This window comes from Enterobacter sp. TMH.L2 (assembly GCF_050847315.1).
In the GTDB taxonomy this organism is placed as follows: domain Bacteria; phylum Pseudomonadota; class Gammaproteobacteria; order Enterobacterales; family Enterobacteriaceae; genus Cedecea.
Window position 1 is genome coordinate 4,631,245 of sequence record NZ_CP193791.1, and the last position, 57,671, is coordinate 4,688,915.

At 53.7% G+C, this 57,671-nt stretch carries 51 protein-coding genes, 1 tRNA gene, 3 rRNA genes and 1 pseudogene (2 of these 56 only partly in view); 33 read left to right on the forward strand and 23 right to left on the reverse strand.

Going from position 1 to position 57,671, the window contains the following annotated elements:
- On the reverse strand, window positions 1–503 hold the beginning of the coding sequence (gene polA / locus ACREYP_RS22175; RefSeq protein ID WP_008457382.1) for a DNA polymerase I. Its footprint begins 2,284 nt before the window's first position; the window shows 503 of its 2,787 coding nt (coding positions 1–503); its start codon is at window positions 501–503; its stop codon lies off the left edge, out of view.
- A gap of 446 nt (window positions 504–949) precedes the next feature.
- On the opposite strand from polA, the gene yihG reads away from it, so the two are divergent.
- Window positions 950–1,858: a 1-acylglycerol-3-phosphate O-acyltransferase, YihG family gene (yihG, locus tag ACREYP_RS22180; RefSeq protein WP_166879432.1), complete on the forward strand. Its 909-nt coding sequence runs from the start codon at window positions 950–952 to the stop codon at window positions 1,856–1,858.
- Between the two features lie 15 nt (window positions 1,859–1,873).
- On the opposite strand, the gene dsbA is transcribed toward yihG, so the two are convergent.
- From dsbA to ACREYP_RS22195, 3 genes are all read right to left on the reverse strand, one after another.
- Window positions 1,874–2,497 (reverse strand): thiol:disulfide interchange protein DsbA, encoded by a 624-nt coding sequence (dsbA, locus tag ACREYP_RS22185; protein ID WP_166995823.1) that lies wholly within the window; start codon window positions 2,495–2,497, stop codon window positions 1,874–1,876.
- A 27-nt stretch (window positions 2,498–2,524) separates the two neighbouring features.
- A complete protein-coding gene (locus tag ACREYP_RS22190) occupies window positions 2,525–3,511 on the reverse strand; it encodes a serine/threonine protein kinase (RefSeq protein ID WP_213716165.1) in 987 nt (328 codons plus the stop codon).
- Between the two features lie 84 nt (window positions 3,512–3,595).
- Window positions 3,596–3,865: a YihD family protein gene (locus ACREYP_RS22195; RefSeq protein WP_008457378.1), complete on the reverse strand. Its 270-nt coding sequence runs from the start codon at window positions 3,863–3,865 to the stop codon at window positions 3,596–3,598.
- Window positions 3,866–3,995: 130 nt separating this feature from the next.
- Between ACREYP_RS22195 and mobA the strand changes: the two genes are divergently transcribed.
- Together mobA and mobB are read left to right on the forward strand one after the other, a co-directional pair.
- Entirely contained in the window at window positions 3,996–4,523 is a 528-nt protein-coding gene (mobA, locus tag ACREYP_RS22200; protein WP_052154794.1) for a molybdenum cofactor guanylyltransferase MobA, read from the forward strand.
- Window positions 4,505–5,029: a molybdopterin-guanine dinucleotide biosynthesis protein MobB gene (gene mobB / locus ACREYP_RS22205; RefSeq protein WP_336709084.1), complete on the forward strand. Its 525-nt coding sequence runs from the start codon at window positions 4,505–4,507 to the stop codon at window positions 5,027–5,029. Before mobA ends, mobB begins: the two co-directional genes overlap by 19 nt.
- An 89-nt stretch (window positions 5,030–5,118) precedes the next feature.
- Here the strand turns inward: mobB and rrf are convergent.
- From rrf to ACREYP_RS22225, 4 genes are all read right to left on the reverse strand, one after another.
- Window positions 5,119–5,234 (reverse strand): 5S ribosomal RNA (rrf, locus tag ACREYP_RS22210).
- 94 nt (window positions 5,235–5,328) lie between these two features.
- A 23S ribosomal RNA gene (locus tag ACREYP_RS22215) occupies window positions 5,329–8,235 on the reverse strand.
- 221 nt (window positions 8,236–8,456) lie between these two features.
- A tRNA-Glu gene (locus ACREYP_RS22220) sits at window positions 8,457–8,532 on the reverse strand.
- 85 nt (window positions 8,533–8,617) lie between these two features.
- Window positions 8,618–10,157: ribosomal RNA gene (locus ACREYP_RS22225) — 16S ribosomal RNA — on the reverse strand.
- The 16S, 23S and 5S rRNA genes sit together here with 1 tRNA gene alongside, the layout of an rRNA operon.
- A 473-nt stretch (window positions 10,158–10,630) precedes the next feature.
- On the opposite strand from ACREYP_RS22225, the gene ACREYP_RS22230 reads away from it, so the two are divergent.
- Together ACREYP_RS22230 and mdtD are read left to right on the forward strand one after the other, a co-directional pair.
- The gene (locus ACREYP_RS22230; protein WP_008457780.1) at window positions 10,631–11,329 is read left to right on the forward strand and encodes a FadR/GntR family transcriptional regulator; all 699 of its coding nucleotides are present in this window, start codon (window positions 10,631–10,633) and stop codon (window positions 11,327–11,329) included.
- A 30-nt stretch (window positions 11,330–11,359) separates the two neighbouring features.
- On the forward strand, window positions 11,360–12,754 hold the full coding sequence (gene mdtD / locus ACREYP_RS22235; protein ID WP_008457779.1) for a multidrug transporter subunit MdtD: 1,395 nt from the start codon (window positions 11,360–11,362) through the stop codon (window positions 12,752–12,754).
- Here the strand turns inward: mdtD and rbsR are convergent.
- The 7 genes from rbsR to kup all read right to left on the reverse strand — a co-directional run bounded on the left by rbsR (window position 12,751) and on the right by kup (window position 20,649).
- Window positions 12,751–13,743, reverse strand: a complete 993-nt coding sequence (gene rbsR / locus ACREYP_RS22240) for a ribose operon transcriptional repressor RbsR (RefSeq protein ID WP_008457778.1) — start codon at window positions 13,741–13,743, stop codon at window positions 12,751–12,753. The two genes, mdtD and rbsR, sit on opposite strands and share 4 nt — an antisense overlap.
- Before the next feature lie 3 nt (window positions 13,744–13,746).
- Window positions 13,747–14,676: a ribokinase gene (gene rbsK, locus ACREYP_RS22245; protein ID WP_336819314.1), complete on the reverse strand. Its 930-nt coding sequence runs from the start codon at window positions 14,674–14,676 to the stop codon at window positions 13,747–13,749.
- 68 nt (window positions 14,677–14,744) lie between these two features.
- The gene (gene rbsB / locus ACREYP_RS22250; protein WP_008457776.1) at window positions 14,745–15,632 is read right to left on the reverse strand and encodes a ribose ABC transporter substrate-binding protein RbsB; all 888 of its coding nucleotides are present in this window, start codon (window positions 15,630–15,632) and stop codon (window positions 14,745–14,747) included.
- Between the two features lie 27 nt (window positions 15,633–15,659).
- Window positions 15,660–16,625 (reverse strand): ribose ABC transporter permease, encoded by a 966-nt coding sequence (gene rbsC / locus ACREYP_RS22255; protein WP_008457775.1) that lies wholly within the window; start codon window positions 16,623–16,625, stop codon window positions 15,660–15,662.
- Entirely contained in the window at window positions 16,622–18,136 is a 1,515-nt protein-coding gene (rbsA, locus tag ACREYP_RS22260; protein WP_166994953.1) for a ribose ABC transporter ATP-binding protein RbsA, read from the reverse strand. Before rbsA ends, rbsC begins: the two co-directional genes overlap by 4 nt.
- 10 nt (window positions 18,137–18,146) lie before the next feature.
- Window positions 18,147–18,566: a D-ribose pyranase gene (gene rbsD / locus ACREYP_RS22265; RefSeq protein ID WP_008457773.1), complete on the reverse strand. Its 420-nt coding sequence runs from the start codon at window positions 18,564–18,566 to the stop codon at window positions 18,147–18,149.
- A 214-nt stretch (window positions 18,567–18,780) separates the two neighbouring features.
- Window positions 18,781–20,649 carry a low affinity potassium transporter Kup gene (gene kup / locus ACREYP_RS22270; protein ID WP_008457772.1) on the reverse strand — a complete coding sequence of 623 codons (1,869 nt, stop codon included), beginning with the start codon at window positions 20,647–20,649 and terminating at the stop codon, window positions 18,781–18,783.
- 224 nt (window positions 20,650–20,873) lie between these two features.
- Between kup and ravA the strand changes: the two genes are divergently transcribed.
- Together ravA and viaA are read left to right on the forward strand one after the other, a co-directional pair.
- Window positions 20,874–22,367, forward strand: coding sequence for an ATPase RavA (gene ravA, locus ACREYP_RS22275; protein ID WP_008457770.1), 1,494 nt, complete (start codon window positions 20,874–20,876; stop codon window positions 22,365–22,367).
- Window positions 22,364–23,815, forward strand: coding sequence for an ATPase RavA stimulator ViaA (viaA, locus tag ACREYP_RS22280; protein ID WP_336819315.1), 1,452 nt, complete (start codon window positions 22,364–22,366; stop codon window positions 23,813–23,815). Before ravA ends, viaA begins: the two co-directional genes overlap by 4 nt.
- Window positions 23,816–23,818: 3 nt before the next feature.
- Here the strand turns inward: viaA and asnA are convergent, their stop codons facing one another.
- On the reverse strand, window positions 23,819–24,811 hold the full coding sequence (gene asnA / locus ACREYP_RS22285; RefSeq protein WP_336819316.1) for an aspartate--ammonia ligase: 993 nt from the start codon (window positions 24,809–24,811) through the stop codon (window positions 23,819–23,821).
- A gap of 155 nt (window positions 24,812–24,966) precedes the next feature.
- On the opposite strand from asnA, the gene asnC reads away from it, so the two are divergent.
- From asnC to phoU, 20 genes are all read left to right on the forward strand, one after another.
- Window positions 24,967–25,425: a transcriptional regulator AsnC gene (asnC, locus tag ACREYP_RS22290; RefSeq protein ID WP_008457765.1), complete on the forward strand. Its 459-nt coding sequence runs from the start codon at window positions 24,967–24,969 to the stop codon at window positions 25,423–25,425.
- Window positions 25,426–25,514: 89 nt separating this feature from the next.
- Window positions 25,515–25,964 (forward strand): FMN-binding protein MioC, encoded by a 450-nt coding sequence (gene mioC / locus ACREYP_RS22295; RefSeq protein ID WP_008457762.1) that lies wholly within the window; start codon window positions 25,515–25,517, stop codon window positions 25,962–25,964.
- 370 nt (window positions 25,965–26,334) lie between these two features.
- On the forward strand, window positions 26,335–28,224 hold the full coding sequence (gene mnmG, locus ACREYP_RS22300; RefSeq protein WP_008457760.1) for a tRNA uridine-5-carboxymethylaminomethyl(34) synthesis enzyme MnmG: 1,890 nt from the start codon (window positions 26,335–26,337) through the stop codon (window positions 28,222–28,224).
- Between the two features lie 56 nt (window positions 28,225–28,280).
- Window positions 28,281–28,904, forward strand: coding sequence for a 16S rRNA (guanine(527)-N(7))-methyltransferase RsmG (gene rsmG / locus ACREYP_RS22305; protein WP_166878962.1), 624 nt, complete (start codon window positions 28,281–28,283; stop codon window positions 28,902–28,904).
- A gap of 619 nt (window positions 28,905–29,523) precedes the next feature.
- Window positions 29,524–29,904 carry a F0F1 ATP synthase subunit I gene (atpI, locus tag ACREYP_RS22310; RefSeq protein ID WP_008457755.1) on the forward strand — a complete coding sequence of 127 codons (381 nt, stop codon included), beginning with the start codon at window positions 29,524–29,526 and terminating at the stop codon, window positions 29,902–29,904.
- A gap of 8 nt (window positions 29,905–29,912) precedes the next feature.
- Window positions 29,913–30,731, forward strand: a complete 819-nt coding sequence (gene atpB / locus ACREYP_RS22315; RefSeq protein WP_039299003.1) for a F0F1 ATP synthase subunit A — start codon at window positions 29,913–29,915, stop codon at window positions 30,729–30,731.
- A gap of 47 nt (window positions 30,732–30,778) precedes the next feature.
- Complete coding sequence (gene atpE / locus ACREYP_RS22320; RefSeq protein ID WP_000429386.1) at window positions 30,779–31,018, forward strand: F0F1 ATP synthase subunit C; 240 nt, start codon at window positions 30,779–30,781, stop codon at window positions 31,016–31,018.
- Between the two features lie 61 nt (window positions 31,019–31,079).
- A complete protein-coding gene (gene atpF / locus ACREYP_RS22325; RefSeq protein WP_008457751.1) occupies window positions 31,080–31,550 on the forward strand; it encodes a F0F1 ATP synthase subunit B in 471 nt (156 codons plus the stop codon).
- Window positions 31,551–31,564: 14 nt separating this feature from the next.
- Window positions 31,565–32,098 (forward strand): F0F1 ATP synthase subunit delta, encoded by a 534-nt coding sequence (gene atpH / locus ACREYP_RS22330; protein ID WP_008457749.1) that lies wholly within the window; start codon window positions 31,565–31,567, stop codon window positions 32,096–32,098.
- Between the two features lie 12 nt (window positions 32,099–32,110).
- Window positions 32,111–33,652 (forward strand): F0F1 ATP synthase subunit alpha, encoded by a 1,542-nt coding sequence (atpA, locus tag ACREYP_RS22335; RefSeq protein WP_008457747.1) that lies wholly within the window; start codon window positions 32,111–32,113, stop codon window positions 33,650–33,652.
- A 50-nt stretch (window positions 33,653–33,702) separates the two neighbouring features.
- Window positions 33,703–34,566 (forward strand): F0F1 ATP synthase subunit gamma, encoded by an 864-nt coding sequence (atpG, locus tag ACREYP_RS22340; RefSeq protein ID WP_008457744.1) that lies wholly within the window; start codon window positions 33,703–33,705, stop codon window positions 34,564–34,566.
- A gap of 158 nt (window positions 34,567–34,724) precedes the next feature.
- Entirely contained in the window at window positions 34,725–36,107 is a 1,383-nt protein-coding gene (atpD, locus tag ACREYP_RS22345) for a F0F1 ATP synthase subunit beta (protein ID WP_008457741.1), read from the forward strand.
- Between the two features lie 19 nt (window positions 36,108–36,126).
- Window positions 36,127–36,546 carry a F0F1 ATP synthase subunit epsilon gene (locus ACREYP_RS22350; RefSeq protein ID WP_008457739.1) on the forward strand — a complete coding sequence of 140 codons (420 nt, stop codon included), beginning with the start codon at window positions 36,127–36,129 and terminating at the stop codon, window positions 36,544–36,546.
- 295 nt (window positions 36,547–36,841) lie between these two features.
- A complete protein-coding gene (gene glmU, locus ACREYP_RS22355; RefSeq protein ID WP_336819317.1) occupies window positions 36,842–38,212 on the forward strand; it encodes a bifunctional UDP-N-acetylglucosamine diphosphorylase/glucosamine-1-phosphate N-acetyltransferase GlmU in 1,371 nt (456 codons plus the stop codon).
- Between the two features lie 279 nt (window positions 38,213–38,491).
- The gene (gene glmS / locus ACREYP_RS22360) at window positions 38,492–40,321 is read left to right on the forward strand and encodes a glutamine--fructose-6-phosphate transaminase (isomerizing) (protein ID WP_166994939.1); all 1,830 of its coding nucleotides are present in this window, start codon (window positions 38,492–38,494) and stop codon (window positions 40,319–40,321) included.
- A 239-nt stretch (window positions 40,322–40,560) separates the two neighbouring features.
- Entirely contained in the window at window positions 40,561–41,601 is a 1,041-nt protein-coding gene (gene pstS, locus ACREYP_RS22365; protein ID WP_008457728.1) for a phosphate ABC transporter substrate-binding protein PstS, read from the forward strand.
- A gap of 64 nt (window positions 41,602–41,665) precedes the next feature.
- On the forward strand, window positions 41,666–42,628 hold the full coding sequence (gene pstC / locus ACREYP_RS22370; RefSeq protein WP_008457726.1) for a phosphate ABC transporter permease PstC: 963 nt from the start codon (window positions 41,666–41,668) through the stop codon (window positions 42,626–42,628).
- Window positions 42,625–43,515 (forward strand): phosphate ABC transporter permease PstA, encoded by an 891-nt coding sequence (gene pstA, locus ACREYP_RS22375; RefSeq protein ID WP_008457724.1) that lies wholly within the window; start codon window positions 42,625–42,627, stop codon window positions 43,513–43,515. Before pstC ends, pstA begins: the two co-directional genes overlap by 4 nt.
- A gap of 47 nt (window positions 43,516–43,562) precedes the next feature.
- A complete protein-coding gene (pstB, locus tag ACREYP_RS22380) occupies window positions 43,563–44,336 on the forward strand; it encodes a phosphate ABC transporter ATP-binding protein PstB (RefSeq protein ID WP_008457722.1) in 774 nt (257 codons plus the stop codon).
- 13 nt (window positions 44,337–44,349) lie between these two features.
- A complete protein-coding gene (gene phoU / locus ACREYP_RS22385; RefSeq protein ID WP_008457720.1) occupies window positions 44,350–45,075 on the forward strand; it encodes a phosphate signaling complex protein PhoU in 726 nt (241 codons plus the stop codon).
- 87 nt (window positions 45,076–45,162) lie between these two features.
- Here the strand turns inward: phoU and yiiM are convergent, their stop codons facing one another.
- The gene (yiiM, locus tag ACREYP_RS22390; protein ID WP_008457718.1) at window positions 45,163–45,840 is read right to left on the reverse strand and encodes a 6-hydroxyaminopurine reductase; all 678 of its coding nucleotides are present in this window, start codon (window positions 45,838–45,840) and stop codon (window positions 45,163–45,165) included.
- Between the two features lie 73 nt (window positions 45,841–45,913).
- The gene (gene sodA / locus ACREYP_RS22395) at window positions 45,914–46,534 is read right to left on the reverse strand and encodes a superoxide dismutase [Mn] (RefSeq protein WP_008457716.1); all 621 of its coding nucleotides are present in this window, start codon (window positions 46,532–46,534) and stop codon (window positions 45,914–45,916) included.
- A 406-nt stretch (window positions 46,535–46,940) separates the two neighbouring features.
- On the opposite strand from sodA, the gene rhaT reads away from it, so the two are divergent.
- Window positions 46,941–47,978 (forward strand): L-rhamnose/proton symporter RhaT, encoded by a 1,038-nt coding sequence (rhaT, locus tag ACREYP_RS22400; RefSeq protein ID WP_336819318.1) that lies wholly within the window; start codon window positions 46,941–46,943, stop codon window positions 47,976–47,978.
- 3 nt (window positions 47,979–47,981) lie between these two features.
- On the opposite strand, the gene rhaR is transcribed toward rhaT, so the two are convergent.
- Window positions 47,982–48,824, reverse strand: a complete 843-nt coding sequence (gene rhaR, locus ACREYP_RS22405) for an HTH-type transcriptional activator RhaR (RefSeq protein WP_008457710.1) — start codon at window positions 48,822–48,824, stop codon at window positions 47,982–47,984.
- 73 nt (window positions 48,825–48,897) lie between these two features.
- Window positions 48,898–49,734: pseudogene (gene rhaS, locus ACREYP_RS22410) on the reverse strand (HTH-type transcriptional activator RhaS).
- 310 nt (window positions 49,735–50,044) lie between these two features.
- Here rhaS and rhaB point away from each other — a divergent pair.
- The 5 genes from rhaB (at window position 50,045) to rhaM (ending at window position 55,179) form a co-directional block, all read left to right on the forward strand.
- Window positions 50,045–51,517 carry a rhamnulokinase gene (gene rhaB / locus ACREYP_RS22415; protein WP_498881047.1) on the forward strand — a complete coding sequence of 491 codons (1,473 nt, stop codon included), beginning with the start codon at window positions 50,045–50,047 and terminating at the stop codon, window positions 51,515–51,517.
- The gene (locus tag ACREYP_RS22420) at window positions 51,514–52,776 is read left to right on the forward strand and encodes an L-rhamnose isomerase (RefSeq protein WP_166994924.1); all 1,263 of its coding nucleotides are present in this window, start codon (window positions 51,514–51,516) and stop codon (window positions 52,774–52,776) included. The genes rhaB and ACREYP_RS22420 overlap by 4 nt, the downstream gene beginning before the upstream one ends.
- A 108-nt stretch (window positions 52,777–52,884) precedes the next feature.
- Window positions 52,885–53,709, forward strand: coding sequence for a rhamnulose-1-phosphate aldolase (rhaD, locus tag ACREYP_RS22425; protein ID WP_008457701.1), 825 nt, complete (start codon window positions 52,885–52,887; stop codon window positions 53,707–53,709).
- A 10-nt stretch (window positions 53,710–53,719) separates the two neighbouring features.
- The gene (fucO, locus tag ACREYP_RS22430) at window positions 53,720–54,868 is read left to right on the forward strand and encodes a lactaldehyde reductase (protein ID WP_336819320.1); all 1,149 of its coding nucleotides are present in this window, start codon (window positions 53,720–53,722) and stop codon (window positions 54,866–54,868) included.
- Window positions 54,865–55,179 (forward strand): L-rhamnose mutarotase, encoded by a 315-nt coding sequence (gene rhaM, locus ACREYP_RS22435; protein WP_336819321.1) that lies wholly within the window; start codon window positions 54,865–54,867, stop codon window positions 55,177–55,179. Before fucO ends, rhaM begins: the two co-directional genes overlap by 4 nt.
- A gap of 36 nt (window positions 55,180–55,215) precedes the next feature.
- On the opposite strand, the gene ACREYP_RS22440 is transcribed toward rhaM, so the two are convergent.
- From ACREYP_RS22440 to flhA, 3 genes are all read right to left on the reverse strand, one after another.
- Window positions 55,216–56,184 carry a chemotaxis protein gene (locus tag ACREYP_RS22440; protein ID WP_039298985.1) on the reverse strand — a complete coding sequence of 323 codons (969 nt, stop codon included), beginning with the start codon at window positions 56,182–56,184 and terminating at the stop codon, window positions 55,216–55,218.
- Window positions 56,185–56,332: 148 nt separating this feature from the next.
- A complete protein-coding gene (yajD, locus tag ACREYP_RS22445; RefSeq protein WP_008457693.1) occupies window positions 56,333–56,680 on the reverse strand; it encodes an HNH nuclease YajD in 348 nt (115 codons plus the stop codon).
- A gap of 45 nt (window positions 56,681–56,725) precedes the next feature.
- A protein-coding gene (flhA, locus tag ACREYP_RS22450; protein ID WP_008457692.1) for a formate hydrogenlyase transcriptional activator FlhA crosses the window boundary here: on the reverse strand, window positions 56,726–57,671 show its 3' portion. The gene runs 1,139 nt beyond the window's last position; 946 of the gene's 2,085 nt are visible here — the last part of the coding sequence; its start codon lies off the right edge, out of view — the gene reads right to left on this strand; the stop codon is at window positions 56,726–56,728.

The following is a 57,671-nucleotide window of genomic DNA, read 5'->3' on the forward strand; positions in this document are numbered from 1 at the left end:
TTGGTCAGTACCTCTTCCGGCCCAAGGATGGTATTGGTCATGGTGTTAATCAGCGTCACGCCCGGCGTCACCAGCTGCGCCATGTCTTTATCACCGGTACTGATCAATACCGGGCGGCCGGCTTTTTCAGCCTCCAACGCCAGCGTACCGATAACATCATCAGCTTCAACACCTGAGACGGCCAGTAAAGGCAGGCCCATCGCTTTAACCATCGCATGCAGCGGCTCAATCTGCGCTCTGAGATCGTCCGGCATTGGGGGACGGTGCGATTTATAGTCCTCAAACAGCTCATCACGGAACGTTTTGCCTTTGGCATCAAACACTACGGCAGCGTGCGTCGGCTGGTATTGCAGAATCAGGCTACGCAGCATGTTCAGCACACCGTACATCGCCCCTGTTGGCTCGCCACGGCTGTTCGTCAACGGTGGGAAGGCATGATATGCCCGATAAAGATAGGAAGAGCCATCAACGAGGATAAGCGGGTTGTCTGCGATCTGGACCATAATGTTCCGTTCCATGCCTGTGATTAATGTATTGCTAAAGGATGCCATAGCCTGGCCAAAAACATGAACTATTGGGCGCAATATGCTGAAAAGAATTCCAGGATTGGGGGATCCTGCGTGAGATCGTTTTTGTGGATAACTTTGTGTATATTTTTTTAACTAACTAATTTCACGGCATTATTTTTATTGATCCTTTATTAAATACATTTTAATTTCAGTAAGTTAAATGAATGTGAGTTTAGCCTTACTGAATTAACCAACGATCGTTTGATGTGGATATATACTCAGGCGGGTAAGAAAAACGGGCCACTGTTCTCCCCATAAATGCGATCGGTGAAAATCCTGTTCATTTGGCGAGTCGCCATTATCGGTTTTCTGATAAGATCCGCCCCTTATTGCCGCTAATATCAGCATTCCATACACCCTAACCAGCAAAAACATTACCTATGTCGAGATTACTCGCCGCGATCACATTGGTGTTAAGCATTGCACTGACTATTCTGGTCACGGTTGCCTGCTCTGTTCCTATCATTTTAGCCGGGATCGTTAAGCTGATGCTGCCCGTTCCGTCTATCTGGCGCTCGATCTCGGTATTCGCTGATTTCATGATGTACTGCTGGTGCGAAGGGCTCGCATTGCTGCTGCGCCTCAATCCTTATTTGAAATGGGATGTCGAGGGATTAGAAGGCCTGAATAAAAAGAACTGGTATCTGTTAATCAGCAACCATCAGAGCTGGGCAGATATCGTGATCCTTTGCGTGTTATTCCGCAAACATATCCCCATGAACAAGTATTTTCTTAAGCAGCAGCTTGCCTGGGTTCCTTTTATGGGGCTGGCCTGCTGGGCGCTGGATATGCCGTTTATGAAACGTTATTCAAGAGCTTATTTGCTGCGTCATCCTGAACGCAGGGGTAAAGATGTCGAAACGACCCGTCGTTCATGCATGAAGTTTCGTGCTCACCCCACCACTATTGTGAATTTCGTTGAGGGCTCGCGCTTCACTGCTGAGAAAAAGAAGCAGACCCGTTCACCGTTTAACTACCTGTTACCGCCGAAAGCGGCAGGTATAGCGATGGCGATGAATGTGCTGGGCAAACAGTTTGATAAGATGCTGAACGTTACGCTGTGTTACCCGGACAATAGTCTTCTGCCGTTCTACGATATGCTTTCAGGCAAAATGACAAAAATCGTTGTGCGGGTTTCTTTGGTGCCGATTACCGAAGAGCTTCACGGAGATTATGTTAACGATAAAAGCTTTAAGCGCCGTTTTCAGCTCTGGCTGAATATGCTGTGGAGCGAGAAAGATAAGCAGCTGGAAACACTACTCTCTGGGGATAAAAAAGCCGGTCAATGACCGGCTTTTTTAATCTTATTTCTTTTCAACCAGGTATTTCACGGTGTCAGCATACTGCTGCACGAAGATATCCATGCTGCTGGTGTCCATGCCCTGCATATTCAGCTGATATTTGCCGTTAACGTACATAGCCGGGACGCCCTGCAGCTGGAGATCGGCTGCCGCTTTTTCTTGCTGAGCAACCAGAGATTTCACCACAAAGCTGTTCCAGGCCGCATCGTACTCTTCCGGTTTCACGCCCGCATCGATGAACACTTTGCGGATGTCGGCATCATTCTGCACGGTTTGAGTTTTCTGAACGGCTTCAAACATTGGGGAGGTGATTTTATCTTCTACGCCCAGCGCCATAGCAACAGCCCAGGCCTGAGTCAGATCTTTACCTAATGGGCCAAGGAACTCAACGTGATACTTGGTCATTTTGGTGCCTTCAGGCAGTTTTTTCTTCACGTTATCAGACACATGAAGAACCTGTTCAAACTGGTAGCAGTGTGGGCAGTAGAATGAGAAAAATTCTAATACCTGTGGTTCACCAGCCACCGGTTTATCCAGGGTGATGTACTGCTTACCGTCGGTAAACTGTGCCGCAGAGGCGCTAAATGCCAGGATCATGCCTGCCAGCGCCAGCCAAATCTTCTTCATAATCAACTCTCTCCTGAATTTTACTGATTAATACATTGGCGTTAATTGTAATGGAGGTTCTCGTAGAACCCGGACCTGCTCTGTAAAGCTTACAGTCTGTCTTCTCCAGAAATCTTCTTCACTAAACCACGGGAAATTTCGGGGGAATGCGGGGTCATCCCAGCGTCGCATTAGCCACGCGAGATAATAGACGATGCGCATAGCGCGCAACGGTTCAATCAGGGTTAGCTCGCTGGTATCAAATGACGAAAACTCTTCGTAAGCTTCAATAATGGTTTCTAACTGCATCCGCTGTTCGGCTTTATCTCCATTAAGCAGCATCCAGATATCCTGCACCGCTGGGCCATTACGAGCATCATCAAGGTCAACAAACAGCGGTCCGTCGCGCCAGAGTATATTGCCAGGATGGCAATCGCCGTGCAGGCGCAGTGGTTCAAAATCAGTGTGCCAGGTGCGTTTAACTTCCTCTATCAACGCATCCGTTGCAGTCAGAAAATCTTTCTTAAGAGCGCGGGGAATGAGCTCGCTATTTTCAAATAGCTCGCGCGGCTGGAAGAGATATTCATCCAGACCAAAGGTTGGACGATGCTGAAAGAGCTGCTGACGACCCGTTTGATGAATGCGGCCAAGATAGCGACCCACCCATTCCATCTGGTCGATATTATCAGTTTCATATTGCCGCCCTCCCAGGCTTGGGAACACGGCAAACATAAAGCCCTGATGCTGCAGTAGAGTGTTTCCAGCAAAACAAAGAGGTGCAGCCATAGGCACTTCATCGGCCAGCAGTTCCAGCGCAAAGTGATGTTCTTCTTCAATTTGCGCCGCGGACCAGCGATGTGGACGATAAAACTTGACCACAAAACGCTGGCGTTCTTCATCCTGGAATTGATAAACGCGGTTTTCAAAACTGTTTAACGGCGTCAGTCCCGAATCCACCCGAATGCCTTGTTCAAAAAGAGCATCGAGGATTGTATCCGGATGTAGAGTCTGGAAATTAAATGCGCTGTCTGTCATCCCGGCAACCGGAAGTAAATACGAATGCTTCAGGATAACATTTCAAAACCGCTTAAGTGTTTCGACTTACAAGCTTTTACTCTTTTATTCCTTAATGACACCGCGAGCGCGCAGCAGTGCCGTTTTGAAGTCTTCTTCATAATCTTTTTTAAGGCCAGGGATCGCATCATCTTTTGCAGAATCACGCATTTTCAGGTGATAGATCAGTACATCGTCAGTGAGCTCAGCCAGTTCACCGCGATAGCCTGACTCAGCGGCCAATTTCTGCAAGAATTGTATCAGGTTCAGATCTGGCTCTTTTTGCCATGCAGGCTGAAGCAGCTCAAGAAGTTCGTTAAGGCGCTTACATTTCATGTTGGTGTTCCTTATCACATGTGAAAGACAACACGTTAGCAGGCTCAAACCCACATTAAAAGAGGCGATATTCGTGCAGCGATTAACAGAAGTCACCGGCGTTGTGCTAGCCGGTGGCAGGGGAAGCAGAATGGGCGGCAATGATAAGGGATTAGCCCTGCTTAACGGCCAGCCACTTTTCCAGCACGTCCTCAATGTATTAAAACCACAGGTAGGCGATGTTGTCATCAGTGCCAACAGAAACCTTGAGATCTATCAGCAAAGCGGGATTTCGGTTATTCAGGACTCAATGAGTGGTTACCAGGGACCATTGGCCGGTATGTTAGCCGTGATGGAACAAACTGAAAGTGAGTGGCTGCTATTCTGCCCTTGCGATACACCCAATATTCCTGTCGATGTGGCACGCAGGCTTTGGCAAGCGCGTGGGAGCGCGTTGGCAATATGGGCAAATGATGGGCTACGGGATCACCCTGGCGTAGCTTTGCTTCATCATTCGCTTTGTTTGCCATTGAGAGAATATCTGCTCGCTGGCGAAAGGCGAGTGATGCATTTCTTACTGAGCGCAGGAGGACATTCAGTCTCTTTTGATGGCCAGGCTGCTTGTTTTACCAATATAAATACTCTCGATGAGCTTTCACAATGGCAGAAAAAAGGATAACGCCGCCTTTACTGGCTATTTCAGCCTGGAGCGGAACAGGAAAAACCACATTACTGAAGCAGCTGATCCCACTGCTATTGGATAAAGGCATCAGGCCCGGACTCATTAAGCACACGCATCATGATATGGATGTGGACAAACCCGGGAAGGATAGCTATGAACTCCGTAAAGCTGGCGCCGCGCAGACCATTGTCGCCAGCCAGAAGCGCTGGGCACTAATGACTGAAACCCCCGAAGAGCCTAATCTGGATTTACATTATCTCGCCTCAAGAATGGATAACCGCAAACTGGATTTAATTCTGGTCGAAGGTTTCAAACACGAAGCCGTGGCTAAGATCCTTTTATTCAGGCAGGAAACTGGCCATAAAGCTGAAGCATTAGAGATCGATCGGCATGTCATTGCTATAGCCAGCGATGTGCCGCTCACCGCTTCTGTCCCTGTATTGGATCTTAATAATGCAGAGGAGATCGCTGATTTTATCTATGAATGGGTAGAACTGCAGTAATACGGAGAAAATATGCGGCTTATGGTCTGTTTTAATCTTTAAAAAGCAAAAAACCCCGGCCTTTCGGTCGGGGTTAATGCTGATTTGATGCCTGGCAGTTCCCTACTCTCGCATGGGGAGACCCCACACTACCATCGGCGCTACGGCGTTTCACTTCTGAGTTCGGCATGGGGTCAGGTGGGACCACCGCGCTACGGCCGCCAGGCAAATTCTGTTACTCACCGTCATTCTTATGACCATGAGCTTTAATCCTGAACTAAGCTGAAAATCTTTCGTCTCTAAAACACCTTCGGTGTTGTAAGGTTAAGCCTCACGGATCATTAGTACTGGTTAGCTCAACGTATCGCTACGCTTACACACCCAGCCTATCAACGTCGTAGTCTTCAACGTTCCTTCAGGACCCTTAAAGGGTCAGGGAGAACTCATCTCGGGGCAAGTTTCGCGCTTAGATGCTTTCAGCGCTTATCTTTTCCGCATTTAGCTACCGGGCAATGCCATTGGCATGACAACCCGAACACCAGTGATGCGTCCACTCCGGTCCTCTCGTACTAGGAGCAGCCCCCCTCAATTCTCCAGCGCCCACGGCAGATAGGGACCGAACTGTCTCACGACGTTCTAAACCCAGCTCGCGTACCACTTTAAATGGCGAACAGCCATACCCTTGGGACCTACTTCAGCCCCAGGATGTGATGAGCCGACATCGAGGTGCCAAACACCGCCGTCGATATGAACTCTTGGGCGGTATCAGCCTGTTATCCCCGGAGTACCTTTTATCCGTTGAGCGATGGCCCTTCCATTCAGAACCACCGGATCACTAAGACCTGCTTTCGCACCTGCTCGAGCCGTCACTCTCGCAGTCAAGCTAGCTTATGCCTTTGCACTAACCTCACGATGTCCGACCGTGATTAGCTAACCTTCGTGCTCCTCCGTTACGCTTTAGGAGGAGACCGCCCCAGTCAAACTACCCACCAGACACTGTCCGCAACCCGGATCACGGGTCTACGTTAGAACATCAAACATTAAAGGGTGGTATTTCAAGGTTGGCTCCACGCAGACTGGCGTCCACGCTTCAAAGCCTCCCACCTATCCTACACATCAAGGCTCAATGTTCAGTGTCAAGCTATAGTAAAGGTTCACGGGGTCTTTCCGTCTTGCCGCGGGTACACTGCATCTTCACAGCGATTTCAATTTCACTGAGTCTCGGGTGGAGACAGCCTGGCCATCATTACGCCATTCGTGCAGGTCGGAACTTACCCGACAAGGAATTTCGCTACCTTAGGACCGTTATAGTTACGGCCGCCGTTTACCGGGGCTTCGATCAAGAGCTTCTCCTTGCGGATAACCCCATCAATTAACCTTCCGGCACCGGGCAGGCGTCACACCGTATACGTCCACTTTCGTGTTTGCACAGTGCTGTGTTTTTAATAAACAGTTGCAGCCAGCTGGTATCTTCGACTGCCTTCAGCTCCACCCGCGAGGGGCTTCACCTGATGACAGCGTGCCTTCTCCCGAAGTTACGGCACCATTTTGCCTAGTTCCTTCACCCGAGTTCTCTCAAGCGCCTTGGTATTCTCTACCTGACCACCTGTGTCGGTTTGGGGTACGATTCAATGTTACCTGATGCTTAGAGGCTTTTCCTGGAAGCAGGGCATTTGTTACTTCAGCACCGTAGTGCCTCGTCATCACACCTCAGCGTTTGATAAGCGTCCGGATTTACCTAAACGCTCCGCCTACATGCTTAAACCGGGACAACCGTCGCCCGGCTAACATAGCCTTCTCCGTCCCCCCTTCGCAGTAACACCGAGTACAGGAATATTAACCTGTTTCCCATCGACTACGCCTTTCGGCCTCGCCTTAGGGGTCGACTCACCCTGCCCCGATTAACGTTGGACAGGAACCCTTGGTCTTCCGGCGAGCGGGCTTTTCACCCGCTTTATCGTTACTTATGTCAGCATTCGCACTTCTGATACCTCCAGCAAACCTCACAGTTCACCTTCAACGGCTTACAGAACGCTCCCCTACCCAACAACACATAGTGTCGCTGCCGCAGCTTCGGTGCATGGTTTAGCCCCGTTACATCTTCCGCGCAGGCCGACTCGACCAGTGAGCTATTACGCTTTCTTTAAATGATGGCTGCTTCTAAGCCAACATCCTGGCTGTCTGTGCCTTCCCACATCGTTTCCCACTTAACCATGACTTTGGGACCTTAGCTGGCGGTCTGGGTTGTTTCCCTCTTCACGACGGACGTTAGCACCCGCCGTGTGTCTCCCGTGATAACATTCTTCGGTATTCGTAGTTTGCATCGGGTTGGTAAGCCGGGATGGCCCCCTAGCCGAAACAGTGCTCTACCCCCGAAGATGAGTTCACGAGGCGCTACCTAAATAGCTTTCGGGGAGAACCAGCTATCTCCCGGTTTGATTGGCCTTTCACCCCCAGCCACAAGTCATCCGCTAATTTTTCAACATTAGTCGGTTCGGTCCTCCAGTTAGTGTTACCCAACCTTCAACCTGCCCATGGCTAGATCACCGGGTTTCGGGTCTATACCCTGCAACTTAACGCCCAGTTAAGACTCGGTTTCCCTGCGGCTCCCCTATACGGTTAACCTTGCTACAGAATATAAGTCGCTGACCCATTATACAAAAGGTACGCAGTCACCCCATAAAGAGGCTCCCACTGCTTGTACGTACACGGTTTCAGGTTCTTTTTCACTCCCCTCGCCGGGGTTCTTTTCGCCTTTCCCTCACGGTACTGGTTCACTATCGGTCAGTCAGGAGTATTTAGCCTTGGAGGATGGTCCCCCCATATTCAGACAGGATACCACGTGTCCCGCCCTACTCTTCGAACTCACAGTATGTGCATTTTAGTGTACGGGAGTATCACCCTGTACCCTGCGACTTTCCAGACGCTTCCACTAACACACAAACTGATTCAGGTTCTGGGCTGCTCCCCGTTCGCTCGCCGCTACTGGGGGAATCTCGGTTGATTTCTTTTCCTCGGGGTACTTAGATGTTTCAGTTCCCCCGGTTCGCTTCATTACGCTATGTATTCACGTAATGATAGTGTGACGGATCACACTGGGTTTCCCCATTCGGAAATCGCCGGCTATAACGGTTCATATCACCTTACCGACGCTTATCGCAGATTAGCACGTCCTTCATCGCCTCTGACTGCCAGGGCATCCACCGTGTACGCTTAGTCGCTTAACCTCACAACCCGAAGGTGTCTCGTAAGACACAATCGCTGTTGTGAAAATTTGAGAGACTCGAACATGTCTTAACCTCATTCTTTATTACGGAAGAATAAGACGACATGTCGTTTCAATTTTCAGCTTGTTCCGGATTGTTAAAGAGCAAATATCTCAAACATGACTCTTTCAAGTCAGCTTTGAGATAGTTCGGCACGCAACTTTCACTTACATACCAGCAAGTGGCGTCCCCTAGGGGATTCGAACCCCTGTTACCGCCGTGAAAGGGCGGTGTCCTGGGCCTCTAGACGAAGGGGACACTGAAGTCTCAATCGCAAGACGCCTTGCTTCTCTACATCTATCAGACAATCTGTGTGAGCACTACGCGGGTTGTATCTATTAGGTAAGGAGGTGATCCAACCGCAGGTTCCCCTACGGTTACCTTGTTACGACTTCACCCCAGTCATGAATCACAAAGTGGTAAGCGCCCTCCCGAAGGTTAAGCTACCTACTTCTTTTGCAACCCACTCCCATGGTGTGACGGGCGGTGTGTACAAGGCCCGGGAACGTATTCACCGTAGCATTCTGATCTACGATTACTAGCGATTCCGACTTCATGGAGTCGAGTTGCAGACTCCAATCCGGACTACGACGCACTTTATGAGGTCCGCTTGCTCTCGCGAGGTCGCTTCTCTTTGTATGCGCCATTGTAGCACGTGTGTAGCCCTACTCGTAAGGGCCATGATGACTTGACGTCATCCCCACCTTCCTCCAGTTTATCACTGGCAGTCTCCTTTGAGTTCCCGGCCGAACCGCTGGCAACAAAGGATAAGGGTTGCGCTCGTTGCGGGACTTAACCCAACATTTCACAACACGAGCTGACGACAGCCATGCAGCACCTGTCTCAGAGTTCCCGAAGGCACCAATCCATCTCTGGAAAGTTCTCTGGATGTCAAGAGTAGGTAAGGTTCTTCGCGTTGCATCGAATTAAACCACATGCTCCACCGCTTGTGCGGGCCCCCGTCAATTCATTTGAGTTTTAACCTTGCGGCCGTACTCCCCAGGCGGTCGACTTAACGCGTTAGCTCCGGAAGCCACGCCTCAAGGGCACAACCTCCAAGTCGACATCGTTTACGGCGTGGACTACCAGGGTATCTAATCCTGTTTGCTCCCCACGCTTTCGCACCTGAGCGTCAGTCTTTGTCCAGGGGGCCGCCTTCGCCACCGGTATTCCTCCAGATCTCTACGCATTTCACCGCTACACCTGGAATTCTACCCCCCTCTACAAGACTCAAGCTTGCCAGTTTCGAATGCAGTTCCCAGGTTGAGCCCGGGGATTTCACATCCGACTTAACAAACCGCCTGCGTGCGCTTTACGCCCAGTAATTCCGATTAACGCTTGCACCCTCCGTATTACCGCGGCTGCTGGCACGGAGTTAGCCGGTGCTTCTTCTGCGAGTAACGTCAATCACCAAGGTTATTAACCTTAATGCCTTCCTCCTCGCTGAAAGTACTTTACAACCCGAAGGCCTTCTTCATACACGCGGCATGGCTGCATCAGGCTTGCGCCCATTGTGCAATATTCCCCACTGCTGCCTCCCGTAGGAGTCTGGACCGTGTCTCAGTTCCAGTGTGGCTGGTCATCCTCTCAGACCAGCTAGGGATCGTCGCCTAGGTGAGCCATTACCCCACCTACTAGCTAATCCCATCTGGGTTCATCTGATGGCAAGAGGCCCGAAGGTCCCCCTCTTTGGTCTTGCGACGTTATGCGGTATTAGCTACCGTTTCCAGTAGTTATCCCCCTCCATCAGGCAGATCCCCAGACATTACTCACCCGTCCGCCGCTCGTCACCCAGGAGCAAGCTCCCTGTGCTACCGCTCGACTTGCATGTGTTAGGCCTGCCGCCAGCGTTCAATCTGAGCCATGATCAAACTCTTCAATTTAAAAGTGTTTGATGCTCAAAGAATTAAAACTGTTTATAAAATCAGTAGTCACTCTTCAAGACTTGATATTTGTTTGCATCCGAAGATGCTGAGATATCAATCCTGCGAGTGCCCACACAGATTGTCTGATAAATTGTTAAAGAGCAGTGAGTTAGGCGCTTTCGCTTGCTAACTCGAGGTGGCGTATATTACGCTTTCCTCTTTCAGAGTCAAGCGTTTATTTTCGCTTTCGTCTGACTGACTACCGGGTTGTGAAACCGCTTTCGAAGCCGCTTCGCCGTGTCAGTGGAGGCGCATTATAGGGAGTTCTCAGAGCCTGACAACCCCTAATTTGAAAAAACTTTCTGACCGCATTCTTTTTCACCAATGGCGCGCAGAAAGCCAGCAAATCCGGGATATTTGCTGCATAAATCACCGCAAAATCACCGCCGGTGGCATACTAGGGTAAGAAATACAGCTAAAGGAATTGCGTCATGTCTTTATCCACTCAACAACTCGCCGCCCAAAAAAACCTTTCTTATGTGCTGGCAGAGAAAATTGCCCAGCGAATTCTCAAGGGTGAATATGCGGCAGGCAGCATTCTTCCGGGCGAGATGGAACTGGGTGATCTCTTTGGCGTCAGCCGGACTGCCGTTCGTGAAGCCGTCAAGACGCTAGCCGCTAAAGGCATGCTGTTGCCTCGCCCAAGGATTGGCACTCGCGTCATGCCCCGCAGCCACTGGAACTTCCTTGATAAAGAACTGATAGCCTGGTGGATGACCAAAGATAACTTCAGCCATGTAGTAGAAGAGTTTTTGATTATGCGTAATAGCCTGGAGCCACAGGCCTGCGCATTAGCCGCTATTAATAGTAATGAGCAGCAGCGAACCAGGCTTACTCAACTGATGGCGCAAATGACAGAACTGCAGACGGCCTTTGACCGTCAGCGGTGGATTGAAGTGGATATGGCCTACCACGAACTCATCTATGAAATGAGTGGTAACCCTTTCATGACATCTTTCGCGAACTTATTCAGATCGATTTATTACAATTACTTCACCGCGATTACCGATAACGAAGTCATTAAGCTCGATTTGCATCAGGCGATTGTGGATGCCATTGCTAAGGGAGAGGGACAGGCCGCTTTTAACGCCTGCCTGGCGCTATTAAAGGAACCCGTCACTCATCGGTAGTCTAAAGCGCACATAACCTTCAGGATAATAATGACGAAAACAGCACGCAGCATGGCCGGCCTGCCTTGGATAGCCGCAATGGCTTTCTTTATGCAGGCTTTGGATGCCACCATCCTTAACACCGCGCTACCGGCAATAGCCCATAGCCTGAATCGCTCCCCGCTGGCCATGCAGGCTGCCATTATTAGCTACACCTTAACCGTCGCCATGCTTATCCCGGTAAGCGGTTGGTTAGCGGACCGCTTCGGCACACGCCGCGTATTTATGCTGGCCGTTAGCCTGTTCACTCTCGGCTCTTTTGCCTGCGCCATGTCTGGGTCTTTAACCGAGCTGGTCATCTTTCGCGTGATTCAGGGAATTGGCGGCGCGATGATGATGCCGGTTGCCCGTCTGGCATTACTTCGGGCTTACCCACGCAGCGAGCTGTTGCCTGTACTTAACTTTGTCACCATGCCCGGTCTGGTCGGCCCCATTATCGGCCCACTGCTCGGCGGCGTTCTGGTCACCTGGGCAAGCTGGCACTGGATATTTTTAATCAATATTCCGATTGGCATTCTGGGCCTGCTGTATGCCCGCAAGTACATGCCCAACTTCACCACGCCGAAGCGCGGGTTTGATATGAGCGGCTTCTTGCTATTTGGCGCGGGCCTGGTGCTGATATCCAGCGGGGTTGAGCTGTTTGGCGAGCGGATTGTCGCCAGCTATATAGGCATGTTAGTGATTCTGGGCGGGATTTTACTGCTGCTGACTTATGTCTGGCATGCCCGCCGCGTTCCAACGCCGCTTATTCCCCTGCCTCTCTTTAAGACGCGTACCTTCTCCGTTGGCATAGTCGGCAATATAGCCTCACGCCTCGGCACCGGTTGCGTACCTTTTTTAATGCCGCTTATGCTGCAGGTGGGGTTTGGCTATTCAGCATTATTGGCTGGCTGCATGATGGCACCTACGGCGGTCGGTTCGCTACTGGCTAAATCGACCGTCACGCAGGTGCTGCGCTGGCTGGGCTATCGTAAAACGCTGGTCGGGATCACTTTGGTCATCGGCCTGCTGATTGCCCAGTTCTCGCTGCAGTCACCGGGCATGGAAGTCTGGCTGCTGATCCTGCCCCTCTTTATATTAGGGATGGCAATGTCGACGCAGTTTACGGCCATGAACACCATCACCCTTGCGGACCTGACGGATGAAAACGCCAGCAGCGGCAACAGCGTGCTGGCCGTAACTCAGCAGCTTTCAATTAGCCTTGGGGTTGCCGTTAGTGCCGCGGTGCTTAGAGCATGGGAAGGCATAGACAGCGTCAATACCATCGAGCAATTCCACTACACCCTGTTGACGATGGGCGCGATAACGCTGGTCTCATCGGCGGTATTTTTGCTACTGCGCTCCAAAGACGGGCGCAACTTAATAAAAGAACGTCACAAACCTTAAACGGAGCTTCGCTCCACCAGCTCTGGCGTCAGCAGTAGCCGTTGCTGCGCCAGGTCTGGTTGCCCCATTCGGTGGATCAGCACATCCACGGCCAATTCGCCGAGCTCATCTTTGGGCTGGTGAATCGTCGTCAGCGGCGGCGTCATGTAGCGTGCAAGCTCAATATCATCGTAGCCAATCACCGCCATATCCTGCGGAATGCTAAGACCAGCCTGATATAAAGCATGGTAGGCCCCAACGGCCATAGCGTCATTCCCCATGAATACAGCGTCCGGCCTGTCCGCCAGGGTAAGCAGTTCGCTCATGGCGCTAAACCCGCCCTGAAACTCGAAGTCGCCAATAATTTCATAGCCCGGATGAATAGCCAGTCCGGCCTGAGCCATAGCTTTGCGGTAGCCTTCAAGGCGCAGTCTGGCAGGCGTTTTGTCCTGCGGCCCGGCGATGCAGGCAATACGGGTATAGCCATTGTCGATCAGGTGCTGTGTCGCCATTTCTCCGCCGAGCAGCGAGTTATCCTGAATCACATCGCTCTGCCCCTCAAACGGAGCCCAGTCCATCATTACTGTCGGGATAGTCGGGTAGCGGTTGATGATTTCAGGCGAAGGCTGATGCGTTTCGGTGCACAACAACAGTAATCCATCGACGCGCTTTTGCAGCAGCGTTTCCAGATTTCGGTTCATGCGGTGCTCATCGCCTTCGGTGTTACACAGTACAAGGCTGTAGCCGCGCTCAAAGCAGCTGCGCTCCACGCCTCGAACCAGCTCGGAATAGAAGGGGTTGCTACTCGCGGTGATCAGCATACCGATGGTATGCGTTTGATTCAGCTTGAGGCTGCGAGCCAACGCAGAAGGCGCATAGTTCAGCGTTTTTACCGCGGCCTCAACCTTCTGACGAATGGCATCGCTAACAAAGCGATCGTTATTAATGACGTGGGAAACGGTAGAAGTAGAAACGCCCGCCAGGCGGGCGACGTCTTTCATGGTAGCCATGACTTACCTCTGCTGCTGCAGGAACTCATCTATTTCCTTGCGCCACGGCACGGAAGGCTGAGCGCCTTTTCGCGTCACGGCAATTGCGGCGGCAGCGTGAGCAAATCGCACGGCATCTTCCATCGGCTTATCTTCCAGCAATGCAGTCACCAGCGCACCGTTAAAAGTGTCGCCAGCGGCAATAGTATCGACAGCTTTTACCTTAAAGCCCGGCACTCGTTTGCCGTGACCTTTTTCGCTTAGCCATACACCACGGCTGCCGAGCGTGATAATCACCGTTTCGATTCCCTTACCGTGCAGCACTTCAGCAGCTTTGGCAGCATCTGCATCATTCTCAACCCGCACGCCAGTCAACTTTTCTGCTTCCGTTTCGTTCGGAGTGATCATATCTAACATAGACAGAAGCTCATCAGAGAGTTCACAGGCCGGGGCCGGATTCAGAATCACTTTGGTCTGGTGCTGATGGGCAATTTTCGCTGCAGCCAGAACGCTCTCAAGCGGGGATTCCAGCTGCATTAATAACGCCGAAGCATCAGCAATTTTCTGCTGTTGCGCTGCCACCAGTTCGGGAGTCAAAGCGGCATTCGCGCCGGCGTGAATGCCGATCACGTTTTCACCTGCGCCGTTGACAAAAATCAGTGCCACGCCGGTCGCTTCATCTTTAATGGTACTGATTGGCGAAGTATCAATATTATCACTGGCAAGCTGCTTACAAACGCGGCCACCGGTATCGTCATCGCCCACACAGGCAATAAACGCAATGTCTGCTCCACTGCGCCCTGCCGCAACGGCCTGGTTCGCACCTTTACCGCCGAACGCCACCTGATACCCCTGCCCGGTGACGGTTTCACCCGGCGTTGGGAAATGTTCGAGGTTGAGGATATGGTCAGCATTGATGCTGCCAAGAACGACGAGTTTGCCTGTGCTTTTCATATCTTAATATCCAGTTTGAGTGCGCCGCTCATGCCTGAGCGGCGCGTTGCCCTGCTTTTCTTTAATTCTTATTTGGTGATCAGTTTCAAATCAACCGGGATTTTCGCATCCACTTTCTCGCCTTTCAGCACTTTATCAGCGGTTTCCACACCAATAACGCCGATCTGGTCAGCCATCTGAGCCACTGTCGCGCCCAGTTTGCCGCCTTCAACCGCTTTCACGCCGTCAGCCGTACCATCGAAACCGACGACCAGCACATCAGATTTACCCGCGGTTTGCAGCGCACGCAGGGCACCCAGTGCCATTTCGTCGTTCTGAGCAAAAACAGCCTGAACGTTAGGGTGTGCAGTCAGCAGGTTCTGCATAACGTTCAGACCTTTAGTACGATCGAAGTCAGCTGGCTGGCTGGCCAGCACGTCAAATTTATGTGCCGCAACAGCCTGTTTGAAACCTTCACCACGTTCACGGGCTGCGGAAGCACCAGCAATACCCTGCAGTTCAATGACTTTCGCGCCGTCGCCCAGTTTCTTAGCGATGTAATCACCGGCCATTTTGCCGCCAGCAACGTTATCAGAAGCAATGTGGCTCACCACGGTCCCCTGGTTTGCCATACGGTCGAGAGTGATCACCGGGATTTTAGCCTGGTTTGCCATCTTAACGGCATTGCCCACCGCGTCGGAATCCGTTGGGTTAATCAGCATTAATTTGGTGCCGCGAACCGTTAAGTCCTGCACGTTGGCCAGCTCTTTTGCCGGGTTGTTTTGTGAATCCAGCACCACCAGGTTGTAGCCCAGTTTGTCAGCTTCTTTCTGCGCGCCATCTTTCAGCGACACGAAGAACGGGTTATTCAGGGTAGACACTACCAGCGCGATGGTGTCTTTTGCCATGGCGTTTGCGCTTACGGTGGCGCTCAGGGCGACAGCGGAAACCAGGGTAGCCAGTTTTTTCATGTTCATAGTCAGATGTCCTGTAGGGTTATGGTTTTACTGCTTTTTATTGTCCACCAGCACCGCCAGCAAAATTACCACCGCTTTGACGATCATCTGGTAATAAGAAGAAACACCTAATAAATTCAGACCGTTGTTCAGGAAGCCGAGGATCAATGCCCCGATCAGCGTGCCGACAATCCGGCCTTTGCCGCCCGCCAGGCTGGTACCGCCCAGCACAACCGCCGCGATAGCATCCAGTTCATATCCCGCACCCGCCGTTGGCTGCGCAGAGGAAAGACGTGCTACTTCGATGATCCCGGCCAGCGACGCCAGCAGACCACACAGAGAGTAGACGATGATTTTCACTTTGTTGACGCTAATGCCTGACAGGCGCGTTGCCGCTTCGTTGCCGCCGAGCGCATAGATGTAACGCCCCAGGCGAGTATGGTGCAACATGTACCACGCGGCCAGGAAGACAATCGCCATGATCCAGACCGGCGTTGGGATCCCCAGCGGGCGGCCAATACCGAACCAGCCAAACAGATCAGCATTGTCCGAGAAGCCGGTATTCATCGGGCTGCCGTTGGTGTAAACCAGCGTCACCCCGCGCAGCAGCAGCATCATCACCAGGGTGGCAATAAAGGCCTGAACCCGCCCTTTCGCTACAATCACACCCGTTACGGCACCAATGGCAGCCCCAAGAGCCAGCGCAGCGGCAACGGCCACCAGCGCATTGACCTCAAAGCCCACAATCGAGGCCGCCACCGCCCCGGTCAACGCCAGAAGAGAACCGACGGACAGGTCGATCCCGGAGGTCAGAATGACCAGCGTCATCCCCACCGCCATAATGGCGTTCACCGACGTTTGCTGCAGGATGTTGAACAGGTTATTCACGGTAAAGAAGTTCGGGCTCAGGGCCGAGACAATCGCAATCAGCACCAGCAGAGCGATCAGCGATTTTTGCTCCATCAGCCACGCTTTGGTGAACCAGCGACGGGTGGACACGGTCTGGGTACTCATTTATCTAACTCCTGATTCACTCGATTAAGCTTACCAACGGCCGCGGCCATCAGCGCCTCCTGGGTGGCTTCTTCACGGGAGAACTCCCCGCTCAGTCGCCCTTCGTGAATAACCATAATGCGGTCGCTCATGCCCAGCACTTCCGGCATCTCGGACGACACAAGGATGATGCTCAACCCTTCGGCTTTAAACTGGTTAATTAACTGATAAATTTCTTTTTTCGCCCCAACGTCGACGCCACGAGTTGGCTCGTCGAGGATCAGCACTTTCGGACGGGTCATCAGGCCACGCGCGATGGCAACTTTCTGTTGGTTACCGCCGGACAGCAGGCCAATTGGCTGTTCCATGGAAGGCGTTTTAACGTTGAACAGGCGAATAAAATCCTGCACCGCCTGCTGCTCATCTTTATGTTTCAGGCTGCCAGCCCCGCGACTGAAATAACGCAGCGCGGTCAACGACATGTTCTCCTTCACCGACATCCCCAGAACCAGCCCATCACGCTTGCGGTCTTCAGAGATATAAACGATGCCATTAGCCAACCCATCCTGCGGAGAACGAGTCACTACTTCACGGCCATCCAGCGCCACATAGCCACCGCTTCTCGGCAGCGCGCCATAAAGCACTTTCATCAATTCGGTACGCCCGGCACCCATCAGCCCGGCAACGCCGAGGATTTCGCCTTTACGCAGCGTGAAAGAAACCGCCTTCACGCCGGGGCCAGATACGTTATCGACCCGCAGGCGAATATCGCCGGGCTGTTTGTCCAGATGCGGATACTGATCTTCCAGCTTGCGGCCAACCATCATTTCGATCAGGGTATCTTCGGTAAGCGTGGAGACTTCGCGCTCGGCAATAAACTGCCCATCACGCAGCACTGTCACGTCGTCGCACACCTCAAAAATCTCTTTCATGCGGTGGGAGATATAAACGATGCCGCAGCCCTGAGCCTTCAGCTCACGGATAACGCGGAACAGCGACTCGGTTTCCGTGTCGGTCAGCGCATCGGTCGGTTCATCCATGATGATGACTTTGGACTCAAAGCTCAGCACCTTGGCAATCTCAACCATTTGCTGATCGCCAATCGACAGCTCGCCCACCAGACGCTCGCTGGTGTAGCGTAAATTCAGCTTCGCCAGCAGCTTGTCGGCTTCACGGTACATCTTCTTCCAGTCAATGTTGCCAAAATGCCCGACAAACTCGCGGCCAAGGAAGATGTTCTCCGCAATGCTGAGCTGCGGGATCAGGTTGAGTTCCTGGTGGATAATCCCGATACCGGCTTCCTGAGACGCTTTTGGCCCGCTAAAGGCAGTTTCTTTTCCCAGCCACAGCAGCGAACCGGCATCTTTGGTGTAGATCCCGGTCAGGACTTTCATCATCGTGGATTTGCCGGCGCCGTTCTCACCCACCAGCGCCATTGCGCGGCCCGGGTAAACGTTCAACGCCGCGCCAGACAGGGCTTTCACCCCTGGGAACGATTTATCGATCCCTTTAAGTTGCAGTAAGGGTTCCATGCTGACCTCCTCAGAAGGTTACGCCGGCACAGAGAATGATATTCGCATACGGGGAACACTCCCCGCTGCGAATAACCGCATGTGCATCCGCGGTGTGCTGCTTGAACTGCTCATGGCTGATGTAACGAATAGTTATGGTGTTTCCCTGGTGTTTTTGCAGTTGCTCAATATGGCTGAGCAACGTTTCGTGAAGCGCGGGATTATATTGTTTGATTTCAGAAGCAATGATTGCCGCCTCAACCTGCATTTCCTGCGTTACCACATCCACGACCTGCATAAAGCCCGGAACGCCGTGAGTTAATGCCAAATCAATGCGCTGGGTATGGCGCGGAATTGGCAGCCCGGCATCGGCAATCACCAGTGAATCGGTGTGCCCCAGACGGGAGATAACGGCCGAAATATCAGCGTTAAGAACGGTACCTTTCTTCATTTTCCTGCTCCACTAGCGAAACGTTTCGCTGATAATGAGTGTAGGAAAAGAGGTGGCGGTTAAACAACCACCAGGTTAAAGAAGTGTGATCAACATCGAAACGTTTCGCTAATAAATGCAAAACGGTACCTGAGTACCGTTTTTTAGTCTTTGCGCCCTCTCCTTGTGGGAGAGGGTCGGGGTGAGGGCATCAGGCCAGTAAAGACTGGCTGACTTAAATCTCGACCTGGGTGCCCAGCTCGATAACCCTGTTCGGCGGGATCTCAAACTGGTCAGGCGCGCGCAGGGCATTTCGCTGCAGGGCGAGGAACAGCTTGCCGCGCAGGCGGAGATACCACGGACGTTTGCCGATAATCAGCGACTCATGCGACATGAAGAACGAGGTTTCCATCATCCGACAGCTTAGGCCTTCCAAACCACAGCGGTGGAAAATCTCTTCCACGTTCGGCGTTTCACGCCAGCCGTAGCTGGCCACCACGCGCCAGAAGGTGGGTGACAGCTGCTCAATAGAAACGCGTTTAACGTTGTGAACGTATGGGGCATCTTCGGTGCGCAGCGTCAGCAGTACGACTCGCTCATGCAGCACTTTGTTGTGCTTCAGGTTGTGCAGCATGGCAAACGGGATCACGTTCAACGCGCGGGACATATAAACCGCGGTGCCCGGCACGCGAACCGGCGGAGACTTCTCAAGGGACGCAATCATCGCTTCCAGCGAGTTACCGTGCTCGTGCATACGGCGCAGCAGGCGGAAACGCTCGCTCTTCCACGTCGTCATGATGGTAAACATGACAAGCCCCAGCGTGAGCGGCAGCCAGCCGCCAGAGACGATTTTCTCGAGGTTAGCAGAGAACAGCGGCACGTCGATAAACAGGAAGCCTACGCACATCAGGAGCACGGCAATTTTATTCCAGTGCCAGTTTTTGCGCGCGACGGTGCAGCAGAGAATCGAGGTCAGCACCATCGTGCCGGTTACTGCGATCCCGTATGCCGCCGCCAGGTTACTTGAATGTTCGAAGCTAACGATGACGATCACCACGGCGATATACAGAATCCAGTTAATCGCCGGAATGTAAATCTGCCCGGACTCCATTTCTGAGGTATGGATGATGCGCATTGGCGAGAGATAACCCAGGCGAACCGCCTGACGAGTCAGCGAGAATACGCCGGAAATCACGGCCTGAGAGGCGATAACCGTTGCCAGCGTCGCCAGAACCAGGAGCGGGATCAGCGCCCAGTCAGGAGCCAGCAGGAAGAACGGGTTTTTAATCGCTTCCGGGTTCTTTAATAGCAGCGCGCCCTGGCCAAAATAGTTCAGAACTAATGAAGGCAGAACCGCGATAAACCATGCGATGCGAATCGGGAGCTTACCAAAGTGCCCCATATCGGCATATAGCGCTTCAACCCCGGTTATAGCCAGCACAACAGCGCCGAGAGCAACGAACGACACGGCTTTGTACTGCACGAAGAAATTCACCGCCCAGGCCGGGTTAAGCGCCTGCAGAACTTCCGGGTTGCCGATGATACTGCGCGCGCCCAGAACAGCGAGCGTCAGGAACCACAGCAGCATCACCGGAGCAAACAGCTTGCCCACCATCCCGGTGCCGTGCTTCTGAATCATAAACAGCAGCGTCAGAACAATAATAGAAAGGGGAACAATGTACTGATCGAGCTGCGGCGCGGCTATCTCAAGACCCTCTATGGCCGACATCACCGATATCGCCGGTGTGATAACCACCTCGCCGTAGAAGAAGCTGCCGCCAATCAACCCCATGATCACCAGTACAGAGGTCATTCGCGCCGTCGTATTACGCCCGGCAAGCGACATTAGCGTTAAGATCCCGCCTTCCCCGGCGTTATCCGCCCGCATCACGAAGGTGAGATATTTGATGGAGACGACCAGTACCAACAGCCAAAAAATTAACGACAAAAAGCCAAACACGGCGTCGCGTTCAACGCCAAACCCAAACTGCCCGGACAGGCATTCACGAAGGGTATAAAGCGGGCTGGTACCTATATCACCGTACACAACCCCGATAGCAGCCAGCGTAACGGCCGGCAACGATTGTTTATTATCAGCGCTCATAGACTAATCTTTTGTTGGAATCCCGAAAACGTGTGCTTAGTCCCTTGGCCCACAAAACGGCGCACAGTATGCACGATAATTGTGTAAATCGTACTCCTAAATGCATTTGACTTATCTCAGCTCAAACGTTGCATGCGGCATAATCAGCACATTAACTGGCTAAAAATAAACGCTATACTCGCGTTTCTCCACAGGGTTAACCGCGTAAGGATGCAAAGCTAATTATGGCTCAATCACATTTGCTGGCTGAAAGAATTTCTCGTCTCAGCCAGGCGCTGGAAAAGGGACTTTTTGAACGTCAGCACGCCGTTCGTCTCTGTTTGCTGGCGGCGCTGAGCGGCGAAAGCGTCTTTTTACTTGGTCCGCCAGGCATTGCAAAAAGCCTGATCGCCCGCCGCCTGAAATTCGCCTTTCGCGAAGCGCGCGCCTTTGAATATCTAATGACTCGCTTCTCAACGCCAGAAGAAGTTTTTGGCCCGCTTTCTATTCAGGCGCTGAAAGATGAAGGCCGCTATGAGCGCCTGACCGCCGGCTACCTGCCGGAAGCCGAAATCGTGTTTCTGGATGAGATCTGGAAAGCCGGCCCGGCAATTCTAAACACCCTGCTGACCGCCATTAATGAACGCCGCTTCCGCAATGGCGCCAGCGAAGACAAAATCCCCATGCGCCTGCTGGTGGCCGCCTCCAACGAATTGCCCGAAGCGGACAGTAGCCTGGAAGCGCTGTATGACCGGATGCTAATCCGCCTGTGGCTCGACAAAGTACAGGACAAAGCGAATTTCCGCTCAATGCTCATCAGCCAGCACGACGAAAACTTTAATCCGGTCACCGAAAACCTGCAGGTTACCGATGAAGAATATTTCACCTGGCAGCAGCAAATTGGCGGCGTCGCGCTGCCGGACGACGTTTTTGAACTGATCTTCACCCTGAGGCAGCTGCTTGAGGCCACGCCGGGGGCACCTTATGTATCCGATCGCCGCTGGAAAAAAGCCATTCGTCTGCTGCAGGCCAGCGCCTTCTTTAACGGCCGCGATGCCGTGGCGCCTATCGATCTTATCCTGCTCAAAGACTGTCTGTGGCACGACACGGCAACCATGAATTTGATGCAGCAGCAGATTGAAGTATTGATGACCGGCCACGCGTGGCAGCAGCAGGCCATTCTGAGCAAGCTCAGCGGTATCGTCCAGCGCCGCCTCCAGCTTCAGCAGCAAAGCAGCGATCGGGACGCTTTCACCGTGCTCAAGCAGACCGGTATGTTCAGCCGCAAGCCGCAATACCAGCTCCCGGATGAGATAACCGGCGAAACGCTAACGCTTTTACTGCAAAAGCCGCTGAAACTGCACGATATCGAAGTGATTCATATCACCCTGGCGCGTGAGGCGCTGGCGCAGTGGCTTAATAAAGGAGGCGAGATCCGCGGCAAGTTGAACGGCATTGGTTTTGCGCAGTTGCTTAACCTTGAAGTGGACAACAGCCTGCACCTGACCATTCGCGATGTTAGCCTTCAGGCCACACGGCTGGCGCTGCCGGGCCACCAGCAACAGGGCGTACCGGATGAGATCAAAAAGCAGTTTGACGATCTCGACGCCGCGTTACACCAGCAGCACGAGCGCTTTAACGATCAGCAAAAATGCCTGTTTATTGAAAGCGACTGGCTGGGAAAAATTGAAGCCAGCCTGCAGGACGTTGCGGCACAGCTGAAACAGGCCCGGCAATGATAAGCGTTGAAACGCTGGATATGATCCTGACTATTGGTGAAGGCGAACTGATAGAAGAGATCATTATTACCCTGCTGGCTGCCCCGCAGCTGGCGGTGTTTTTCGAAAAATTCCCGCGTTTGAAAAAAGCAGTTAGTGAAGACTTACCTCGCTGGCGAGACCAGCTCAAAGGCCGACTGAAGGACGGACACGTCCCGGATGAGCTGGCGCAGGAAGTCCTTTGCTACCAGCAGAGTCAGTTACTCACCACCGGGCAGCTCATCATGCGGCTGCCGGAAATTATTCAGCTGCTGCATAAGCTCGGCTCGCCGTTCTATGAACAGGCCAAAACGCTGGTGGCTGATAACCCGCACTTCACCCCGGCGCAGCATACGCTGTTTCTGCAGCGCTGGCGGTTGAGCCTGGTTGTACAGGCCACGTCGCTTAACCAGCAGCTGTTAGAAGACGAGCGCGACAAGCTGCTGGCGGAGATTCAGGAGCGGCTGGCACTTAGCGGGCAACTGGACCCCGCACTTGCCGAAAACGATAAAGCAGCGGGCAAGCTGTGGGACATGAGCGGCGGCACGCTCAAGCGCGGGGACTATCAGCTGATTGTGCAATACGGCGAGTTTCTCACCGGCCAGCCCGAGCTGATGCAGCTTGCCGAACAGCTGGGCCGCTCCCGCGAGGCAAAATCGGTCCCGCGGAAAGATTCCCCCACGGAGCCCTGGCGTATGCTGGTTCGGGAACCTGCCACCGTGCCCGAACAGGTTGACGGCCTACAGCGCAGCGACGATATCCTGCGCCTGCTGCCGCCCGAACTGGCAACCCTGGGGATTACCGAACTGGAATTTGAGTTCTACCGCCGCCTGGTGGAGAAGCAACTGCTCACTTACCGTCTGCACGGTGACGCATGGCGTGAAAAAATCATCGAACGCCCGGTCGTCCATCAGGATTTTGACGAACAACCTCGCGGGCCATTTATTGTCTGCGTGGACACTTCCGGCTCCATGGGCGGGTTCAACGAGCAATGCGCAAAGGCTTTTTGCCTGGCGCTGATGCGCATTGCCCTCGCCGACAACCGGCGCTGCTTTATTATGCTGTTTTCCAGCGAAGTGGTGCGCTATGAGGTCAGCGGGCGGGACGGCATCGATCAGGCGATCCGTTTTTTAAGCCAGCACTTCAGCGGCGGGACGGATCTTGCCAGCTGTTTCCGCTCGATCCTGGAAAAAATGCAAACCGGAGACTGGCACGATGCCGATGCGGTGGTGATCTCAGATTTTATCGCCCAGCGGCTACCGGACGATGTCGTCAGCAGCGTGAAGGCGCTGCAGCGGCAGTATCAGAACCGCTTTCACGCGGTCGCCATGTCGGGGCATGGAAAACCCGGCATCATGCGCATCTTTGACCATATCTGGCGCTTTGACACCGGGATGAGAAGCCGCCTGCTGCGTCGCTGGCGGCGCTAAGACTCACAGCAGGTCGCTAACCTTAGCCTGCACTTCTGGCGACCAGACGCCGCACTGAACCTGGCCAATATGCGGCAGCTGAAGCAGCAGCATCGTCAGACGAGACTGGCCGATGCCGCCGCCGATGGTTTGCGGCATTTCACCTTTCACCAACGACTGGTGCCATTCGAACTGGAGCCTGTCTTCATCTCCGGTGATCGCCAGCTGGCGCTTCAGGGTGTCCGCATCCACGCGGATCCCCATAGAAGAAAGCTCCAGCGCATCTTCCAGCACCGGGTTCCAGACCAGGATATCGCCGTTCAGCCCCGGTAAACCTGCTTCCCCGCCGGTTGACCAGTCATCATAATCCGGGGCGCGGACGTCGTGACGTTTTCCGTCCGACAGCTTGCCCCCGATACCGATTAAGAAGACCGCGCCAAGTTCTTTAGCGATAGCCCGCTCGCGGCCTTTTGCGTCCAGACCAGGGAAGCGCTGCAATAACGTTTCGCTGTGAACAAAATGGATTTTCTCCGGCAGCAATGCGGCCAGGCCAAACCGCTCACTCACTTCAGCCTCGGTAGACTTAATTGCCGCCCAGATGCTCTCTACGGTTTGTTTTAGCGTGCCGGTGTGGCGTTCGCCGTCACCCATCACGCGTTCCCAGTCCCACTGATCGACATAGACCGAGTGAATCGGGGATAAACGGTCTTCATCGGGGCGAAGAGCTTTCATGTGCGTGTAAAGCCCTTCGCCCGCGCTGAAGTCGTGCTGGCCGAGCGTTTTTCTTTTCCATTTGGCCAACGAATGCACCACTTCAAACTGCGCCTGCGGCAAGGTTTTCACCTTCACCTGCACTGCTTTCTCGCTGCCAGAAAGGTTGTCCTGTGTGCCATCCCCTACGCGGCTGAGGATCGGCGCCTGTACTTCTATCAGGCCCAGCTTCTCTTCCAGCTGACGGGAAAAATGGGTTTTCACAAAACTGATCTGACGTTGTTTAGCAATCCAGGCGGTTTTCATGGCTTTTCTCTTTGTTGTGGTGTTTCTGTCATCGATTAAGCAACAGAAACGTCACCGTATTCAATAATCAACAATAAAAAAGGCCAGCCTCTTTTTAATCAACGAATTTAAGGCTATAAAAAATGGAAAATCGGCATTTATCATAGGAAAAAGTGATGGATAATTATCAGATCGACAATCTCGATCGCGGCATACTCGAAGCATTAATGGCCAATGCCCGCACCGCATATGCAGAACTGGCCAAACAGTTTGGCGTCAGCCCGGGCACCATTCACGTCCGCGTCGAAAAGATGAAGCAGGCGGGGATAATTACCGGGGCGCGTATCGACATCAGCCCGAAGCAGCTCGGCTACGATGTCTGCTGCTTTATTGGCATCATTCTGAAAAGCGCCAAAGATTATCCCTCCGCTCTGACCAAGCTGGAAAACCTGGATGAGGTGACCGAGGCTTACTACACCACCGGCCACTACAGCATCTTTATTAAGGTGATGTGCCGATCCATTGATGCCCTCCAGCAGGTACTTATCAACAAGATCCAAACAATCGATGAAATTCAGTCCACTGAAACGCTGATCTCGCTGCAGAACCCGATCATGCGCACTATCCGGCCCTGATCGTTAATTTTAATACCCATATTATCCACAGGTAGATCCCCGCTCTTTCACAGCGTACAATACGCGACGATTTGAAAAGGCGGGACACAATGGCTGATATCACTCTGATTAGCGGCAGTACTCTGGGTAGTGCCGAATATGTAGCAGAACATCTGGCAGAGAAGCTTGAAGAAGCGGGACACGGCACTGAAATGCTGCATGGCCCTCTTTTAGAAGATCTTAAAGCCAGCGGTATCTGGCTGGTGGTCTCTTCCACACATGGTGCTGGCGATCTGCCGGACAACCTGCAGCCTTTCTATGACGCTATAAATGAACAGCGCCCGGATCTGAGCGACGTAAGCTATGGCGCGATCGGGATCGGCAGCCGTGAATACGACACGTTTTGCGGTGCTATAGAGAAGATCGATCTGCTTTTGACCGAATGTGGTGCAACCCGCATAGGATCCTTGCTCAAAATTAACATCCTCGATCACGACATTCCTGAGGATCCAGCCGAAATTTGGGTTGGTTCCTGGATTAATTTACTCCCTGAAGTGTAAAGATTGCGCGATCAGATGTGGATAACTCTGGTTAAAAGCTTGGATTAACCCGTAGTTATCCCAATAACAACCGCTGTTCACTTTTTGAGTTGTGCATAAACCTCAATTCTGATCCCAGCTTATACGGTCTGGGATCACCGGTAGTACACAGCAAACGATCCTTTCCAGGTTGTTGATCCTAAAATGGATAAATGGCTTATCCACAGAGGTGGTCGATCCTAATAAGAGATCACAATAAAGAGATCTTTAAATAAAAAAGATCTTCTTTTAATAACCGAAGATCCCGATGCTTTCTCGAAAGACTAAAGTTGAGTAGAATCCCCAGCCCGGGAAGTCACAAACCCTCATTCGCGAAACCGAGGCAGTTACCATGTTTTATCCAGATCCTTTTGACGTCATTATCATCGGCGGGGGTCATGCAGGCACAGAGGCGGCAATGGCCGCAGCTCGTATGGGTCAGCAGACCCTGCTTCTGACACACAATATCGACACGCTGGGACAGATGTCCTGTAACCCGGCTATTGGCGGTATTGGCAAGGGACATTTGGTTAAGGAAGTGGATGCTCTCGGTGGCCTGATGGCTACCGCGATCGATCATGCAGGTATTCAGTTTAGAATACTAAACGCCAGCAAAGGCCCGGCAGTCCGCGCCACTCGCGCTCAGGCAGACCGTGTGCTTTACCGGCAGGCCGTGCGCACCGCGCTGGAGAACCAGCCAAACCTGATGATTTTCCAGCAGGCGGTTGAAGATCTTATCGTTGAGAACGATCGTGTCGTCGGTGCGGTCACCCAGATGGGGCTTAAATTCCGCGCGAAAGCGGTTGTGCTGACGGTAGGCACCTTCCTGGATGGTAAGATCCACATCGGGCTGGATAACTACAGCGGCGGCCGTGCAGGCGATCCTCCGTCGATCCCGCTCTCACGTCGCTTACGTGAACTGCCTTTGCGCGTCAGTCGCCTGAAAACCGGGACACCTCCGCGCATTGACGCCCGCACCATTGATTTCAGCGTACTTGCTCCGCAGCACGGAGATAACCCGATGCCGGTCTTCTCCTTCATGGGGAACGTGAACCAGCACCCGGAGCAGGTACCTTGCTACATCACACATACCAATGAGCAAACTCACGAGGTCATTCGTAATAACCTCGACCGCAGTCCAATGTATGCAGGGATTATCGAAGGCATTGGTCCTCGTTACTGCCCGTCTATCGAAGACAAAGTGATGCGTTTTGCCGATCGCAACGCGCACCAAATCTTCCTGGAGCCTGAAGGGCTGACCAGCAACGAAATTTACCCGAACGGGATCTCCACCAGCCTGCCGTTTGACGTTCAGATGCAAATCGTTCGTTCGATGAAGGGAATGGAGAATGCGAAGATCGTTCGCCCAGGCTACGCGATTGAGTATGACTTTTTCGATCCGCGCGATCTGAAACCAACGCTGGAAAGCAAGTTTATCCAGGGGCTGTTCTTTGCTGGTCAGATCAACGGCACCACCGGTTACGAAGAGGCCGCTGCTCAGGGCCTGCTTGCCGGTCTCAATGCCGCACGCTTCTCTGCCGAGAAAGAGGGTTGGGCACCGCGTCGCGATCAGGCTTACCTTGGCGTGCTGGTTGATGACCTGTGCACTCTGGGGACCAAAGAACCGTACCGTATGTTTACTTCTCGGGCCGAATATCGCCTGATGCTGCGTGAAGACAACGCCGATCTGCGTCTCACCGAAGCCGGTCGTGAGCTGGGTCTGGTCGATGATGCTCGCTGGGCTCGTTTCAACGATAAGCTGGAAATGATCGAACGTGAGCGCCAGCGCCTGAAAGATATCTGGCTGCACCCGAACTCTGAGCAGGTAGCAGAGGTGAACGCGCAGCTCAGTGCCCCGCTTTCCAAAGAAGCTAACGGCGAAGATCTGCTGCGTCGCCCAGAAATGACCTACGCTGCGATGACCCAGCTGTCGACCTTTGCGCCAGGACTTCAAGATCCTCAGGCTGCCGAACAGGTCGAGATCCAGGTTAAATACGAAGGCTACATCGCGCGCCAGCAGGATGAGATTGAAAAACAGCAGCGCAATGAGAATACTGTGTTGCCAGCCACGCTCGACTATAGTCAGGTGAGCGGGCTGTCTAACGAAGTGATCGCCAAACTTAACGATCACAAACCGGTTTCCATTGGACAGGCATCGCGCATCTCGGGTATTACCCCTGCGGCAATCTCTATTTTGCTTGTCTGGCTTAAAAAACAAGGGCTGCTGCGACGCAGCGCTTAAAAACAGACGACAACAGGCCAGGCAATCCTGGCCTCTTTTTTTGATGGGTTTATGACGTGCTGACTAAATTATCTCGCCTGCTGAAAGAAGCGGGCATCACTCTCCCTGAAAATCAGCAGCAGCAACTGGTGGGCTATGTTTCGCTGCTCGACAAATGGAACAAGGCCTATAACCTCACTTCGGTGCGTAATCCAGATGAAATGCTGGTGCGGCATATTCTGGATAGCATTGTGGTCGAACCGCATTTGCAGGGCAGCCGGTTTATCGACGTTGGCACGGGCCCTGGTCTGCCTGGGATCCCGCTGGCAATCGTGCGCCCTGATTCGCATTTCACCCTGTTGGACAGCCTCGGCAAGCGTGTGCGATTCCTGCGTCAGGTCCAGCACGAGCTGAAGCTGGAAAACATTACTCCGGTACAAAGTCGCGTGGAGGATTTTCCGGCGGAACCTCCGTTTGACGGCGTTATCAGCCGGGCTTTTGCCTCGCTAAGCGACATGGTGAACTGGTGTCACCATCTGCCTGCTGTGCACGGGAAGTTCTATGCGCTGAAAGGGGTGCGTCCGGACGAAGAAATTACCCAACTGCCTGCCGGATTCACCGTTGAAAATATCGTCAAACTCAACGTGCCGAGCCTGGAAGGGGAGAGGCATTTGGTGCTGATTAAGGCAAACAAAACTTAATATTTATCAAAAAACGACGCGATAGAGATGTTTCACTGAGGTTAAAAAACGGCGGGGCGATCGATGTAATGGTTGGTTACATTTAACCAATCTTTAACTCGGATTTATCCTGCTTTTAACTTAAAAGTGATTAATTACCAGGGTAATAATTTTATTCGAAAATATCATCCGGCTAAAATTATGCCGAAAAACGGCCTTTGTCGGATGTTAAAAGTTTAACTGGAATGTCAATGAAAGGTTTTTATGATGTTTCAGCTTGTTTTAAACAGAGTGCACATTAATCAGCTTAATTATCAGTCATCTGTAATTAGTGCTTTCTTAAGCGGCAAAATAATGTCTGCCGATAAGATGTTTAATTTGTGATCGTGTGCACGCTTTGCTGTCAGGGATTTCGGCTTATTTGCACTTTTTGAGGAAGCCGATGCGATTCACCAAAAGTCAGAAAACGGCTCTGCGGAAAATTAATTAAACATTTGTTCACCTTTTCGCTACTTATTGTTTGAAATCACTGGGCCGCACCGTATAATTTGCTCGCTTTTTGAGGCTTGACTCAGCGTCGCAAAGACAGTTTTATACGACACGCGACATACCTCATAGGTAGCAGGAGTTAGGAAACGTCATGTCTGTGTCGCTCTTGAGTAAGAACGTAGCCCGCAAGCTTCTGTTCATCCAACTTCTGGCTGTGGTAGCAATTGGACTGCTGTTTTGCCTTAAAGCTCCTTCTTGGGGCGCTTCCGCTCTCGGTGGAGGCCTGGCGGTTTGGTTGCCAAACGCGCTGTTTATGATTTTTGCCTGGCGTCATCAGGCGCATACACCCGCAAAAGGCCGCGTGGCCTGGACATTCGCTTTCGGCGAAGTGCTAAAGGTGATTGCGACCTTCATCATTTTAGTGGTGGCGCTGGCGTACTTTAAGGCGGTGGTATTGCCGCTAATAGTGACGTGGGTTTCGGTGCTGGTTGTGCAGATACTCGCACCAGCTGTAATTAACAACAAAGGGTAAGAGGCATCATGTCTGCAGGAGAAATCTCTACACCGCAGGAGTATATAGGTCACCACCTGAATAACCTTCAGTTGGACCTGCGTACTTTCTCGCTGGTGGATCCGCATAACCCCCCGGCTACCTTCTGGACGCTCAACATCGACTCCATGTTCTTCTCAGTATTTCTGGGTCTGGTGTTTTTGGTGTTGTTCCGCAAAGTGGCGAAAACCGCAACCAGCGGCGTCCCGGGTAAATTCCAGACTTTTGTAGAGCTGATTATCGGCTTTGTGCATGGCAGCGTGAAAGACATGTACCATGGCAAAAGCAAGGTTATCGCTCCACTCGCCCTGACGATTTTCGTCTGGGTCTTCCTGATGAACTTGATGGATCTGTTGCCTATCGATCTGCTGCCATACATTGGTGAGCACATCTTTGGCCTGCCAGCCCTGCGAGTGGTGCCGTCTGCGGACGTGAATATCACCCTGTCTATGGCGCTAGGCGTGTTTATCCTCATTCTGTTCTACAGCATCAAAATGAAAGGCATTGGCGGCTTCACGAAAGAGCTGACGCTGCAGCCGTTCAATCACTGGGCATTTATTCCTGTCAACTTAATCCTTGAAGGGGTAAGCCTGCTGTCCAAACCTGTATCACTGGGTCTGCGACTGTTCGGCAACATGTATGCCGGTGAGCTGATTTTCATTCTGATTGCAGGTCTGTTGCCGTGGTGGTCACAGTGGATTCTGAATGTGCCGTGGGCCATTTTCCACATCCTGATTATTACGCTGCAAGCCTTCATCTTCATGGTTCTGACGATCGTCTATCTGTCGATGGCGTCTGAAGAACATTAATTTACTTACCACTACTGCGTTTAACTGAAACAAACTTGGAGACTGTCATGGAAAACCTGAATATGGATCTGCTGTACATGGCTGCCGCTGTGATGATGGGTCTGGCGGCAATCGGTGCTGCGATCGGTATCGGCATCCTCGGGGGCAAATTCCTGGAAGGCGCTGCACGCCAACCAGATCTGATTCCACTGCTACGTACTCAGTTCTTTATCGTTATGGGTCTGGTGGATGCAATCCCAATGATCGCTGTTGGTCTGGGTCTGTACGTGATGTTCGCCGTCGCCTAGTGAGCGATGTTTGAGTCATCTAGTAATATCAGAACGTTAACTAACAAAGAGGCATTGTGCTGTGAACATTAACGCAACAATCCTCGGCCAGGCCATCGCGTTTGTCCTGTTTGTTCTGTTCTGCATGAAGTACGTATGGCCGCCATTAATGGCAGCCATCGAGAAGCGTCAGAAAGAAATTGCTGACGGTCTTGCTTCTGCAGAACGTGCTCAAAAGGACCTTGACCTTGCACAGGCCAACGCGACCGACCAGCTGAAAAAAGCCAAAGCGGAAGCTCAGGTGATCATTGAGCAGGCGAACAAACGCCGTGCCCAGATCCTTGATGAAGCGAAAACTGAGGCAGAGCAGGAACGTAATAAAATCGTTGGGCAGGCTCAGGCAGAAATCGACGCTGAGCGTAAACGCGCTCGTGAAGAGCTGCGTAAGCAGGTCGCTCTGCTGGCAATTGCCGGTGCCGAGAAGATAATCGAACGTTCCGTAGATGAAGCTGCTAACAGCGACATCGTCGATAAACTGGTCGCTGAACTGTAAGGAGGGAGGGGCTGATGTCTGAATTTGTTACTGTAGCTCGCCCCTACGCCAAAGCAGCTTTTGACTTTGCCGTCGAAAACCAGAGCGTAGACCGCTGGCAGAATATGCTGGCGTTTGCTGCCGAGGTAACGAAAAACGAACAAATGGAAGAGCTTCTTTCCGGTGCCCTGGCACCAGAAACGCTCGCAGATTCGTTCATCGCCATTTGCGGCGAGCAGCTGGACGCCAACGGCCAGAACCTGATTAAGGTGATGGCTGATAACGGTCGTTTAAAAGCGCTCCCGGATGTTCTTGAGCAGTTCGCGCATTTACGCGCGCTGAGTGAAGCGATCGCAGAGGTTCAGGTAACCTCCGCGGCTGAACTTAGCCATGAACAGCTTGCAAACATTACGTCCGCAATGGAAAAACGTCTGTCACGCAAAGTTAAGCTGAATTGCAAAATCGATAAGTCTGTTATGGCGGGCGTTATCATCCAGTCGGGTGATATGGTCATTGACGGTAGCGTACGCGGCCGTCTTGAACGCCTTGCAGACGTCTTGCAGTCTTAAGGGGACTGGAGCATGCAACTGAATTCCACCGAAATCAGCGAACTGATCAAGCAGCGCATTGCTCAGTTCAATGTTGTGAGCGAAGCTCATAACGAAGGTACTATTGTTTCTGTAAGTGACGGTATTATCCGCGTTCACGGCCTGGCCGATTGTATGCAGGGTGAGATGATTTCCCTGCCGGGTAACCGTTACGCTATCGCACTGAACCTGGAGCGCGACTCCGTAGGTGCTGTAGTGATGGGCCCATACGCTGACCTCGCCGAAGGCATGAAGGTTAAGTGTACTGGCCGTATTCTGGAAGTTCCGGTTGGCCGTGGCCTGTTAGGCCGCGTGGTGAACACCCTGGGTGCACCAATCGACGGTAAAGGTCCGGTTGATAACGATGGCTTCTCGCCAATCGAAGTTATCGCGCCAGGCGTAATCGAACGTCAGTCCGTCGACCAGCCGGTGCAGACCGGTTATAAATCCGTCGATGCGATGATTCCAATCGGCCGTGGCCAGCGTGAGCTGATCATCGGTGACCGTCAGACCGGTAAAACCGCGATGGCAATCGATGCCATCATCAACCAGCGTGACTCCGGTATTAAATGTGTGTACGTGGCTATCGGCCAGAAAGCGTCCACCATTTCTAACGTGGTTCGTAAACTGGAAGAGCACGGTGCACTGTCCAACACCATCGTTGTTGTGGCAACTGCTTCTGAATCCGCTGCACTGCAATACCTGGCACCATATGCTGGTTGCGCAATGGGCGAATACTTCCGTGACCGCGGTGAAGATGCGCTGATCGTATACGATGACCTGTCTAAACAGGCTGTTGCTTATCGTCAGGTTTCCCTGCTGCTTCGTCGTCCACCAGGTCGTGAAGCCTTCCCGGGCGACGTGTTCTACCTCCACTCCCGTCTGCTGGAGCGCGCATCCCGCGTTAACGCGGAATACGTGGAAGCTTTCACCAAAGGTGAAGTTAAAGGTAAAACCGGCTCCCTGACCGCTCTGCCGATCATCGAAACCCAGGCGGGTGACGTTTCTGCGTTCGTTCCAACCAACGTAATTTCGATTACCGATGGTCAGATCTTCCTGGAAACCAACCTGTTTAACTCCGGTATTCGTCCGGCAGTTAACCCAGGTATTTCGGTATCTCGTGTTGGTGGTGCTGCTCAGACCAAGATCATCAAGAAACTGTCCGGTGGTATTCGTACCGCGCTGGCACAGTATCGTGAACTGGCTGCGTTCTCTCAGTTCGCATCCGATCTGGATGAAGCCACCCGTAAACAGCTGAGCCACGGTCAGAAAGTGACCGAGCTGCTGAAACAGAAACAGTATGCCCCAATGTCTGTTGCACAACAGGGTCTGGTGCTGTTCGCGGCTGAACGCGGTTACCTCGAAGACGTGGAACTGGCGAAAATCGGTAGCTTCGAAGCCGCTCTGCTGGCTTACGCTGACCGTGATCACGCTCCGCTGATGCAAGAAATTAACCAGACCGGTGGCTATAACGACGAGATCGAAGGCAAGCTGAAAGGCATCCTCGACTCCTTTAAAGCAACCCAGTCCTGGTAACGTCTGGCGGCTTGCTCTAGGGCAAGCCGCAAGGCATTGAGGAGAAGCTCATGGCCGGCGCAAAAGAGATACGTAGTAAGATCGCAAGCGTCCAGAACACGCAGAAGATCACCAAAGCGATGGAGATGGTCGCCGCTTCCAAAATGCGTAAATCGCAGGATCGCATGGCGGCCAGCCGTCCTTATGCAGATACCATGCGCAAAGTGATTGGTCACCTTGCGAACGGTAATCTGGAATATAAGCACCCATACCTGGAAGAACGCGACGTTAAGCGAGTGGGCTACCTGGTGGTGTCGACCGATCGTGGTTTGTGCGGCGGTTTGAACATTAACTTGTTCAAAAAAGTGCTGGCGGATATGAAAGAGTGGTCCGATAAGGGCGTTCAGAGCGAACTCGCGATGATCGGCTCTAAAGGCGTTTCTTTCTTCAACTCCGTTGGCGGCAACGTGGTTGCTCAGGTTACCGGCATGGGAGATACCCCTTCCCTGTCTGAACTGATCGGCCCGGTGAAAGTGATGCTGCAAGCCTACGACGAAGGTCGTCTGGACAAGCTGTACGTTGTCAGCAACAAATTTGTTAACACCATGTCTCAGGTTCCGACCATCACTCAGCTGCTGCCGTTACCGGCATCAGAAGATGAGGATCTGAAGCGTAAATCCTGGGACTACCTGTACGAACCGGACCCGAAAGCGCTGCTGGACACCCTGCTGCGTCGTTATGTTGAGTCTCAGGTTTATCAGGGCGTCGTAGAAAACCTGGCCAGCGAGCAGGCCGCACGTATGGTGGCGATGAAAGCCGCAACCGATAACGGCGGCAGCCTGATTAAAGAGCTGCGGTTGGTATACAACAAAGCTCGTCAGGCCAGCATTACTCAGGAACTTACCGAAATCGTCGGTGGTGCGTCCGCGGTTTAAACCAGGTTTATTACCCTAAATAGTTCGGTTTGCAGAAAGACGCCAACTGAGCAAATCCTCAAGAGCTTACTTCAGTAAGTGACGGAGGTGAGGGAAGGCAGTCAACGCATCTGCAAATTGAAATATGACGGGTAAACGAATTACGTAGAGGATTCAAGATGGCTACTGGAAAGATTGTCCAGGTAATCGGCGCCGTGGTGGACGTCGAGTTCCCTCAGGACGGCGTACCGCGCGTTTATGACGCGCTTGAGGTACAGAACAACAATGAGAAGCTGGTGCTGGAAGTTCAGCAGCAGCTCGGCGGCGGTATCGTGCGTACCATCGCAATGGGTTCCTCCGACGGTCTGCGTCGCGGTCTGCAAGTCAATGACCTCGAGCACCCGATCGAAGTCCCGGTAGGTAAAGCGACCCTGGGCCGTATCATGAACGTGCTGGGTCAGCCAATCGACATGAAAGGCGACATCGGCGAAGAAGACCGTTGGGCTATTCACCGTGCAGCACCTTCCTACGAAGAGCTGTCCAGCTCTCAGGAACTGCTGGAAACCGGCATCAAAGTTATCGACCTGATTTGTCCGTTCGCTAAGGGCGGTAAAGTTGGTCTGTTCGGTGGTGCGGGCGTAGGTAAAACCGTAAACATGATGGAGCTGATCCGTAACATCGCGATCGAGCACTCCGGTTATTCCGTGTTTGCGGGCGTGGGTGAACGTACTCGTGAGGGTAACGACTTCTACCACGAAATGACCGACTCCAACGTTCTGGATAAAGTAGCACTGGTTTACGGCCAGATGAACGAGCCACCAGGTAACCGTCTGCGCGTAGCGCTGACCGGTCTGACCATCGCGGAAAAATTCCGTGACGAAGGCCGCGACGTTCTGCTGTTCGTTGATAACATCTACCGTTATACCCTGGCCGGTACAGAAGTATCTGCACTGCTGGGTCGTATGCCTTCTGCGGTAGGTTATCAGCCAACTCTGGCAGAAGAGATGGGTGTTCTTCAGGAGCGTATTACCTCCACCAAGACCGGTTCTATCACCTCCGTACAGGCCGTTTACGTTCCTGCGGATGACTTGACTGACCCGTCTCCGGCGACCACCTTTGCGCACCTGGACTCAACCGTTACGCTGAGCCGTCAGATCGCATCTCTGGGTATTTACCCGGCAGTTGACCCGCTGGACTCCACCAGCCGCCAGCTGGATCCACTGGTTGTTGGTCAGGAGCACTACGATACCGCGCGTGGCGTCCAGTCTATCCTGCAGCGTTACCAGGAACTGAAAGACATCATCGCGATTCTGGGTATGGACGAACTGTCCGAAGAAGACAAACTGGTTGTAGCACGTGCGCGTAAGATCCAGCGCTTCCTGTCTCAGCCATTCTTCGTAGCAGAAGTCTTTACCGGTTCTCCAGGCAAATACGTTTCGCTGAAAGATACCATCCGTGGCTTTAAAGGCATCATGGACGGCGAATACGACCATCTGCCAGAGCAGGCGTTCTACATGGTTGGCTCCATCGACGAAGCCGTTGAGAAAGCGAAAAAACTTTAACGCCTAATCGGAGGGTGACATGGCTATGACTTACCACCTGGACGTCGTCAGCGCGGAGCAGCAAATGTTCTCCGGTCTGGTCGAAAAGATCCAGGTAACGGGTAGCGAAGGTGAGCTGGGTATCTACCCAGGTCACGCCCCGCTGCTCACCGCCATTAAGCCTGGTATGATTCGCATCGTTAAACAGCACGGACATGAAGAGTTTATCTACCTGTCCGGCGGTGTTCTGGAAGTTCAGCCGGGTAACGTAACCGTCCTGGCTGACACCGCAATTCGCGGTCAGGATCTCGACGAAGCGCGTGCCCTGGAAGCGAAACGCAAAGCTGAAGAGCACATGCACAGCTCCCACGGTGACGTGGATTACGCTCAGGCTTCTGCTGAACTGGCTAAAGCGATCGCCAAACTGCGCGTTATCGAGTTAACCAAAAAAGCGATGTAACTACCTGCTTGAAAAGACAAATGCCAGTCCGGGAAACCTGACTGGCATTTTTTATTTCTCAGCTTTATTCCATGCTCAAAATAACCATAAAACCAGCTAGATAGCGGTTTTCTCGGGGTGTTTAGCCCCTGTTTCGGCCTTAATTCTCATGGATTCTGCCGCGATTACTGCTATAAAAGACGCAGATAATCTCAAGGCGGTGAAATTAGCAGCAACGTATTTTTTGGTGCAAAATATGTAGAATTTTCAAGGCTAAATCGCTTTACTTCACACACTAAACAGATTCAGGACACGTATGTCAAACAGCGCAATGAGCGTGGTTATCCTTGCCGCCGGCAAAGGAACCCGCATGTACTCAGATCTTCCAAAGGTGCTGCACACGCTGGCTGGGAAGCCAATGGTTCAGCATGTCATTGACGCCGCTAATAAATTAGGTGCTCAGCGGGTGAACCTGGTGTATGGCCACGGCGGGGATCTGCTAAAGCAAACCCTGAACGACGGCTCGCTCAACTGGGTGCTGCAGGCGGAGCAGCTGGGAACCGGCCACGCGATGCAGATGGCGGCGCCGTTTTTTGCCGATGACGAAGACATTCTGATGCTGTACGGCGATGTGCCGCTGATCTCCGTCGAGACTTTACGGCGCCTGCGTGAAGCTAAACCGCAGGGCGGCATTGGTTTACTGACCGTTAAGCTTGACGATCCGACCGGCTATGGCCGCATTGCGCGGGAAAATGGCAAGGTCGTTGGCATCGTTGAGCATAAAGACGCCAGCGAAGAGCAGCGCAAAATCAATGAAATCAACACCGGGATTCTGGTGGCTAACGGCGCAGATCTGAAGCGCTGGCTCGGCAAGCTGGATAACAACAACGCCCAGGGCGAGTTTTACATCACGGACATTATTGCTCTGGCTCATGGTGAAGGGCGTGAAATTGCCGCCGTTCATCCGGATCGCCTGAGTGAAGTCGAAGGCGTGAATAACCGCCTGCAGCTTTCTCGCCTGGAACGCGTTTATCAGACGGAGCAGGCCGATAAGCTGCTGCTGGCGGGCGTTATGCTCCGCGATCCGGCTCGGTTCGATCTACGCGGTGAATTCACGCACGGGCGCGATGTTGAAATAGATACTAATGTCATTGTGGAAGGCCGCGTTACGCTGGGTAACCGCGTGAAGATTGGGACCGGCTGCGTGATTAAAAATGCCGTCATCGGTGATGACTGCGAAATCAGTCCGTATACGGTTATTGAAGATGCGACGCTTGAAGCCGCCTGCACCATCGGGCCATTTGCCCGCCTGCGCCCTGGCGCGGAACTAGCGGAAGGCGCTCACGTGGGCAACTTCGTTGAAATGAAGAAAGCTCGTCTGGGGAAAGGTTCTAAAGCGGGCCATTTGAGCTACCTCGGTGATGCCGAAATTGGCGACAACGTGAACATCGGTGCAGGCACAATTACCTGCAATTACGACGGCGCGAATAAACATAAAACGATCATTGGCGATGACGTGTTTGTTGGCTCTGATACTCAACTGGTGGCCCCGGTTACCGTGGCCAGCGGTGTCACCATTGGCGCCGGGACGACAGTGACGCGCGACATTGCTGAAAATGAACTGGTGATCAGCCGCGTAAAACAGAAACACATTCAGGGCTGGCAGCGTCCGGTTAAGAAACAGTAATTTCCCCTCACCCTAACCCTCTCCCCAAAGGGAGAGGGAACTGGACTGAGATGGCTTTCCCTTCCTCTCTAAGGGCCTGGGAGCTAAACAAAACACAGATTTCCTCCCTCTCCCTTCCGGGGAGAGGGCTGGGGTGAGGGGCGTTCTTGAAAACGCCCCGCCCAAAGGCAGTAACCATAAAAATAACCCCACTCTCTACAAGGCTCGGGGCTCCGGAAAACCGGAATAAACAGGTCAGCGACAACACATGGCTAACGCCATTATCAGGACTTAAAAATTATGTGTGGAATTGTTGGCGCAGTGGCGCAACGTGATATCGCTGAAATCCTTCTCGAAGGGCTTCGTCGTCTGGAATACCGCGGGTACGACTCTGCGGGCCTGGCGGTTGTTGACGACAAAGGTCACATGACCCGTCTGCGTCGTCTGGGTAAAGTACAGAAACTGGCGGAAGCTGCGGAAGAAACCGCTCTGCATGGCGGCACTGGGATTGCCCATACCCGTTGGGCAACGCACGGCGAACCTTCAGAAATTAATGCTCACCCACATGTTTCCGACCACATTGTGGTCGTACACAACGGTATTATCGAAAACCACGAGCCGCTGCGTGAAGCGCTGCAGTCTCGCGGCTACACGTTTGTCTCCCAGACGGATACCGAAGTTATTGCTCATCTGGTGCATTGGGAACTGGAGCAGGGTGGCACGCTGCGCGACGCTGTCCTTCGCACTATTCCTCAGCTTCGCGGCGCTTATGGCACCGTAATCATGGATACCCGTAACCCGGATGTGCTGCTGGCCGCGCGTTCCGGTAGCCCGATGGTCATCGGCCTGGGCATGGGTGAAAACTTTATCGCCTCCGATCAGCTGGCGCTGCTGCCGGTAACCCGCCGCTTTATCTTCCTCGAAGAAGGTGATATCGCAGAAGTGACCCGTCGCGCGGTGACCGTTTTTGATACTAAAGGCGAGCAGGTTCAGCGCCCAGACATCGAATCCAATCTGCAGTATGACGCGGGCGACAAAGGCATTTACCGTCATTACATGCAGAAAGAGATCTACGAGCAGCCGAACGCCATCAAAAACACCCTGGCCGGGCGCATCAGCCACGGTGAAGTGGATTTGACGGAGCTGGGGCCAAAAGCCAATGAAATGCTCTCTCAAGTTGAGCATATTCAAATCGTAGCCTGCGGTACGTCCTATAACTCAGGCATGGTTTCCCGCTACTGGTTTGAAGCGCTGGCCGGCGTGCCTTGCGATGTCGAAATCGCCTCTGAATTCCGCTACCGCAAATCTGCGGTGCGCCGCAACAGCCTGATGATCACCCTTTCCCAGTCTGGCGAAACAGCGGACACTCTCGCGGCGCTGCGCCTTTCCAAAGAGCTGGGCTATCTCGGTTCGCTGGCGATTTGTAACGTGGCAGGCTCTTCTCTGGTGCGTGAATCCGACCTGGCGCTGATGACCAATGCCGGAACGGAAATCGGCGTGGCCTCAACCAAAGCGTTTACCACTCAACTGACCGTACTGTTGATGCTGGTGGCTAAGCTGAGTCGCCTGAAAGGCGCTGACGCACAGGTTGAGCAAGATATCGTACATGGCCTGCAGGCGCTGCCAAGCCGTATCGAGCAAATGCTGTCCCAGGACAAACGCATTGAGCAGCTGGCGGAAGATTTCTCTGACAAACATCATGCGCTGTTCCTTGGCCGTGGCGATCAGTACCCGATCGCCATGGAAGGTGCGCTGAAGCTGAAAGAGATCTCCTATATTCACGCTGAAGCCTATGCGGCAGGCGAGCTGAAGCACGGCCCGCTGGCGCTGATCGATGCTGATATGCCGGTTATCGTTGTGGCTCCGAACAACGAGCTGTTGGAAAAACTGAAATCCAACATCGAAGAGGTTCGCGCCCGCGGTGGCCAGCTGTATGTGTTCGCCGACCGTGACGCCGGCTTTACCAGCAGCGACAACATGCACATCATCGAGATGCCGCATGTGGAAGAGGTGATTGCGCCTATCTTCTACACCGTGCCGCTGCAACTGCTGTCCTACCACGTGGCGCTGATCAAAGGCACCGACGTGGACCAGCCGCGTAACCTGGCGAAATCGGTAACAGTGGAATAAGCTGTTGTCATAAATGTTGAAGAATAAGCTGCCTACGGGCAGCTTTTTTATTTCTTGCTGTTTAATTATAACTATTTGATTTTAATTGTGATGATGAGTGGGTTTGGCTTAGGTTTTGCTGTTGAATTGCATTGTCATAAAACTGTCATAATTCGTACATTTAACTGTCACCAAACTGTCCTATTTTCTACCCTGTATTCAATTAAACAACAATTTACGAACATCTGGCAGGAGACATTATGAACGTTATGCGTACCACTGTCGCAACTGTTGTCGCCGCGACCTTATCTCTGAGCGCTTCTACTGCGTTTGCAGCTGCAAGCCTGACTGGCGCTGGTGCAACCTTCCCTGCGCCGGTGTATGCCAAGTGGGCAGATACCTACCAGAAAGAAACTGGTAACAAGGTGAACTACCAGGGTATCGGTTCCTCCGGCGGCGTGAAGCAAATCATTGCTAACACCGTTGACTTCGGCGCTTCTGACGCCCCTCTGGCGGATGACAAATTACAGCAAGAAGGCCTGTTCCAGTTCCCTACCGTAATCGGTGGCGTAGTGCTGGCGGTTAACCTGCCTGGCTTCAAGTCTGGCGAGCTGGTCCTGGACGGCAAAACCCTGGGTGACATCTACCTGGGCACCATCAAAAAATGGAACGACCCGGCGATTGCTAAGCTGAACCCAGGCCACAAACTGCCGGATCAGAACATCGCGGTTGTTCGTCGTGCTGACGGCTCCGGTACTTCCTTCGTGTTCACCAGCTACCTGTCTAAAGTGAACGAAGAGTGGAAATCTAAAATTGGCGCAGGCTCTACCGTTAACTGGCCAACCGGTCTGGGCGGCAAAGGCAACGACGGCATCGCAGCCTTCGTACAGCGTCTGCCAGGCTCCATTGGCTACGTTGAATACGCTTATGCTAAGCAGAACAACCTGACTTACACCAAGCTGCTGTCCGCTGACGGTAAACCAGTTAGCCCGACCGAAGCAAACTTTGCTAACGCGGCTAAAGGCGCTGACTGGAGCAAATCCTTCGCACAGGATCTGACCAACCAGAAAGGTGACGAAGCGTGGCCAATCACCTCCACCACCTTCATCCTGGTCCACAAAGAGCAGAAAAACCCTGAGCAGGGCGCAGAAGTGCTGAAGTTCTTTGACTGGGCATACAAATCTGGCGCGAAAGAAGCTAACGCCCTGGATTACGCAACGCTGCCAGCCTCTGTGGTTGAACAAGTTCGCGCTGCATGGAAGACCAATGTAAAAGACAGTTCCGGTAAGGCGCTGTACTAAGTGCAAAAATCTGGGGTAACAGGTATGTTACCCCGGTTTATTCAGCAACTACGAAGAGTACGCTATGGCTGTGACTAAGCCGACGTTTAAAGCCCCTGGCAAACAAGGCGATGTAATTTTCAGTGCGCTGGTAAGACTGGCTGCGCTGATTGTGCTATTTCTGCTGGGTGGGATTATCATCTCGCTGTTTATCTCCTCGCTGCCGAGCATTGAGAAGTTTGGCTTCTCTTTCCTCTGGTCCAAAGAGTGGGATGCCCCTAATGAAGTCTTCGGTGCACTGGTGCCGATCTACGGAACCCTCGTAACCTCGTTTATCGCACTGCTGATTGCGGTTCCGGTGAGCTTTGGTATCGCGCTGTTCCTGACAGAACTTGCGCCTGGCTGGCTGAAGCGCCCGCTGGGTATCGCCATTGAACTGCTGGCGGCCATTCCAAGTATCGTGTACGGCATGTGGGGCCTGTTTATCTTTGCTCCCCTGTTCGCGACTTACTTCCAGGAACCCGTAGGCAACGTGCTCTCTGCCGTGCCTATCGTTGGCGCGCTGTTCTCTGGCCCTGCGTTTGGTATCGGCATTCTTGCCGCCGGCGTGATCCTCGCCATTATGATCATCCCTTACATTGCCTCCGTGATGCGCGATGTCTTCGAACAAACGCCAGTGATGATGAAAGAATCGGCCTACGGCATCGGCTGTACCACCTGGGAAGTTATCTGGCGCATTGTTTTGCCGTTCACCAAAAACGGCGTTATTGGCGGCGTGATGCTTGGCCTTGGCCGTGCGCTGGGTGAAACCATGGCGGTGACCTTTATCATCGGCAACACCTACCAGCTCGACAGCGCCTCACTGTATATGCCGGGCAACAGTATTACCTCTGCGCTGGCGAACGAATTTGCCGAAGCAGAATCCGGCCTGCATACCGCCGCGCTGATGGAGCTTGGCCTAATTCTGTTTGTGATTACCTTTATCGTACTGGCTATCTCTAAGTTCATGATTATGCGCCTGGCGAAAAACGAAGGGGCTCGCTCATGACCACGATGGAAATGCAAAGCAGCGCGGCACTGGCTGAGTCGCGCCGCAAAATGCAGGCGCGTCGCCGCATGAAGAACCGTATCGCCCTGACGCTCTCTATGGCGACCATGGTGTTCGGTCTGTTTTGGCTGGTGTGGATCCTGTTTTCCACGGTAACCCGCGGCATCGACGGCATGTCGCTGGCGCTGTTTACCGAAATGACGCCTCCGCCTAATACCGCGGGCGGTGGCCTGGCTAACGCCCTGGCGGGCAGCGGCCTGCTGATCCTGTGGGCGACCGTTATCGGTACGCCGCTGGGCATCATGGCCGGGATTTATCTGGCCGAATATGGCCGTAAATCCGCCCTGGCCGAAGTGATTCGTTTTATTAACGACATTCTTCTGTCCGCCCCATCGATTGTGGTCGGTCTGTTCGTTTACACCATCGTGGTGGCGAAAATGGAACACTTCTCCGGCTGGGCGGGCGTGATTGCGCTGGCGCTGCTGCAGGTGCCTATCGTCATTCGTACCACTGAAAACATGCTGAAACTGGTGCCGGACAGCCTGCGCGAAGCAGCTTACGCACTGGGAACACCAAAATGGAAGATGATCTCCGCGATTACGCTTAAGGCGTCCGTCTCCGGGATTATCACCGGCGTGCTGCTGGCGATTGCCCGTATCGCTGGCGAAACCGCTCCGCTGCTCTTCACCTCCCTCTCCAACCAGTTCTGGAGCACGGACATGATGCAGCCTATCGCCAACCTGCCGGTGACCATTTTCAAATTTGCGATGAGCCCGTTTGCCGAGTGGCAACAGCTGGCCTGGGCAGGGGTGCTGATTATTACCCTCTGCGTGCTGCTGCTGAACATTCTGGCGCGCGTGATTTTCTCGAAGAGTAAACACGGTTAAATTTTACGGCGCGGCCCTCGCGGCGCCGGACGGAGATTAAGACACAGATGAGTAAGGTTGATTTAGCCCCAGGCAAAATCCAGGTTCGCGATCTGAACTTCTATTACGGTAAGTTCCACGCCCTGAAGAACATCAATCTGGATATCGCGAAGAACCAGGTTACCGCCTTCATTGGGCCGTCAGGCTGTGGTAAATCCACCCTGCTGCGTACCTTTAACAAAATGTACTCGCTCTACCCTGAGCAGCGTGCAGAAGGTGAAATCCTGCTGGATGGGGAAAATATTCTCACCCAGAGCCAGGACATCGCCCTGCTGCGTGCCAAAGTCGGCATGGTCTTCCAGAAGCCGACGCCGTTCCCGATGTCTATTTACGACAACATCGCTTTTGGCGTGCGTCTGTTTGAAAAGCTGTCCCGCAGCGACATGGATGAACGCGTGCAGTGGGCATTGACCAAAGCCGCGCTGTGGAACGAAACTAAAGATAAACTGCACCAGAGCGGCTATAGCCTCTCCGGTGGTCAGCAGCAGCGTCTGTGCATCGCTCGCGGCATCGCGATTCGCCCGGAAGTTCTGCTGCTGGATGAGCCGTGTTCCGCGCTTGACCCGATCTCCACCGGGCGTATTGAAGAGCTGATCACCGAGCTGAAAGAAGACTATACCGTAGTGATCGTGACCCACAACATGCAGCAGGCGGCGCGTTGTTCTGACCACACGGCGTTTATGTACCTCGGCGAGCTGATCGAATTCAGCGAAACCGATACGCTGTTTACTACGCCAGCGAAGAAACAAACCGAAGATTACATTACTGGCCGCTACGGTTGATTTGGAGAGCGCGATGGATAACCTCAACTTAAACAAACACATTTCTGGCCAGTTCAACGCCGAGCTGGAGTACATCCGTACTCAGGTGATGACGATGGGCGGGCTGGTGGAACAACAGCTCTCCGACGCGATCACCGCGATGCACAACCAGGACAGCGAGCTGGCGAAGCGCGTTATCGCCGGTGACCAGAAGGTCAACATGATGGAAGTGGCGATCGATGAAGCCTGCGTGCGTATCATCGCCAAACGCCAGCCTACCGCCAGCGACCTGCGCCTGGTGATGGCGATCATCAAAACCATCGCCGAGCTGGAACGTATTGGCGACGTAGCGGACAAAATTTGCCGCACCGCGCTGGAGAAGTTCTCCCAGCAGCACCAGCCGCTGTTGGTCAGCCTGGAATCGCTGGGGCGCCACACCGTGCAGATGCTGCACGACGTGCTGGACGCTTTTGCGCGTATGGATCTGGACGAAGCGGTGCGTATTTACCGCGAAGACAAGAAAGTTGACCAGGAATATGAAGGCATCGTGCGTCAGCTGATGACCTACATGATGGAAGACTCCCGTACCATTCCAAGCGTGCTGACCGCGCTGTTCTGCGCCCGCTCCATCGAGCGCATCGGTGACCGCTGCCAGAACATCTGCGAATACATCTTCTACTTCGTGAAGGGGCAGGATTTCCGTCACGTGGGCGGGGATGAGCTGGACAAGCTGCTGGCGGGTAAAGATCCGAAAGAGTAAGCATTTCCGTTCCCTCTCCTTTTAGGAGAGGGGTCGACGCTTCTTTCCCCCCTCTCCCCTTTGGGAGAGGGCTGGGGTGAGGGGCCGTTACTTCCCGAACAAACGCCGAGAATTATCCTCGATCTTCCCTGAAATTCTGCGCTTCTGCATTGTTCTGCTCCAGCTTACCGACAACCCAGCCGCTGACAAAAGCCGATGATACTGTGAATCATCAAATGGCATATGCCAGGCAATGGCGATAGCTTCTGCCACCGTCACGTCGCTAACGCGAGAGGCCAGTTCCAGCGGTGCATCGGCGGAAACATTCCCCGCCAGAATCACGCGATAAAGCCAGCCGCAGTAGCCCGCTTCCTGCATCCGCGTTGCCATATCCTCTACGCCAAAATGGTAGTTCAGCTTAAAGCAGGGCGAACGAGGCTGAGTCACCTGAATCAGCGCTTCACCCCAGCGGTAAATATCCCCCATACAGACGTTCTTTTCCGTCATCCCTTCCGTGGACAGGTTTTCGCCGAAGGCCGGGGCGTTAAACAAATCGATTTTATCCGGGAAGAGTTGCGCCCAGTGCTGATAATGCTCGCGCGGATAGTGGCACAGCGCCCTGTCTGGCCCGCCGTGAATCACTTTCTCCGCCTGCTCGTCGCCCTCCAGCCCAAGCTCGGTCAGGCGAAGTTCGCCGTCCACCTGCACCTTGGCGATGGCGCTGGGCCGACTCCCTTCGTAAGCACGGATCTGACCAACGTAAACCTGAAGCGGATAGCGATGCATAAGCGACTCCCTGCGAAATAGACATAAAAAAAGCGAGCCATCAGGCTCGCTTCTCTAAGGTCGTATTGCAACCTTATTTTTTAGCGGCGAAACGTGCTGCTGCTTCGTCCCAGTTAACCACGTTCCAGAACTCTTTCGCGTAGTCCGGGCGACGGTTCTGGAATTTCAGGTAGTAAGCGTGTTCCCAAACGTCCAGGCCCACAATCGGGAAGCCGGAAGCGCCGGAGATAGCTTCGCCCATCAGCGGGCTGTCCTGGTTTGCAGTAGAGACTACAGCCAGTTTGTCGCCTTTCAGTACCAGCCACGCCCAGCCGGAGCCGAAACGGGTAGCGGCTGCTTTTTCGAACTCAGCTTTGAACGCGTCAACGCTGCCGAAATCGCGCTCGATAGCGGCTTTCAGGTCACCTTTCAGCTCGGTACCTTTTTTCAGGCCTTTCCAGAAGAAGCTGTGGTTAGCGTGGCCACCGGCGTTGTTACGCAGTACGGTTTTCTTATCCGCAGGCAGCTGATCCAGTTTAGCGATCAGTTCTTCAGCAGACAGGCTGGCAAACTCAGGCAGGGATTCCAGCGCGGCGTTCGCGTTGTTGACATAAGCCTGGTGGTGTTTGCTGTGGTGGATTTCCATGGTTTCTTTGTCGAAATGCGGTTCCAGCGCGTCGTAAGCGTAAGGCAGGGATGGCAGTGTATAGCTCATATTCATCGTCTCCATTAACGTAGAGCGGCTGTAATGCTGTTAACGCCGCGTAATCAGTCGGTTCATTATAGTTAATTAAATGATATTGAAAATGTTTATCAATGCCGTACTTAGCGTGTGGTTATAACTTTTCTTCATGAAACCACGGCTTACGGCTATAACGCAGCGGGTAAAAAGCCATTTTCCCAGAGTAACGGCGAATTGTTACCCGGTCGTGACGTAACGGCATGAGAAGAACCTGAGAGGAGTACAAATTGTGATCGCCATCGGCGGCACTCGCTGAATTTTGCCAGCTTCATCGGGCGCGCGGCATTGCCCTGAAGGTTAGCCCGCAGCTCACTCTTTAGACTCGTTGACATTGCAGGCTGTCGCAGAGGCGACGGCCCAAAAACAGCGAGGGTTAATCATGAGCAATGCAATCACGATGGGGATCCTGTGGCATCTGATCGGCGCCGCCAGCGCCGCCTGTTTTTATGCCCCGTTTAAAAAAGTGCGGCACTGGTCATGGGAAACCATGTGGTCCGTCGGCGGGATTGTCTCCTGGCTTATCCTGCCGTGGGCGGTGAGTGCCGTACTGCTACCCGATTTCTGGGGTTATTACGGGTCGTTCAGCGTGGCCACGCTGCTGCCGGTGTTTTTGTTTGGTGCCATGTGGGGCATCGGTAATATCAATTATGGCCTGACGATGCGCTATCTGGGGATATCGATGGGGATTGGCGTCGCTATCGGCATCACGCTGATTGTCGGCACATTACTGACCCCGATCATCAATGGCAAATTTGCCATGCTGACGGATACGCCAGGCGGACGCATGACGCTCCTTGGCGTGCTGGTGGCGCTTATCGGCGTGGCTATTGTGACCTGGGCCGGGCTGCTAAAAGAACGTCAGATGGGGATTAAAGCAGAAGAATTTAACCTGAAAAAAGGGCTGCTGCTGGCGATGATGTGCGGCATTTTCTCCGCCGGTATGTCATTTGCGATGGATGCAGCGAAACCTATGCATCAGGCGGCGTCGAATCTGGGCGTCGATCCGCTTTATATTGCCCTGCCAAGCTATGTGGTGATCATGGGGGGCGGCGCCGTTATTAATCTGGGCTTTTGCTTTATCCGACTGGTAAAAGTAAAAAACTTGTCGGTAAAAGCCGATTTCTCGCTGGCAAAATCGCTGATTGTTACCAACCTGATTTTATCGGCACTTGGCGGCCTGATGTGGTACCTGCAATTCTTCTTCTACGCCTGGGGGCACGCTAAAATTCCGGCACAGTATGACTACATGAGCTGGATGCTGCATATGAGCTTCTACGTGCTCTGCGGCGGGCTGGTAGGGTTAATCATGAAGGAGTGGAAGTCCGCGGGGCGCAGGCCGGTTGGCGTACTGGCGATGGGCTGCCTGACGATCATTCTTGCTGCCAATATCGTTGGCCTGGGCATGGCGAACGGATGAGGCTCAACGAAAACGCTGGCGCCATAACCTTGGCGTCACGCCCGTCTCTTTGGTGAACACCACGGAAAAATAGTTACTGTCCTCGAAGCCGCACTGGGCGGCAATCTCGCTGATTAACAGCTCGCTGTGGCGCAGCAGATACTGCGCCTGGCAAATACCGAGCTGGCGCAGATACTGGTTTAGCGTCATGCCCGTTTGCTGGCGAAACAGGGAGCGCATCTGCCGCTCTGTCACCTGATGGTGGTGGCAAAACAGCCCGAAATCAAACGGCTCTTCAAGGCTGTTTCCCAGTGCGGCCATCAGCAGATCCAGCGTTTCACCCTCACGCAGGCTGGCGGCATCGGCCACCCGGTAGCGATGGCGGCGCAGGGTTATCAGCAGTTGTAAAAACAAGCTTTCCGACAGGCAGCGTGACAGGAGGTCCGTTTTCGGGCTTTCATGCTCGAGCTGCCCGATGATCTGACGTACCTGCGCCATGCCCTGGCTACCCAGCCGCCAGCGAGGATCGCTGTCGCTGCCGTGGGGAGGGTTAGACAGCAGATCCCCCCAGTTAACGTTTAACGCCAGCCTTTCCGGGCAGTAAATAATGTTATGCAGGACCAGATCGTGCACTGATTCGTAGCTGTGCTTATCTTCCGCACGAATGTAGAACAAGTCGCCACAGGTGATGCGCCAGGGCCTGCCGTTAAGAATGTGCAGCCCGTTGCCGCGCCAGACCACCACCAGCTCACAAAATTCATGGGTATGCTCGGCAAAAACGTTTTGAGGATAGCGATCGGCCACCGTGACCGGCTGCGTATCGGAGGCAAAAAAATCCGCTTTTTTAAGCACTAACTGGCCTGGCACAGACGTCGCTCCGTGACTGAATGGGCTGAAATCATTGCTTTTTTTCGCCTAAAATACGGTGACGTCAGCCACGTTATACAATTGGAGTATCCCGGCCCTGGCGTACCACCCTGGGAGAGTAAGAAAACTCTCGCTTAAAAAGCGTGGAGAAATGGTTACTGTCGCCAAAGCCGCACTGAAAGGCGATATTCGTCACGCTTTCCTCGCTATGTCGCAGTAAATAACGCGCTTTCATCAAACGGAGTCGGTTGAGGTAGCGCTGAGGCGTGAGCCCGGTTTTCTGATTTAACAGGCGATGCAGGGTTCTCAGCGAGAGCGTAAAAGAGGCTGCCAGCTGCTCCCAGCAAACCTCTTCCGAAGAGTGATCTTCCAGCCAGAGAAGAAGCTGGTTTAAGCGCTCGTCGGCCCCGCCCCGATTGTCTGCCTGATTCGCCTAGCTCAGCAACACCAGCAGCTGCATAAAGAGAAGCTCTCGCCTGGCGAGGGCAGGCGCCGTGTTTTCCGAACTCAGCGCCTCAAACTGCTCGATAAACCCTTTCACCTGACGCAATACGCCCTGATTGACCCGCCAGTGTGCCGGATAATAGCCGTCTTGTTCCTGCGGCAGGAGTTTGTGCAGCCCGGATAGAAAGCAAAAGGCTTCCGGCTCACGATACAGAATATTGGTCAGGCAGAGGTTTTCGGTGTGCTCAAACTGATGATGATCGTGATCGCGAACAAAGCAGATGGAGCCGCCGCTCAGCGTATAAGGTTGCCCGTTGAAAATATGGGAGCCGGTGCCGTGTTCAACAATAATGATTTCATTGAAATCATGGATGTGCTCAGGGAAGTCCGGCTGAGGCTGGCGGGGTTCAATGGCCACCGATATCCCGGCATCTGGAAAAAAATCCACGCTGTGTAATACCGTCATGATTGCTTCTCACTGTGCTAACGATGGGTCGATAGTAGAGAACCGCGCCCGGCATCACCTTAAATTTTCGACACAAAATCGTGCATAAAACGTTCTTTTTTGAAGATGAAACGGGCTTTATCGGGAAATGTGTGTGCGGTCACAGGCGTGAAGCGCGGCCTTTCGAGGCGGGCAAAGTAAATATGTGAACTCTCTCTCGTTCATCTTTGCCTCTTTGCCAGGCGGGAACGCACGCTGTCATTGGGATGAAGGCAGGGGCAGAGCGGCATTTTTAGACTGATGGGCAATGACGCCAATGAGGACTCCCATCATGACTTTTCGCCACAGCGTTGCCGTCGATCTCGGTGCCTCCAGCGGTCGCGTGATGCTGGCGGGCTATGATCAAACTGCCCGGCAGATCTCCCTGCGGGAAATTCACCGCTTTACCAACAGGCTGATTCGCATTGACGGCCATGACTGTTGGGATCTTGACAGCCTCGAAGCTGAAATACGCCTTGGGCTACAAAAAGCCTGCGATGAAGGCGTGCGAATCGACAGCATTGGCATCGACACCTGGGGCGTGGATTTCGTTCTGCTCGATGAAAATGGCCGCCGCGTGGGCCTGCCCGTGTCCTATCGCGATAGCCGGACGGACGGCGTAATGGCTCGGGCTATCAGCGAGCTTGGGCGCGAAGTAATCTACCGCCGCAGCGGTATTCAATTTTTACCTTTCAACACGTTATATCAGCTTCGTGCACTGGTAGAGCAGCACCCGGACTGGGTAAAGCGAACCGCTCGCGCGCTGCTGATCCCGGATTATTTCAGTTTTCGGCTTACCGGGGTGATGAACTGGGAATACACCAACGCCACCACGACTCAGATGATAAACATCCAGACGGACAGCTGGGACAGCCAGCTGCTGGCCTGGGCAGGGGTGCCGGAGCGTTGGTTTGGCACACTCACGCATCCCGGCGTGATGAGCGGCGAGTGGGAATGCCGTGAAGGCAACAACATCCCGGTAGTCAGCGTCGCTACCCACGATACGGCCAGCGCGGTAATTGCCGCTCCTCTGGTCGGGGAAAACGCCGCTTATCTCTCCTCCGGGACCTGGTCATTAATGGGTTTTGAAAGCAAAACGCCCTGCGTCAGCGAGGCGGCGCTGGCGGCCAATATAACTAACGAAGGTGGGGCAGAAGGGCGTTATCGCGTCCTGAAAAACATCATGGGGCTGTGGCTGCTGCAGCGCGTTTTCCGCGAAAGCGCGGGAATGGATATCCCCGATCTTATTGCCCTGGCGCAGCGTCTGCCCGGCTGCCGCTTCACCATCAACCCCAACGACGATCGCTTTATCAATCCGGCCAACATGAGCCTTGAAATTCAGGCCGCCTGCCGTGAGGCGAACCAGCCGGTGCCGGAAAGCGATGCAGAGCTTGCGCGCTGTATTTTTGACAGCCTGGCCTTGCTCTATGCCGAGGTACTGCGCGAGCTGGAAGCGTTGCGAGGCGAGCCTTTTGACTGCCTGCATATTGTCGGCGGCGGCAGCCAGAATCATTTCCTCAACCAGCTTTGTGCCGATGCCTGTGGGATCCCCGTTGTTGCCGGGCCGGTGGAGGCTTCAACGCTGGGAAACATTGGCTGTCAGCTGATGGCGCTGGACGTGATTCCAGACGTAGACGCCTTTCGCCACCTCGTGCGCCAAAACAGCAATCTCATTTCCTTCATGCCGAACCCGGACAGTGACATTCGCCGCTACGTCGGGCAGCTACGGCAAAACATTCAGACACGTAAGGAGCTTTACGCATGACGACTCAAATCGAAGAAGCCTGGGCCCTGGCGAAACAGCGTTTTGCCGCAGCAGGCGTTGATGCGGAGGAGGTTTTACGCCAGCTCGATCGCCTGCCCGTCTCCATGCACTGCTGGCAGGGTGATGACGTCGCCGGGTTTGAAAGCCCCGAAGGCGAGCTAAGCGGCGGCATCCAGGCCACGGGAAACTACCCAGGTAAAGCGCGTAACCCGGCTGAACTGCGCGCCGATCTGGACTGTGCCCTGAGCCTGATCCCTGGGCCAAAGCGATTGAATTTGCATGCGATTTATCTCGAGTCCGACGAGCCTGTCTCTCGCGACTGCATCAAGCCTGAGCATTTCAAAAACTGGGTTGAATGGGCTAAAAACCATGGCATGGGGCTGGATTTTAACCCTTCCTGCTTCTCTCATCCGCTAAGTGCGGACGGTTTTACGCTGTCACACGCCAGGGATGAAACCCGCCAGTTCTGGATCGATCACGTTAAAGCCTGCCGCAAAATATCGGCTTACTTCGGCGAACAGCTGGGAACGCCTTCGGTGATGAATATCTGGATCCCGGACGGCATGAAAGATATCACCGTCGACCGTCTGGGCCCGCGCAGGCGTCTCGTGGAGGCGCTGGATGAAGCCATGGCTGAAAAACTTAACCCGGCACACCACATTGATGCGGTGGAAAGCAAACTGTTCGGTATCGGCGCGGAAAGCTACACCGTCGGTTCCAATGAGTTTTACTTCGGCTATGCCACCAGCCGCCAGACGGCCCTGTGCCTCGATGCTGGCCACTTCCATCCCACCGAAGCGATCTCCGACAAAATCTCCAGCGCCATGCTCTACATCCCGCGCTTGCTGCTGCACGTCAGCCGCCCGGTGCGTTGGGACAGCGACCACGTTGTGCTGCTGGACGACGAAACCCAGGCGATCGCCAGCGAAATCATCCGTCACAACCTGTTTGACCGCGTCCACATTGGCCTCGACTTCTTTGATGCCTCAATCAACCGCGTTGCGGCCTGGGTTATCGGCACGCGTAACATGAAGAAAGCCCTGCTGCGGGCGCTGCTTGAGCCCACAGCCCAGCTTCGCCAACTGGAGTTGGCAGGCGATTACACCGCCCGCCTGGCGCTGCTTGAAGAACAGAAATGTCTGCCGTGGCAGGCCGTCTGGGAGATGTACTGCCTGCGCCACGACACTCCAGCGGATGCCTCCTGGCTGAGCACTGTTCGCCAGTATGAACAGCAAATTTTAGCGCAGCGTGTGAATTAACCCTCACCCCGGCCCTTTCCCTAAAAGGGAGAGGGTGAAACCGACATTCTTACTGAACAATTCCCTTTCCCCTTTGGGGAGAGGGAGCGTCTTAAGGAACACGAAACAATGCAGAACATCCTCAACTCATGGTTTATTCAGGACATGGTGAAGGCCACCGGCGATATGTGGCTAAAGGGCTGGGACGAGCGCAACGGCGGCAATATTAGCCTGCGGCTGGATGCCGAAGACGTCGAATATTACCGCGACCAATTCAGCCATGCACCGCACCGCGTCGCGCTAAGCCAGCCTGCAGAAATGCTGGCGGGATGCTGGTTTTTGGTGACCGGTTCAGGCAAGTTTTTCCGTAACGTTCAGCTCGATCCGGCGGACAATCTGGCGCTGCTGCAGGTCAGCAACGATGGCCAGTCCTACAGCATCCACTGGGGGCTGACCAACGGCGGGATGCCAACTTCAGAACTCGCAGCACATTTCCAGTCCCACGGGGTACGCAAGCTCATCTCCGGGGGGAAAGATCGGGTGATCATGCATTGCCACGCCACCAACCTGATTGCGCTAAGCTACGTCCTGCCATTGGAAAATGCGGCCTTCACGCGCCAGCTTTGGGAAGGCAGTACCGAATGCCTGGTGGTCTTCCCGGAGGGTATCGGCATTGTGCCGTGGAAGGTGCCGGGCACTGACGACATTGGCACCGCCACCGCAGAGCAAATGCGCGCTCACAGCCTGGTGCTGTGGCCACATCATGGCATTTTTGGCACCGGGCCTACGCTCGACGAAGCCTTTGGCCTGATAGACACCGCTGAGAAGTCGGCTGAAATCCTGGTGAAAATCTATTCGATGGGCGGCATGAAGCAGACTATCACTCGCACGGAACTGGTGGCGCTTGGCGAGCGTTTCGGCGTCACGCCACTTGCAGAAGCACTTAAGGATTGAGGAGCAAACGATGAGTTTTATGCTGGCACTACCCAAAATCAGCCTGCACGGAGCGGGCGCCATTGGCGATATGGTGGAGCTCATCGCCGAAAAACGCTGGGGCAAAGCGTTAGTGGTAACCGACGGAAAACTGGTGAAAATGGGGCTATTAGATAGCCTGTTTGCGGCGCTGGACGAGCATAACCTGCCTTACGAACTGTTCGATGAAGTGTTCCCCAACCCGACCGAAGCGCTGGTGCAAAAAGGCATCACAAGATTTAACCTGGCCGACTGCGACTACCTCATTGCTTTCGGCGGCGGCAGCCCGATTGATACGGCGAAAGCGGTGAAAATCCTGACCGCAAACCCGGGGCTTTCCGTGCATTATTCCGGTGTCGGTAAAGTAAAAAATGGCGGAGTTCCTCTGGTGGCGATTAACACCACGGCGGGCACGGCGGCAGAAATGACCAGTAATGCGGTGATCACCGACAGCGAACGTCAGGTGAAAGAGGTGATCATCGACACCAATCTCATCCCGGATATTGCCGTGGATGATGCCAGAGTCATGGTGAATATTCCGTCCTCCGTTACCGCTGCAACTGGGATGGATGCGCTTACCCACGCCGTTGAAGCCTATGTTTCCGTCAGCGCACATCCGTTAACGGATGCCAACGCGCTGGAGGCCATTCGCCTGATAAACACTTGGTTGCCGAAAGCCGTAGACGACGGGCAGAACCTGGAAGCGCGTGAAATGATGGCCTACGGCCAATACCTCGCGGGGATGGCGTTTAACAGCGCAGGGTTGGGGCTGGTACATGCGATGGCGCACCAGCCGGGCGCGACGCACAACCTGCCGCACGGCGTATGTAATGCGATTTTGCTGCCGGTTGTTGAAGCCTTTAACCGGCCAAACGCGGTGCCTCGCTTTGCTCGCCTGGCGCAGGCGATGGGGAGCGATACTCAGGGGCTGACCGACGAGCAGGCAAGCCATAAAGCCATCGAAGCGATTCGCGCGTTATCCGCCAGGGTTGGCATCCCGTCCGGCTTTCGTGAGCTTGGCGTTCAGCCTGCCGATATTGAAGGCTGGCTGGACAAAGCGCTGGCCGACCCGTGCGCGCCGTGTAACCCAAGACCCGCCTCGCGCGAAGAGATCCGCCAGCTTTATCTGGAGGCGCTGTGATCAGGAAAGCTTTTGTGATGCGGGTTAATCCTGACGCCCACGAAGAGTATCAGCGCCGCCATTCGCCGATTTGGCCCGAGCTGGAAGAGGTGCTTAAACAGCACGGCGCTCATCGCTATGCGATCTATCTGGATGAACAGCGCCATCTGCTGTTTGCCACGGTAGAAATTGAGTCCGAAGCGCGCTGGAATGCGGTGGCCGACACCGACGTTTGTCAGCGCTGGTGGCAGCATATGCGCGACATCATGCCCAGCAACCCGGACGGCAGCCCGGTCAGCCAGGCGCTAAAAGAAGTGTTCTGGTTCGAATAAAAAACAAGGCCCGGTTTCCGGGCCTTTTCTTATCTCTTAGCGAGTGGCGGCGTCTTCCAGCGCTTTGTGGATGACGGAAGACAGCTCGGCGACGTCAAACTTGGCGACATAGCCGTTGGCACCGACTTTACGGACGTGATCTTCGTTGGCGCTGCCGGAAAGTGAGGAGTGGATCACCACCGGAATGTGCTTCAGCGAAGGTTCGGTCTTAATGTTGCGGGTCAGGGTAAAACCGTCCATCTCCGGCATCTCGATATCGGTCAGCACCAGGCCGATTTTGTCGGTAATAGGCGTGCCGGATGCTTTGGCATCGGCAGCAATAAGTTTGATTTTTTCCCAGGCTTCCAGGCCGGTCGCGTGCATGATGGCCGGAATGCCCATCCCCTTCAGGCCCTGCTCCAGCATCGAACGCGCGACTTTGGAATCTTCGGCAACGATAGCCACCGCGCCGGGCTTCAGGGTATAAGTTTTCTCTTCTATCGCGGCAATATTCACATCTCTCCCGGATGGGATAATGTCATAGAGGATCTGCTCCACGTCCAGCACCAGCGCCAGGTCTTTGCCGGTTAGCGGGTCGTCAATATTGGCGATGCTGGTGATATTGCGGCTGCTGACCCCGGCCTCGGCGGCGTGCACCTGGCTCCAGTCGAGGCGAATAATGTTCTCCACGGACTCCACGGCAAACGCCTGGGTGCTGCGGGCATATTCGGTGATCAGTAATAAATTCAGGCCGGTGGTCGGCGTGCAGCCGGTGACCGCAGGCAGATCGATAACCGGGATAATCTGGTCGCGAATATTAGCCATGCCCAGCAGCGGTGATTCCATGCCTGCGGCACGGTTAATCTTCGGCATCGGCACAATTTCACGCAGCTTAAAAACGTTGATGCCGTACAGCTCGGACTTGCTGTCGTGCTGGCTGGTGCCTAAGCGGAACAGCAGCAGCTCGAACTTGTTGGATAACGCCAGGTTGGCCCTTTCATCAATATCTTTCTGAAAACTATCCATTTTAACCTCAAGTGATAACCCGGCCTCAGAACCCAACCGTACGGAGTGAATGCTTGTCTAAGTTATCGGCAGCGTCTGGAAAAAATGAAGGGAAAAGGCGAAATGATTTCGCTTAGAGGGACGTGATACCCCTCTAAGCGGGGGGCGCTTACTTTTTCTTGTTCAGCATCGCTTTGAGGTCGGCAAACGGATTATAGGTTGCTTCGCCTACATCCTTTTGCGCGTCCTCTCCGGCAATCACCGTGGAGCCGTACTGGTCGGCCTCGGTGTATTTAGAATGTTCATGATCGTGGCAATACAGGCATAAAAGCTCCCAATTGCTGCCATCTTCCGGGTTATTGGTGTGATCGTGATCCATATGATGAACGGTCAGTTCACGCAGATTGGAATAGACAAACTCGCGGGAGCAGCGCCCGCACACCCACGGGAAAAGCTTCAGCGCCTTTTCGCGGTAGCCGCTTTCCAGCCGCGTATAGTTCTTGGGGATAATTGCCATGATTCAGGTTCCAGACAAAAATGTAGGGTTATGCCCAGTTTCCGGCTAAAGCGCGTCTTTATCAATCCCCAGGCGCTTCATCCGGGAAAGTAACGTGGTGCGCTTCAGCCCTAATCGCTGGGCAGCGCCGCGAGGCCCGGCCACCACGCCGTTAGCTTCTTTCAGCACGCGCAGGATGCGCTCGCACTCGTCCTCATCTTCACGCCTCTCTTCTTCCACACACGGAGAAAGATGGCGTTCCAGAGGAGGGCGGTGATCCATTTCGGGCAGGGAAAGGTGCAGCACGCTTCCCCGGGTTAACAGCACCGCCCGCTCAATCACGTTTTCCAGCTCCCGCACGTTGCCTGGCCACTCCATGCGGCTCAGGGCGCGCAGCGTTTCTGCCGGAATACTGTCTATGTTGCGGTTCAGGCGGCGGGCGATTTTGAAAGTGAAGGATTTCACCAGCAGCGGGATATCCTCCGGGCGTTCGCGTAGCGGCGGCAGCGTGATAGGAAACACGTTCAGCCGGTAATAAAGATCGCTGCGGAACTCCCGGTCGGCAACCATCTCTTTCAGGTTGCGGTTAGTGGCGGCTATCAGGCGCACGTCCACTTCCTGAACCTTATTGCTGCCGAGGCGCTCAAACTCCTGTTCCTGCAGCACGCGCAGCAGCTTGGGCTGCAGCTCAAGCGGCATATCGCCCACTTCGTCGAGGAACAGCGAGCTTTTATCCGCCAGCTCAAAGCGACCAATGCGCTGATTGTTCGCCCCGGTAAACGCCCCGCGCTCGTGGCCGAACAGGTCGCTCTCCAGCAGCCCGGCGGGCATCGCGGCGCAGTTGATCTTCACCATCCGGCGGCTGTTGCGCTCGCTCAGGTTATGGATCGCCCGGGCAATCAGCTCTTTACCGGTGCCGGTCTCGCCGAGGATCAGCACGGTGCTGTCGCTGCTGGCCACCATCTCCACCTGCTTAAGCACGATAGACATCGCCTCGCCGCGCCCGATAATT

Excerpts from the sequence above, each read along its gene's own strand:
- yihG (WP_166879432.1), top strand. The coding sequence starts at position 950 with ATGTCGAGATTACTCGCCGCGATCACATTGGTGTTAAGCATTGCACTG.
- dsbA (WP_166995823.1), bottom strand. The coding sequence starts at position 2,497 with ATGAAGAAGATTTGGCTGGCGCTGGCAGGCATGATCCTGGCATTTAGC.
- ACREYP_RS22190 (WP_213716165.1), bottom strand. The coding sequence starts at position 3,511 with ATGACAGACAGCGCATTTAATTTCCAGACTCTACATCCGGATACAATC.
- ACREYP_RS22195 (WP_008457378.1), bottom strand. The coding sequence starts at position 3,865 with ATGAAATGTAAGCGCCTTAACGAACTTCTTGAGCTGCTTCAGCCTGCA.
- mobA (WP_052154794.1), top strand. The coding sequence starts at position 3,996 with ATGGGCGGCAATGATAAGGGATTAGCCCTGCTTAACGGCCAGCCACTT.
- mobB (WP_336709084.1), top strand. The coding sequence starts at position 4,505 with ATGGCAGAAAAAAGGATAACGCCGCCTTTACTGGCTATTTCAGCCTGG.
- ACREYP_RS22230 (WP_008457780.1), top strand. The coding sequence starts at position 10,631 with ATGTCTTTATCCACTCAACAACTCGCCGCCCAAAAAAACCTTTCTTAT.
- mdtD (WP_008457779.1), top strand. The coding sequence starts at position 11,360 with ATGACGAAAACAGCACGCAGCATGGCCGGCCTGCCTTGGATAGCCGCA.
- rbsR (WP_008457778.1), bottom strand. The coding sequence starts at position 13,743 with ATGGCTACCATGAAAGACGTCGCCCGCCTGGCGGGCGTTTCTACTTCT.
- rbsK (WP_336819314.1), bottom strand. The coding sequence starts at position 14,676 with ATGAAAAGCACAGGCAAACTCGTCGTTCTTGGCAGCATCAATGCTGAC.
- rbsB (WP_008457776.1), bottom strand. The coding sequence starts at position 15,632 with ATGAACATGAAAAAACTGGCTACCCTGGTTTCCGCTGTCGCCCTGAGC.
- rbsC (WP_008457775.1), bottom strand. The coding sequence starts at position 16,625 with ATGAGTACCCAGACCGTGTCCACCCGTCGCTGGTTCACCAAAGCGTGG.
- rbsA (WP_166994953.1), bottom strand. The coding sequence starts at position 18,136 with ATGGAACCCTTACTGCAACTTAAAGGGATCGATAAATCGTTCCCAGGG.
- rbsD (WP_008457773.1), bottom strand. The coding sequence starts at position 18,566 with ATGAAGAAAGGTACCGTTCTTAACGCTGATATTTCGGCCGTTATCTCC.
- kup (WP_008457772.1), bottom strand. The coding sequence starts at position 20,649 with ATGAGCGCTGATAATAAACAATCGTTGCCGGCCGTTACGCTGGCTGCT.
- ravA (WP_008457770.1), top strand. The coding sequence starts at position 20,874 with ATGGCTCAATCACATTTGCTGGCTGAAAGAATTTCTCGTCTCAGCCAG.
- viaA (WP_336819315.1), top strand. The coding sequence starts at position 22,364 with ATGATAAGCGTTGAAACGCTGGATATGATCCTGACTATTGGTGAAGGC.
- asnA (WP_336819316.1), bottom strand. The coding sequence starts at position 24,811 with ATGAAAACCGCCTGGATTGCTAAACAACGTCAGATCAGTTTTGTGAAA.
- asnC (WP_008457765.1), top strand. The coding sequence starts at position 24,967 with ATGGATAATTATCAGATCGACAATCTCGATCGCGGCATACTCGAAGCA.
- mioC (WP_008457762.1), top strand. The coding sequence starts at position 25,515 with ATGGCTGATATCACTCTGATTAGCGGCAGTACTCTGGGTAGTGCCGAA.
- mnmG (WP_008457760.1), top strand. The coding sequence starts at position 26,335 with ATGTTTTATCCAGATCCTTTTGACGTCATTATCATCGGCGGGGGTCAT.
- atpI (WP_008457755.1), top strand. The coding sequence starts at position 29,524 with ATGTCTGTGTCGCTCTTGAGTAAGAACGTAGCCCGCAAGCTTCTGTTC.
- atpB (WP_039299003.1), top strand. The coding sequence starts at position 29,913 with ATGTCTGCAGGAGAAATCTCTACACCGCAGGAGTATATAGGTCACCAC.
- atpE (WP_000429386.1), top strand. The coding sequence starts at position 30,779 with ATGGAAAACCTGAATATGGATCTGCTGTACATGGCTGCCGCTGTGATG.
- atpH (WP_008457749.1), top strand. The coding sequence starts at position 31,565 with ATGTCTGAATTTGTTACTGTAGCTCGCCCCTACGCCAAAGCAGCTTTT.
- atpA (WP_008457747.1), top strand. The coding sequence starts at position 32,111 with ATGCAACTGAATTCCACCGAAATCAGCGAACTGATCAAGCAGCGCATT.
- atpG (WP_008457744.1), top strand. The coding sequence starts at position 33,703 with ATGGCCGGCGCAAAAGAGATACGTAGTAAGATCGCAAGCGTCCAGAAC.
- atpD (WP_008457741.1), top strand. The coding sequence starts at position 34,725 with ATGGCTACTGGAAAGATTGTCCAGGTAATCGGCGCCGTGGTGGACGTC.
- ACREYP_RS22350 (WP_008457739.1), top strand. The coding sequence starts at position 36,127 with ATGGCTATGACTTACCACCTGGACGTCGTCAGCGCGGAGCAGCAAATG.
- glmU (WP_336819317.1), top strand. The coding sequence starts at position 36,842 with ATGTCAAACAGCGCAATGAGCGTGGTTATCCTTGCCGCCGGCAAAGGA.
- glmS (WP_166994939.1), top strand. The coding sequence starts at position 38,492 with ATGTGTGGAATTGTTGGCGCAGTGGCGCAACGTGATATCGCTGAAATC.
- pstS (WP_008457728.1), top strand. The coding sequence starts at position 40,561 with ATGAACGTTATGCGTACCACTGTCGCAACTGTTGTCGCCGCGACCTTA.
- pstC (WP_008457726.1), top strand. The coding sequence starts at position 41,666 with ATGGCTGTGACTAAGCCGACGTTTAAAGCCCCTGGCAAACAAGGCGAT.
- pstA (WP_008457724.1), top strand. The coding sequence starts at position 42,625 with ATGACCACGATGGAAATGCAAAGCAGCGCGGCACTGGCTGAGTCGCGC.
- pstB (WP_008457722.1), top strand. The coding sequence starts at position 43,563 with ATGAGTAAGGTTGATTTAGCCCCAGGCAAAATCCAGGTTCGCGATCTG.
- phoU (WP_008457720.1), top strand. The coding sequence starts at position 44,350 with ATGGATAACCTCAACTTAAACAAACACATTTCTGGCCAGTTCAACGCC.
- yiiM (WP_008457718.1), bottom strand. The coding sequence starts at position 45,840 with ATGCATCGCTATCCGCTTCAGGTTTACGTTGGTCAGATCCGTGCTTAC.
- sodA (WP_008457716.1), bottom strand. The coding sequence starts at position 46,534 with ATGAGCTATACACTGCCATCCCTGCCTTACGCTTACGACGCGCTGGAA.
- rhaT (WP_336819318.1), top strand. The coding sequence starts at position 46,941 with ATGAGCAATGCAATCACGATGGGGATCCTGTGGCATCTGATCGGCGCC.
- rhaB (WP_498881047.1), top strand. The coding sequence starts at position 50,045 with ATGACTTTTCGCCACAGCGTTGCCGTCGATCTCGGTGCCTCCAGCGGT.
- ACREYP_RS22420 (WP_166994924.1), top strand. The coding sequence starts at position 51,514 with ATGACGACTCAAATCGAAGAAGCCTGGGCCCTGGCGAAACAGCGTTTT.
- rhaD (WP_008457701.1), top strand. The coding sequence starts at position 52,885 with ATGCAGAACATCCTCAACTCATGGTTTATTCAGGACATGGTGAAGGCC.
- fucO (WP_336819320.1), top strand. The coding sequence starts at position 53,720 with ATGAGTTTTATGCTGGCACTACCCAAAATCAGCCTGCACGGAGCGGGC.
- ACREYP_RS22440 (WP_039298985.1), bottom strand. The coding sequence starts at position 56,184 with ATGGATAGTTTTCAGAAAGATATTGATGAAAGGGCCAACCTGGCGTTA.
- yajD (WP_008457693.1), bottom strand. The coding sequence starts at position 56,680 with ATGGCAATTATCCCCAAGAACTATACGCGGCTGGAAAGCGGCTACCGC.